Raw genomic sequence first — 55,895 nt, 5'->3', positions numbered from 1 at the left:
GCGTGGTGACGATCCTGCTCGGGCTGGCGTTCCTGGGCGTGATCCCCGGGCTGATGCGCGACGTGCGCATCCACCGGCTGCCCGCCGCGGGGCTGGCGGGCGCGCCGCTGCTCGGAGTGGTGTTCGGGCTGGGCTGGACGCCCTGCATCGGCCCCACCCTGGCCGTCGTGCTGGCGCTCGGGCTCAACGAGGGCAGCGCCGCCCGCGGGGCCCTCCTGGCCGTCGCGTACGCCCTGGGCCTCGGGCTGCCCTTCGTGGGCGCGGCGCTCGCCTACAGCAAGGCGCTGCGCACGTTCCGGGCCATCCGCCGCCACTCGCGCCTGATCACGCGGATCGGCGGCGGCATGATGGTGGCCGTCGGCGTGCTGCTCGTGTCGGGGCTATGGGGAGAGATGATCGCGGGCATGCAGGGTCTGGTCGGCGCGTTCGAGCCGGTGATCTGATGAGCGTCACGGAGCTGTCCCAGGACCAGGCGCCCAAGCACGTCCGGCTCGGGCCGATCGGCTGGCTGCGGTGGGCGTGGCGGACGCTCACCTCGATGAAGACGGCGCTGATCCTGCTGTTCCTGCTCGCGCTCGGCTCGGTGCCCGGCTCGCTGGTTCCGCAGCGCGGCGTCGACCCCGACAAGGTGGCGCGGATCTACGAGCAGAACCCGGTGCTGGCCGAGTGGTACGACCGGTTCCAGCTCTTCGAGGTGTTCACCTCGTCCTGGTTCGCGGCCGTCTACCTGCTGCTGTTCGCCTCGCTGATCGGCTGCCTCATCCCGCGCACCGCGACCTACGTGCGCGAGCTGCGCCGCAAGCCGCCCGCCGCGCCGAAGAACCTGTCCCGCCTGCCCCACTCCGCCACCCTGGAGGGCGGCCTGTCCGTCGATGAGGCCGCGCGGCGGCTGCGCAAGCTGCGCTTCCGCGTCGTGACCGGCGACGGCTGGGTGTCGGCGGAGAAGGGCTACCTGCGCGAGACCGGCAACCTGTTCTTCCACATCGCGCTGCTCGGGATCCTGCTCGCGATCGGCGGCGGCTCCCTGTTCGGCTATCGGGGCAACGTCCTGGTCGTCGAGGGCGACGGGTTCGCCAACACCGTGGCCGCCTACGACCGGTTCATCCCCGGCGGCCAGGTCTCGGCCGAGTCGCTGGAGCCGTTCTCGTTCCAGCTCGACGACTTCAAGGTCGCCTACCAGGTCACGGGCGACAAGAAGGGCCAGGCGCTCGACTACACCGCCCGGCTCAAGGTCACCGACTCGCCCGGCGCGCCGGTCCGCGACTACGACCTCAAGGTCAACGAGCCGCTCGAGATCGACGGCACCCAGACCTACCTCATCGGCAACGGCTACGCCCCGGTCTTCAAGGTCACCGACGGCAAGGGGCAGGTCGCCTTCGAGGGGCCCGTGCCGTGCCTGATCGAGCAGAAGGCCACGATGACCTCCGGCTGCGTGGTCAAGGTGCCCGACGCGCAACCGGTCCAGCTCGGGTTCCTGCTGCAGTTCCTGCCCACCAGCGTGCCGCTGACCGACGGCAGCTACGCCTCCGCCTTCCCCGGCGAGCTCAACCCCGAGGTGCAGATACTCGGGGCCTTCTCCGGCGACCTGGGCGTGCGCTCGGGCAAGCCGCAGTCGGTCTACGTGCTCGCCGAGGACGAGGCGCTCAAGAAGCTCGACCGGCTGTTCATGGGCTCCAACACGCCCAAGCCCCTCGCGGTCGGGCAGTCGGTGGACCTGCCCGACGGCAAGGGCAAGATCGAGTTCACCGCCGTCAAGCAGTGGATCACGCTCCAGACGGCCTACGACCCGGGCCGGATGCCCGCTCTCGTGGCCGGGGCAACGGCGGTCGTCGCTATCGCGCTCTCGCTCATGATCCGGCGCCGCCGGATCTTCGTCCGGATCAAGGAAGGTGAGACCGTGGTGGGCGGCCTCACCCGTACAGAGGGCTCCGCGGCGGGCTTCACCGAGGAGTTCGCCGACATCGTGAAGGTTCTATCAGCAGGAGCAAAGGATGTCCGCTGAGCAACTCGCCGAGCTGAGCGACCTGTTCGTCGTCGCCGCCGTCCTGCTCTACGTCTTCGCCATGGTCGGTTTCGCGGTCGAGCTGGCCTTCGGCCGGACCCCTGGCGCCGCCGACGTGGCCGTGGCCGGCGCGGGCGCCGATGGCGCGGCGCCGGTCGATACAGGCAGGCCCTCGGGCGGCGCGGCCAAGGCCGGGCTGGTGGCTCTCGGGCTGGCCTGGCTGGGCTGGGCCGCCAACCTGGGCGCCATCGCCACGCGCGGCCTGTCCGTGGACCGGTGGCCGTGGGGCAACATGTACGAGTTCGTGGTGGCGATCTGCTTCGCCGCCGTGACCGCGTTCCTCGGCACCCAGATCCGCCACAACGTGCGTTTCCTGGGCGCCTTCGTCATGGTCACGGCCGCACTCGGGCTCGGGTTCGCGGTCAAGGTCTTCTACACGGCCGCCGGGCCCGTCGTGCCCGCCCTGGACTCGTACTGGATCGCCATCCACGTCACCGCCGCCATCCTCGCGACCGGCCTGCTGACGCTGGCGGGCGTGTCAGGGATCCTCTTCCTGCTGCGCGGCGACGGGATGTCCCGCCTGCCCGCGCGGGAGGACCTGGAGCGGGTGGCGCACCGGGCGATCGTGCTGGCCTTCCCGCTGTGGACGTTCGCCGTCATCGCGGGCGCGCTCTGGGCGGACCGGGCATGGGGCCGCTATTGGGGCTGGGACCCGAAGGAGGTCTGGTCCTTCATCACGTGGGTGGCCTACGCCGCCTACCTGCACGCCAGGGTGACCGCCGGCTGGCGGGGCAGGGCAGCGACGATCGTCCAGCTGGTGGCGTTCTGCTGCCTCCTGTTCAACCTCGTCGGCGTCAACATCTTCATCGACGGACTGCACAGCTACGCGGACGTGGACTAGCTCAGATCGTCGCCGCGCATGCGGCGGTCGAGGTCGCGAAGGAAGTCGGGGTCGTCGTCCGGCCCCTTCGGCGCGCCCGGACCCGGGGGCACGGGCCACGCCGCGCGCGGGGCCCGCGGGCGGCCGCGCGCCATCCACACCAGACCGCCGAGCAGTGGGATCAGCACGACGATCAGGATCCACAGTGGTTTTGGTACGTTCCTAACCTCATCTTCGGGCGTGGTGACCACGTCGAACAATGAGAAGAGCCAGAAGGCCAGCAGCGCCAGGCCGATCAGAACACCTGCCATGCCCGAACTTTAAGCCATCCCGCGACGTGATCGTGCTGCCCGATGTCCCATTTCGGGTGACTAGGGGAAGATCGACGTCGTACGGTGGAACCCGATGCGGCGGTGTCCACGGGGCTCCACAGGCGTTGAGAGGTGTGATGGCCTTTTCTCACGACAAGGGCCGGCATCGGCGCGGTCGTTGGTGGCGGCGCGGGTCGTACCTCTTCTCGCGGCGCGGCGAGGCGCCTCCTGACGCCGACCGGTCCTTCTGGTCCAACGCCCGCGAGAGCCACCAGGAGACGCGCGGGCTCGGCCGGGGTCGCGACGGCGCCGAGCGCCGCCCGGGGAGCGGCACGAGCGCTCTCCGCGGCGAGCGGTCCCTCTTCAGGGAGCGCCCCGCCGAGTCCGTACGGCCGGAGCCCGAACGGCTGGCCTGGCCGGGCGGCGACGAGCAACCGCTGTTCGGCCACCACGACAGCCACCGCGACAGCCACAGTGACAGCCAGCGCGACAGTCACCGTGACAGTCACCGTGACAGCCAACGGGCGAGCCACTGGGAGAGCCACCAAAACGGCCGGCCTCAGGAGCACAGGTCTCAGGAGCGCGGGCCCCAGGGACGCCAGGAGCGGCGGGCGCAGGACGCGGGCCGCGAGGTGACGTGGGACGGGTTCGCCTTACGCGGCCGCCCCGAGCAGCTGCCCGCCGCCGTGGCCGAACGCCCCCGCTACACCTGGCAGGACTTCGAGATCGACGACAAGCCGCCCAGAGCCCAGCCGAACCGCCCCGACGCGCCGTCCATGGGCGACGGGCTGCGGCACTGCGGCAAGCTGGAGTCGATCCTGCACCGCCAGTGGGACGCCTGGCAGGGCCCGCCGCCGGTGGAGGTGGTCCGCGCCGTGGAGAGCCTGGCCAGGCTGCCCGACCGCCTGAAGGAGAAGCTCGCCGCGGGCCTCGAAGGCATCTACGTCGGCAGCGGCGGCGTCCCCGACCTCGACGACATGGGGTACTTACGCGGCGCCCCGCTGCCCTCGGGACGCGCCACCTGGGACATCTGCGCGGGCGCGTACGGCGACCGCAAGATCGTGGTGGGCGACCGCCCCTCACCGACACCCGACGTGATGATGCACGAGGTCGGCCACGCCATCGACGACATCGACTCGGCCTACGGGGAGTGGGTCTCGGACTCGCCCGAGTTCGCACAGCTGCACGAGACGGCGATGCCGCTGCTGGCCTCGTCCTTCCACCGGCAGCCCGGCGGGCTCGGCCGCAAGGAGTTCTTCGCCGACGCCTTCGCCGCCATCGCCGCCCGCCAGCGGCCGGCCCTCGTGGACATGCTCGGGGGCGACACGCGGATGGCGCTCAACGTCATGCTGTTCTTCAACCGGCGCTACGGAATCTAGGTGATCCACCATGTACGTCATCCGGCTCGCGGACGGGACTCTGCGGGTGCCGCAGAGCCTGACCAGCGAAGACGGGCGTCTGATCGGCAACGCGTACGTGGAAGTGCAGCCCGGTGACCCCGACTACGAACAGTGGCTGGCAGAGTCGCTGACGGAGGAGGAGGCCGTGGAACGACGCCGGCGCTGGGAAGAGGAGAACGACGAGCTGGAGCGCGAGTTCCTGGCCTTCAAGGCGGAGCAGGGAGAGGCCTGATCGCGTTCGCGAGGACAGGCGGGGGACACCTGGTCGCATCGATCGGACAGGCGCCAGCCACGGTCGGCGGATGGCGCCGCCCTGTGCTCACCGTACGGAAGTGTGGCCGGGAAGCACGCGAACAGTGGGCTCCGCCAGCGGTGATCCTGGCGGTAGGTACAAGCTCTGCCACCTGCGATGGACCGTTGTAAAACGACCCACCGCGCAGGATCACCGACTAGACGGAACGTCAGACGCGCGGGGACTCACCTGCTGGCCTGTCGGCCGTAAGAACGTCCTCGCCTCGGAGAAGGGCGTGCACTTCCGACTCGCGGAAGCGCCGGTGCCCTCCGGGGGTGCGGATACTGCTGATGCGGCCTGCCGCAGCCCAGCGTGTAACCGTCTTTGGGTCTACCCGGAAGAGGGCGGCAACCTCTCCTGGGGTCAGCAGACGCTCGCTGCTACTCTCCACCAATCTCTCCCCCTCGCATCCCGCTTCCTGCCAGCGGGCGGACAGGTAACCAGTGTGTCGAGCGAAGCCTGATTTATCCGTGGTTTTCTACAAAGATCACGGGTTGTTATCAGCTGACTGCCCGATTGTTATATGATAGAGCCTCTTTGGGGCTCTCGTGGGTGTTTCTTTACGAAACTCCCTGACTGGGAACAGTAGCAGTGCTCGCGTCCGATGCGAAGAGCGACCGCTGCGCAGGTCCGAGTAACCTCGGACTGTGCGTCCCGTTCTCGTTTACACCGCGTCGCGGATCGGCCTGTTTCTCGTGACCCTCGGTGTCCTGTACCTGCTCTGGCCCACAAACCTGCTGCTGCTGATCGCGGTTTCTTTCTTGATCAGCGGGATAGCCAGCTTCGTCCTGCTGTCCAAGCAGCGCGATGCCATGAGCGCACGTATCACCGACAGGATCGACCGGCCGAAGCCGCAGGACGACTAGGGCAGGGGGAACATGCCAATCCGGGCATGGTACTCCCGTCCGAGTCTCGTTGTGTCGCTACCGACAAGTAGTCCACCGGGATGCGCGAAAAACGCCTTCACACCGATGCCGCGCTCCCGAGTGGGATTCCAACTCAGGGCCTTTCCCGTGTGCGGATGAATGGCGCCGATGCCGGGCCGTGACACGGCTCCGGGGCCGGCCGAGTCGCGGCCCTGCGGATTGTCCAGCCACCGCAGGTGGCCGCCGACGTAGACCGCCGCCCCCGTCACGGAGACCGCGTAGAGCGAGTCGCCGCCGGTGCTGTTGACCCAGGTGGGCCTGATGGCCGAGCCCTTGGCGTACGTCTCGAACCTGGCCGTCGTGTCGCACATCCCGGCGCGCGGCCCGCCCGTGGTGACGACCGCGAAATAGCGGCCGTCGGGGGAGAAGTCCAGGCCGCGTACGTACGAGGGGAAGTTGCTCATGCACGGGCGCGCGTACGCGTCGGTGCGCCAGGGCGCGACCCGCGCGACCCGGCCGGAGACGTCGATCAGCCCGAGCTGCGGCCTGGAGTGGCCGCCGAGCGTGGTGAACGTGCCGTCCACCGCCAGCCGGTCTCTGGAGAGCGCGAGCGCGTAGACCTTGACCCTGGGCGTCAGCGAGTCTCCCGGCGCGATCGCGAAGTCCGGGTCGGCCGCGCCGGTGGCCGCGTCGAGCCTGGCCAGCGCGGTGCTCGGGCTGATGAAGTCGCCCCCGACGTAGAGCCGGGACCCCTGCCTGGCCAGCGTGGACACCATGCCGCCGCCGATGCGCGGCTCGAAGCCGGGCACCAGCGAGCCGTCACTCAGGTTGAGCCTGGCCAGCGCTCTGGAGCGCATGTTGTTGACGCCGGGGAACTCGCCGCCGACGTAGACGGTGCCGTGATCGCCGGCCGCCAGGCCGTAGACCGGGCCCGCGACGCCGGGTCTGAAGTCCGGCAGCACGCGGCCGGTCACGAGGTCGTACGCGAACAGGTTGTCACGCCGGTAGGCGGTGGTCCGCCCGGCGTCGGTCACCTCGGTGAACGAGCCGCCGACGACGACGGTGCGGCCGATGACGGTGATGGCGTTGACGATGCCGTCGAGGACGTGGGGTGTGCTGTCGACCGGGTCGGCCGACACCACGCGGGAATGCGCGGCGGGGGCCGAAGCGATGATCGCCGCAAGGGCGACACGGGCAAGCATTCGCCAATATCTAGCAGACGTTCGGTAGTCTCGCGGCTACTTTCCGTTGATTGTCCTGATAGCCATAGGCTGTGGGGCATGACGCGCGCTCAGTTGGACAAACAGCCGGACGAGGTCGCCGCGATGTTCGATCGCACCGCCCGGCGCTATGACGTGGTCAACGACGTGATCTCCCTCGGGCAGGTCAGGCTCTGGCGCAAGGCGGTGGCCGCCGCCGTCGACGCGGGCCCTGGGGAGATCGTCCTTGACCTGGGGGCGGGCACCGGCACGTCCACCGACGCCTTCACCACGCTGGGCGCGCGGGCGATCGCCTCGGACTTCTCGCTCGGCATGCTGCGCACCGGCGTGCGGCGCCACGGCGGCAACGCGCTGACCGGGCAAGGAGTGCCGTTCATCGCGGGCGACGCGTTGCGGCTGCCGTTCGCCGACGACGTCTTCGACGCGGTGACGATCTCGGTGGCGCTGCGCAACGTGCACGACACCGCGCAGGCGCTGCGGGAGATGCTGCGGGTGACCAAGCCCGGCGGGCGCCTGGTGATCCTGGAGTTCTCGCACGTGACGTTCGGCCCGTTCGACATGGTCTACCGCGAATACCTGATGCGGCTGCTGCCGAAGGTGGCGAAGGTGTTCGGGTCCAACGACGACTCCTACGAATACCTGGCCGAGTCGATCAGGGACTGGCCCGACCAGCCGACGCTGGCCCGGATCATCCAGGAATCCGGCTGGGAACGCGTGGCCTGGCGCAATCTCACGATGGGGATCGTCGCCATGCACCGGGCATTCAAGCCCGCCTGAGCCCGGCGGCGGGTCCACGGGCTCCGGTGACGGCAGTGCAATTCCGCTATTCGCGAGTGAAGGCTCGCGTGGGCGCGCCCGCGCGATTTCCCGGATTTTCGGATGCGATTTTCGGGCGAGTTCTCGGTGTAATAATCCCCGGTTCGGCGAAGAGATCGCAGTGTGGCGGGGGTGCCGGCGGGCGGGCGTTCCAGGGCGCGCGGGAGCCGTCGCGAGAGCGGCTGCTAGCGTGACGATCATGACTTCGAGGCCCCAGGCGACACGCCCTCCTCTTGGATCACAGAACAGCACCCCGACTGCCACTATGTACAGGAAAAGCAGTAGACTGCGGGCCGACAAGTTTGTGAAGGGGTTCACAAAGGAACGAAGGCGCCACACCCCGAGGCCTTCGAGCGTGTAGGACAGGACAGTCCAGTGACCGTGCCAAGAGCCACAGCGCAAGCGCAGGAGCTCGCCACGAGACAGCGGCGCCCGAGCCGACCACTGGCGAAGCGGGCGCGATCATGAGCGAGAATGACGCCGACGTCATCGTCGTCGGCGCCGGGCCCGCCGGCTCCGCGACCGCCTTTCATCTCGCTCAGGCCGGCCTCGACGTGCTGCTGCTGGAGAAGACCAGGTTTCCCCGCGAGAAGGTCTGCGGCGACGGCCTGACCCCTCGTGCGGTCAAGCAGCTGCTGAACATGGGCGTCGACATCGACGCACCCGGCTGGATCAGGAACAAGGGCCTGCGCGTCGTCGGCGGCGGCCTGCGTTTCGAGCTCGACTGGCCGCAGCTGGAGCGCTTCCCCGACTTCGGCCTCGTCCGCACCCGCCAGGACTTCGACCAGATCGTCGCCGCCACCGCCGTCAAGAACGGTGCCCGCCTCATGGAGGGCGTCAACGTCACCGGGCCCGTCCTGGACGACCGCAGCGGCCACATCGTCGGCGTGACGACCAAGGACGGCCGCGAATACCGCGCCCGCGTCGTGGTGGCCGCCGACGGCAACAGCACCCGCCTGGCGCTGGGCATGGGCCTGCACAAGCGGGAAGACCGGCCGATGGGCGTGGCGGTGCGGACCTACTTCGAGAGTCCCCGCCACGACGACGACTACCTGGAGACGTGGCTGGAGCTGTGGGACGGCGACACGCTGCTGCCCGGCTACGGCTGGGTCTTCGGCGTCGGCGACGGCACGGCCAACGTGGGCCTCGGGCTGCTCAACACCAGCGACCAGTTCAAGAGCATCGACTACCGCGACCTGCTGCGCCGCTGGTGCCGTTCGATGCCGGCCGACTGGGGCTTCACCGAGGAGAACATGACGACGCCCATCCGCGGCGCCGCGCTCCCGATGGCCTTCAACAGGCAGCCGCACTACACGCGCGGCCTGGTGCTCGTGGGTGACTCCGGCGGGTCGATCAACCCGTTCAACGGCGAGGGCATCGCCTACGCCATGGAGACCGGCGAGATCGCCGCAGAGATCATCGCGAAGGCCCTGAAGGACACCACTCCCGCGCAGCGTGAGCGGATCCTGCGGACCTATCCCACCGTGCTGAAAGACGCCTACGGCGGTTATTTCACGCTCGGGCGGTTGTTCGTCGAGGCAATCGGAAAGCCGGGTGTGATGAGCTTCGGCACCAGGCACGGGTTGCCTCACCCGAGGCTGATGCGCTTTGCGCTCAAACTCCTTGGTAATCTCACCGACCGGCGAGGCGATGCGTCGGACATGATCATTAACGCACTCTCAAAGGTCGCCCCACCAGCATGAATCTCCGAATCAACAGATCAAGCTGCGCGCCCGCGCGCGTGGCGACTCCAGAGGAGGCGTAGCGATGGACCTTTACGTGCCCATCCTGGTGCTCGCCGTTCTCGCGGGGGGCTTCGCGATCTTCTCGGTCGCCATCGCTCCCTTCACCGGTCCCAAGCGCTGGAACCGCGCCAAGCTTGACGCCTACGAATGCGGCATCGAGCCGACGCCCCAGCCGGTCGGTGGCGGACGGTTCCCGCTCAAATACATGATCACCGCGATGCTCTTCATCGTGTTCGACATCGAGATCATCTTCCTCTACCCGTGGGCGGTCTCCTTCGCCCCGGAGACGAACGACGCCGGCCAGGTGCTGTCCTCGGGCCTCGGGCTGTTCGCGCTCGTGGAGATGCTGCTGTTCATCGTCACCGTGCTCGTCGCCTACGCGTACGTGTGGCGCCGCAAGGGTCTGGACTGGGACTGAAAATGGGACTTGAAGAGAAACTCCCCAGCGGGTTCATCCTCAGCACGGTCGAAGCGGCCGCCGGATGGGCGCGCAAGAACTCCGTGTGGCCGGCCACTTTCGGTCTCGCGTGTTGCGCCATCGAGCTGATGGCCACCGGTGGCCCCCACTACGACCTGGCGCGCTTCGGTATGGAGCGCGCTTCGGCGTCTCCTCGCCAGGCCGACCTCATGATCGTCGCCGGGCGCGTCTCGCAGAAGATGGCACCCGTCCTGCGCCAGATCTACGACCAGATGGCCGAGCCCAAGTGGGTCATCTCCATGGGCGTGTGCGCCTCCAGCGGCGGCATGTTCAACAACTACGCGATCGTGCAGGGCGTCGACCACGTCGTGCCGGTGGACATCTACCTGCCCGGCTGCCCGCCGCGGCCGGAGATGCTGATCGACGCGATCGTGAAGCTGCACGACAAGATCCAGAACATGAAGTTCGGCGCGCACCGCGCCAAGCAGATCGAGGACCTCGAGCTGCAGGCGCTGCGCACGCTGCCGCTGATCGATCAGGGGGCCGCGAAGTGACCTCGCCCGACAACCTCCCCGGCAGCCCGGACAGCGGGGAGACCCCCGAGGCCCCGGTCCCCGCGGTGCCGGAGTCGCCCGTCGCCAGGCGCGGCATGTTCGGCGCGCAGGACACCGGCGACACCTCCGGCTACGGCGGCCTCGTCGTCCGCCGGGCGCCCCAGCTCTCGACGGCCCGCCCCTACGGCGGCTACTTCGACGAGCTCGTGGACCAGCTCGCGCTCGACGACGCCATCGACCGCGTGGTCGTGGACCGCGGCGAGCTCACGCTGCACGTCAAGCGCGAGCGCCTCGTCGAGGTGTGCCAGAAGCTGCGTGACGACCCCGCGCTGCGCTTCGAGCTCTCGCTCGGCGTGACCGGCGTCCACTACCCGCACCTGGTGGGCGAGGAGCTGCACGCGGTCATCCACCTGTGCTCGATCACCCACAACCGGCGCGTGCGCGTCGAGGCGAGCGCTCCGGACTCCGACCCGCACATTCCATCCACTGTCGGCGTTTACCCTGGTCACGACTGGCACGAGCGCGAGGCGTACGACTTCTTCGGCATCATCTTCGACGGCCACCCCGCGCTCACCCGGATCATGATGCCGGACGACTGGGACGGCCACCCCCAGCGCAAGGACTACCCGCTCGGCGGCATCCCGGTCGAATACCGGGGCGCGACCATCCCTGCGCCCGACCAGAGGAGGTCTTACGCGTGAGCGACCTTGTGGAGCTGAGCGTTGACGACCGCAGGGAGGAACACCCATGAGCACCTCTTATGACGAGGCGACCGAGGGCAAGGTCTACTCGGTCACCGGCGCCGACTGGGACGAGGTCGTCACCGGCGTGCGCGACTCCGAAGAGGAGCGCCTGGTCGTCAACATGGGCCCGCAGCACCCGTCCACGCACGGAGTGCTCCGCCTGGTGCTGACTCTCGACGGTGAGACGGTCACCGAGGCGCGCGGCGTCATCGGCTACCTGCACACCGGCATCGAGAAGAACATGGAATACCGGACGTGGACCCAGGGGACCACGTTCGTGACCCGCATGGACTACCTCTCGCCGATCTTCAACGAGACCGCCTACTGCATGGGTGTGGAGAAGCTGCTCGGCATCGAGGACCGCGTGCCCGACAGGGCGCAGGCCATCCGCGTGATGATGATGGAGCTCAACCGCATCGCCTCGCACCTGGTCGCGATGGGCACGTTCGGCATGGAGCTGGGCGCGACCACGCCGTTCCTCTTCGGGTACCGCGATCGTGAAATGATCATGGACCTGTTCGAGTACATCACCGGCCTGCGCATGAACCACGCCTACATCAGGCCGGGCGGCGTGAGCGTCGACCTGCCCGCCGGCGCGGTCGACAAGGTCGGCGAGTTCCTCAAGGAGATGCCCAAGCGCATCAAGGACATCCGCAAGCTCCTGGACGAGAACCCCGTCTACGTGCGCCGCACGAAGGACGTGGCCTACCTCGACCTGACCGGGTGCATGGCGCTGGGCATCACCGGCCCGATCCTGCGCGCCGCCGGCCTGCCATGGGACCTGCGCAAGTCGCAGCCCTACTGCGGCTACGAGACCTACGAGTTCGACGTCGCCACCGAGCGCGGCTGCGACGTCTACTCGCGCTATCTCGTGCGCATGAAGGAGATGGAGGAGTCGCTCAAGATCATTGAGCAGGCTCTGGACCGCATCGCCGGCCCGCTCAAGGGCGACCCGGTGATGATCGAGGACAAGAAGATCGGCTGGCCGGCGCAGCTCGCGCTCGGCCCCGACGGGTTCGGCAACTCGCCCGACCACATCGCCCACATCATGGGCAGCTCCATGGAGGCCCTCATCCACCACTTCAAGCTGGTGACCGAGGGCTTCAGGGTGCCGGCCGGGCAGGCGTACGCCAGCATCGAGTCGCCCAAGGGCGAGCTCGGCGCGCACGTGGTCAGCGACGGCGGCACCCGCCCCTACCGTGTGCACTTCCGCGAGCCGTCCTTCTGCAACCTGCAGGGCTTCCCCGCGATGGCGGAGGGCGGCCAGATCGCCGACGTCATCGCCGCGGTGGCTTCTATCGACCCCGTCATGGGAGGTGTGGACAGGTGAACGAGCGCAGCGAGGGAACAATTGGACACAGCACGCTAGTCACGTGTCCGACGGAGGAGGACTCGTGACGTACTCACCGGATGTCCGGGAGCGTCTGGAACGAGACGCCAAGGAGATCATCGGGCGCTACCCGAAGACGCGGTCGGCGCTGCTCCCGCTGCTGCACCTGGTGCAGTCGGAGGACGGCTACGTCTCCGACGACGGTCAGGAGTTCTGTGCCGAGATGCTGGGCCTGAGCAAGGCCGAGGTCACGGGCGTCGCGACCTTTTACACGATGTACAAGCGCAAGCCCGCCGGCGACTATCACGTGGGCGTCTGCATCAACGCGCTGTGCGCCGTCATGGGCGGCGACCAGATCTGGGACGAGCTGTCCGAGCACGTCGGCGCCGGCCACGAGGAGACCACCTCCGACGGCAAGATCTCGCTGGAGCGCCTGGAGTGCAACGCGGCCTGCGACTTCGCCCCGGTCATGATGGTCAACTGGGAGTTCTTCGACAACCAGACGCCCGAGTCGGCCAAGCAGCTCGTCGACGACCTGCGTGACGGCAAGGACGTGCGGCCCACCCGCGGCCCGAAGAAGCTGTGCACCTTCAAGGAGGCCTCGCGCGTGCTCTCGGGGCTGCCCGACGACCTGGCGGGCGACGGCCCGTCGGCCGCCGGGCCCTCGCTGGAGGGCCTGAAGGTCGCCAAGGCGAACGGATGGAAGGCCCCCGAGGCATGAGCACCACTCTGACACCGGTCCTGACCGCCAACTGGGATCGAGCCGACTCCTTCACGCTCGACGGCTACGGCCCCTACGACGCGGCGAAGAAGGCGCTGGGCATGGACCCCGACGCGGTCATCCAGGCCGTCAAGGACTCGGGCCTGCGCGGCCGCGGCGGCGCGGGCTTCCCGACCGGCATGAAGTGGGGATTCATCCCGCAGGGCGACGGCAAGCCGCACTATCTCGTCGTCAACGCCGACGAGTCGGAGCCGGGCACCTGCAAGGACATCCCGCTCATGATGGCCAACCCGCACGCGCTGGTCGAGGGCATCATCATCACGTCCTACGCGATCCGGGCCAACCACGCCTTCATCTACGTGCGCGGCGAGGTGCTCCACGTGATCCGTCGGCTGCACGCGGCCGTGCGGGAGGCGTACGAGAAGGGCTATCTCGGCACGGACGTCTTCGGCTCGGGCTACGACCTGGAGCTGGTCGTGCACAGCGGCGCCGGCGCGTACATCTGCGGCGAGGAGACGGCGCTGCTCGACTCGCTGGAAGGCTTCAGAGGTCAACCGCGGCTCAAGCCCCCGTTCCCGGCCGTGGCGGGCCTCTACGCCTCGCCTACTGTCGTGAACAACGTGGAGTCGATCGCCAGTGTTCCCTCGATCATCGGGAACGGCGCCGACTGGTTCGCCGGGATGGGCACGGAGAAGTCCAAGGGCTTCGGCATCTTCTCGCTGAGCGGCCACGTCACCAGGCCCGGCCAGTACGAAGCGCCGCTCGGCATCACGCTGCGCGAGCTGCTCGACATGGCGGGCGGCATCCGCGAGGGACACCAGATCAAGTTCTGGACCCCCGGCGGCTCCTCCACGCCGATCTTCACCGACGAGCACCTCGACGTGCCGCTCGACTTCGAGGCGGTCGGCGCGAAGGGCTCGATGCTCGGCACCCGGGCGCTGCAGATCTTCGACGAGACCACCTGCGTGGTCCGCACGGTGCTGCGCTGGACCGAGTTCTACGCCCACGAGTCGTGCGGCAAGTGCACGCCGTGCCGCGAGGGCACCTACTGGCTCAAGCAGGTGCTCAAGCGCCTGGAGAAGGGCCAGGGCACCGAGGAAGACCTGACCACGATCACCGACATCGCGGACAACATCCTCGGTCGCTCGTTCTGCGCGCTGGGTGACGGTGCGACCAGCCCGATCCACTCCTCGGTGAAGTACTTCCGCGAGGAGTACCTCAAGCACTTCGAGATCGGCGGCTGCCCGTTCGACCCGAAGAAGTCCACTCTCTGGGGTGAGCAGTGACCGTCGTAGAGACTGAAGTGAACCTGGTGACCCTGACCATCGACGGGTTCCAGGTCAGTGTCCCCAAGGGCACGTTGATCATCAGGGCCGCCGAGCTCCTGGGCATCCAGATCCCCAGGTTCTGCGACCATCCGCTGCTCGACCCGGCGGCCAACTGCCGCCAGTGCCTGGTCGACATCCCCGACGCGGGCAACGGCCGCGGCTTCCCCAAGCCGCAGCCGTCGTGCGCGATCGAGGTCGCCGAGGGCATGGTCGTGCAGACCCAGCTCACCTCGCCGGTCGCCGAGAAGGCGCAGCGCGGGGCCATGGAGCTGCTGCTGATGAACCACCCGCTGGACTGCCCGGTCTGCGACAAGGGCGGCGAGTGCCCGCTGCAGAACCAGGCCATGTCCAACGGCCAGGGCGAGTCCAGGTTCCAGGAGCAGAAGCGGACCTTCCCCAAGCCGCTGCCGCTGTCCACCCAGGTGCTGCTCGACCGCGAGCGCTGCGTCCAGTGCGCCCGCTGCATCCGCTTCTCCGACCAGATCGCCGGCGACCCGCTCATCGAGTTCTTCGAGCGCGGGGCCAAGGAGCAGGTGCGCACGGCCGAGGGCAAGCCGTTCAACTCCTACTTCTCCGGCAACACGGTGCAGATCTGCCCGGTCGGCGCGCTCACCGGCGCCGCCTACCGGTTCCGGGCCCGGCCGTTCGACCTGGTCTCCACGCCGAGCGCGTGCGAGCACTGCGCCTCCGGCTGCGCCCAGCGCACCGACCACCGGCGCGGCCGGGTCACCCGCCGCCTGGCGGGCAACGACCCGCAGGTGAACGAGGAGTGGAACTGCGACAAGGGCCGCTGGGCGTTCGCCTACGCCACGCAGCCCGACCGGCTCAAGACGCCGCTGATCCGTAACGAGGAGGGCGTGCTCGTGCCCGCCTCGTGGCCCGAGGCGCTGACGGTGGCCGCCGAGGGGCTCGCCAGGGCCCGCGGCAAGGCCGGCGTGCTGGTCGGCGGCCGGGTCACGGTCGAGGACTCCTACGCCTACGCCAAGTTCGCCCGGCTCGCGCTGGGCAGCAACGACGTCGACTTCCGCGCCAGGCCGCACTCCGCCGAGGAGGCGCAGTTCCTGGCCCACGCGGTGGCCGGCAAGGGCATCGAGATCAGCTACGCCGACCTGGAGAACGCCCCGCACGTGCTGCTCGTCGGGTTCGAGCCCGAGGAGGAGTCGCCGATCGTCTTCCTGCGCCTGCGCAAGGCGTGGCAGAAGAAGGGCCTCAAGGTCAGCTCGGTCGCGCCGTTCGCCTCTCCCGGGCTGGTCAAGATGGGCGCCACGCTCATCCGCACCGCCCCCGGCGCCGAGGCCGACGCGATCGGCGACCTGGTCGGCACGCTGGCCGAGGGCACGATCGTGCTCGCAGGCGAGCGGCTGGCCACCGTGCCCGGCGCCCTGTCCGCCCTCGTACGCCTCGCCGCCGCCTCGGACGCCAGGCTCGCCTGGATCCCGCGCAGGGCGGGCGAGCGCGGCGCGGTCGAGGCCGGCGCGCTGCCCAACCTGCTGCCGATCGGCCGCCCGGTCGACGACGAGACCGCCAGGGCCGAGGTCGCCAGGGCGTGGAACGTGGCCTCGCTGCCCGCCACGCCCGGCCGCGACACGGCGGGCATCCTCGCCGCCGCCCGAAACGGCGAGCTGGACGCTCTGGTCGTAGCCGGGGTCGACCCCTACGACCTGCCCGACCCGGCCGCGGCGCTGGAGGCGCTGGAGCACACGCCGTTCATCGTCAGCCTGGAGATCCGCGCGAGCGCGGTCACCGACCGCGCCGACGTGATCCTGCCGGTCGCCGCCGTCCAGGAGAAGGGCGGCACGTTCGTCAACTGGGAGGGCAGGGGCCGCTCGTTCGAGGCCCCGCTCCGGGTGCCGGGCCTGCAGAGCGACCTGGCCGTGATCGGCAACCTGGCCGACCGGATGGACGTCCACCTGGGCCTGCCGGACGCCAAGGCCGCCCGGCGGGAGCTGTCCAGCCTGGGCGCGTGGCGTGGCAGCCGCGTCACGGCCCCGCACACCGCCACCCGCGCCCAGGTCGCCCCGGCGACCGGCGAGGCGCTGCTGGCGACCTGGCACCTGCTGCTCGACGAGGGCAGGCTGCAGGACGGCGAGCCGTACCTCGCGGGCACCGCCCGCGACTCCGAAGCGCTGGTCTCCGAGAGCACGGCCGCCGAGCTGGGCGTCGCCGACGGCGACAAGCTCCTCGTCGGCGGTAACGTCACGCTGCCGGTGCGCGTCGCGGACCTGCCGGACCGCGTGGTCTGGGTGCCCTCGAACTCCGGCGGCTGCTCGGTCACGCGCGACCTGCGTGCGGTGGCCGGCGACATCGTCACGATCGGGAGCGCCTCATGATTCACGTTCTCGCGGCCGATCCGACCCTTGCCGACTTCGGCAAGGATCCGCTGTGGATCACCATCATCAAGGCCGTGTTGCTGTTCGTCTTCCTGATGCTGGGCGTCCTGTTCGGCGTCTGGTTCGAGCGGAAGCTGATCTCGCGGATGCAGAACCGCTACGGGCCCAACCGGGCCGGTAAGTTCGGTCTGCTGCAGTCCGTGGCCGACGGCCTGAAGATGGGGCTGAAGGAGGACCTGTTCCCGCGGACCGTGGACAAGGTGCTCTACCTGCTGGCGCCCATCATCATGGTGGTCCCGGCGTTCCTGGCCTTCTCCATCGTCCCGATCGGGCCGATGGTGAACCTGTTCGGGGTGCAGACCCCGCTGCAGCTGGTGGACCTGCCGGTGGCCGTGCTGTTCATGCTCGCCATGGGCGCGGTCTCGGTCTACGGCGTGGTGCTGGCCGGCTGGTCGTCGCGCTCGCCGTACGCGCTGCTCGGCGGTCTGCGGTCGGCGGCCCAGGTGGTCTCGTACGAGATCGCGATGGGCCTGTCGTTCGTGGCGGTCTTCCTGTTCGCCGGGACGCTGTCCACCTCCGAGATCGTCAAGGCGCAGGAGCAGACCTGGTACGTGGTGCTGCTGATCCCGTCGTTCCTGATCTACGTGATCTGCATGTTCGGCGAGGCCGCGCGCATCCCGTTCGACCTGCCCGAGGGTGAGGGCGAGCTGGTCGGCGGCTTCCAGACCGAATACTCCTCCTCGCTCAAGTTCGCCCTGATCATGATGGGCGAGTACCTGCACACGTTCACCGCCTCGGGCATCGCCGTGACGCTGTTCCTGGGTGGCTGGCGGGCTCCGTTCCCGATCTCGTTGTGGGACGGCGCCAACCAGGGCTGGTGGCCGGTCCTGTGGTTCTTCATCAAGTTCGTGCTGACCTTCTGCTTCATCGTGTGGGTGCGCGCGTCGCTGCCGCGAGTGCGCTACGACCAGCTCATGTCGCTGGGCTGGAAGGTGCTGATCCCGGTCAACCTGGCCTGGATCCTGCTGGTGGCCGCGGTGCGCAACGTGGTGGTCAACGAGGGCAACAAGACCCTCGGCATCGCACTCGGCGCGGTGATCGTGGTCGGGGCGCTGGCCATCTGGATGCGCTTCGACACGGTGAACCAGCGGCGCAAGGAGGCCAAGAAGGCACAGGTCGAGGCCGAGTTCGAAGAACTGTCAAACGAGCCGACGGCCGGCGGCTTCCCTGTGCCGCCGCTCGATCTGCCGCACTACCACGGGGTGCAGCACAAGGAGATTCCCAGTGGGACTAACTGATTGGCTGAACCCCGTAAAGGGCTTCGGGGTCACCTTCCACACGATGTTCAAGAAGCCTGTCACGACGAACTACCCGGAGGAGAAGAAGCCGACCGCGCCTCGCTTCCACGGGCGTCACCAGCTCAACCGCTGGCCCGACGGGCTGGAGAAGTGCGTCGGGTGCGAGCTGTGCGCCTGGGCGTGTCCGGCCGACGCGATCTTCGTGGAGGGCGCGGACAACACCGAGGGCGAGCGCTTCTCGCCCGGTGAGCGCTACGGGCGGACGTACCAGATCAACTACCTGCGGTGCATCCTCTGCGGCCTGTGCATCGAGGCCTGCCCGACTCGCGCGCTCACCATGACGAACGAGTACGAGCTCGCCGACACCAACCGCGAGAGCCTCATCTACACCAAGGAGATGCTCCTCGCGCCCCTGACCCCGGGCATGGAGCAGCCGCCGCACCCCATGCGGCTCGGTGAGACCGAAGAGGACTACTACCGGCTGGGGCGGACCAATGGGTGAGACCATCACTTTCTGGGTGCTCGCCGTCGTGTCCGTCGGCGCCGCGCTCGGCATGGTCTTCAGCAGGAAGGCCGTCTACTCGGCGCTGATGCTGGGCAGCGTGATGCTCTGCCTGGCCGTCCTGTACGCCGTGCAGGACGCGCCCTTCCTGGCCGCGGTGCAGATCATCGTCTACACCGGCGCCATCATGATGCTGTTCCTGTTCGTGCTCATGCTGGTCGGCGTGGACTCCTCCGACTCCTTCGTGGAGACGCTCAAGGGCCAGCGCTTCTGGGCCACGATCGCCGGGCTCGGCTTCCTGGTGCTGATCGTGCTGGCCGTCGGCAACGCGATGTTCGCGAGCGAGGCCGGGCTGACGCAGGCCACGGCCTCGGGCGGCTACATCCGCTCGATCGCGCTGCTGCTGTTCACCAAGTACGTCTTCGCGTTCGAGATCACCTCGGCGCTGCTGATCACGGCGGCGCTGGGCGCGATGGTGCTGGCGCACCGCGAGCGGCTGACCGAGAAGGCCACGCAGAAGGACCTGGCCCGCGCCAGGTTCCTCGGCGACCAGCCCTCGGCGCTGCCCGGACCCGGCACCTACGCCAGGAACAACGCCATCGACATGCCGGCCCTGCTGCCGGACGGGACGGTGGCGGAGCGCTCGGTCAACCGCTACATCGCGCGTTACGACGTCGAGCACGGTCACCTGCCCGAGGACCCCAAGCTCGCCGAGGCCATCAAGCACACGGCCGAAGAGGACGCAGAAGAGTCCACTAACGAGGTGACCAAATGACGACGCACTACCTCGTACTGTCCGGTCTGCTCTTCGCCATCGGCGCGATGGGCGTGCTGATCAGGCGCAACGCGATCGTGGTGTTCATGTGCGTGGAGCTGATGCTCAACGCGTGCAACCTCGCTTTCGTCACCTTCTCCAGGCAGGTCGGCAACCTGGAAGGCCAGATCATCGCGTTCTTCGTGATGGTGGTGGCCGCGGCCGAGGTCGTGGTCGGCCTGGCCATCATCGTGACGATCTTCCGAACCCGCAGGTCTGCGTCGGTCGACGACGCCAACCTGCTGAAGTACTAAGAGGTGACTGGTGGAATCTCATATCGCTGAGATCGTCCAGCACACCGGTGGAGTGATCGGCAATGCCTGGCTGATGATCGCCTTCCCGCTGCTGGGAGCGCTCGTCCTGCTGGTGTTCGGCCGGTTCACCAACCGCTGGGGCCATCTGCTGGGCGTGGCCATGTCCCTCGCCTCGTTCGTCGTGGCGGTGCTGGCGTTCTTCGAGCTGATCGGGTTCGGAGAGGAGGAGCGCCGACGTGCCGTGCACCTCTATGAGTTCATTCCCGGCATGGTCGACATGGGGCTCCTCATCGACCCGCTGTCGATCAGCTTCGCCCTCCTGATCACGGGTGTCGGATCGCTCATCCACATCTACTCCGTCGGCTACATGGCCCATGACGAGCACCGGCGCAGGTTCTTCGCGTACCTGAACCTGTTCGTGGCCGCGATGCTCCTGCTGGTGCTGGCCGACAACTACGTGGGCCTGTTCATCGGCTGGGAGGGCGTCGGCCTGGCCTCGTACCTGCTGATCGGGTTCTGGCAGTTCAAGCCGTCGGCGGCGGTCGCGGCGAAGAAGGCGTTCGTCGTCAACCGCGTCGGCGACTTCGGCCTGCTGGTCGGCATGTTCGTCATCTGGACGTCGTTCGGCACCCTGGCCTTCAAGGACCTCGGCGCGCAGATCAACGGCGCCGAGAACGGCACCACGCTGGCCATCGGCCTGCTCCTGCTCCTGGGCGCCTGCGGCAAGTCGGCGCAGCTCCCGCTGCAGTCCTGGCTCCTCGACGCCATGGAGGGCCCGACCCCGGTCTCGGCCCTGATCCACGCCGCGACCATGGTCACCGCCGGCGTCTACCTGGTGGTCCGCTCCGGGGCGTTCTTCTTCCCCGAGGGCTCGGGCGCCGCGCTCGCCGTGTCCATCGTCGGCGCGGCCACGCTGCTCGCCGGTGCGATCATCGGTTGCGCGAAGGACGACATCAAGAAGGGCCTGGCCGGCTCGACGATGTCGCAGATCGGCTACATGATGCTCGGCGCGGGCCTCGGCCCGGCGGGCTACGCCTTCGCGATCGGCCACCTGATCACGCACGGCTTCTTCAAGGCCGACATGTTCCTCGGCGCCGGCTCCGTGATGCACGGCATGAACGACGAGGTCGACATGCGCAAGTACGGCGGCCTGCGCAAGTACATGCCGATCACCTTCATCACGTTCTTCATCGGCTACCTGGCGATCATCGGGTTCCCGCTGCTGTCCGGCTACTTCACCAAGGACGGCATCATCGAGACCGCGGTGCACCACCAGCCGGTGCTCGGCTGGCTGGCCGTGCTGGGCGCGGGCATCACCGGCTTCTACATGTCGCGGATGGTCTTCATGACCTTCTTCGGCCAGAAGCGCTGGGCCGAGGACGCGCACCCGCACGAGTCGCCGCTGGTCATGACGATCCCGCTGATGATCCTCTCGCTCGGCGCGCTGGGCCTCGGCGCCTACCTCGTCCTGGGCGGCACGCTGTACACGTTCCTGCGCCCCGCCGTGGGCGGGGAGGCGACGGCGCCGCACTTCGAGTTCGCCAGCACGCCCGGCCTCGTGACCCTGGCGCTGGTCGCCGTGGGCGCGGTCATCGCCTGGATGAAGTACGGCCGGGTCGAGGTGCCGTCGGTGCAGCCGCGCGGCTCCTTCCTCACCACGTTCGCCCGGCGTGACCTGTACGGCGACGCGCTCAACGAGTCGCTCTTCATGCGCCCCGGCCAGTGGCTGACCCGCCTCGCGGTGTTCTTCGACAACCGCGGCGTCGACGGTCTGGTCAACGGGCTGGCGGCGGGCATCGGCGGCAGCTCCGGGCGCCTTCGGCGGATCCAGACGGGCTTCGCCAGAACGTACGCGCTGTCCATCCTGATCGGTGCCGCCCTGCTGACCGGCGCCCTGCTCCTCGTTGGGAACATCTGATGTCACCCTGGCTTCCGATACTCATGGCGGTGCCCGTGGTGGGCGCCATCGTGGTGGCCCTGCTTCCCAAGGGCAGTGACAAGCTGGCCAAGCAGGTCACCCTGCTGGTCTCGCTGCTGGTGCTGGTCCTGACGGGCGTCATGGCCACCGGGTTCGAGGCGAACGGCGAGCGCTTCCAGTTCGTCGCCAACTACGACTGGATCCCGAGCTTCGGCGTGAAGTTCGGGGTCGGCGTGGACGGCGTCGCCCTGGTGCTGATCGCGCTGTCGGTGGTGCTGGTGCCGATCGTGGTGCTGGCCTCCTGGCACGACGCCGACGGCGTCAAGACCGCCGACGGCACGCTCATCACGCCCAAGCGGTCGGTGAAGACGTACTTCTCGCTGCTGCTGGTGCTGGAGACGATGATGATCGGCGTCTTCGCGGCGACCGACATCTTCCTGTTCTACGTCTTCTTCGAAGCCATGCTGATCCCGATGTACTTCATGATCGGCTCCTACGGCGGCGCCCAGCGGTCCTACGCGGCCGTCAAGTTCCTGCTGTACTCGCTCTTCGGCGGCCTGCTCATGCTGGTCGCGGTCATCGGGCTCTACTTCGTCGCGAACAAGAACTCGTTCCTGTTCCCCGACCTCATCGGGGCCATCAACGACCCGGTCACGCAGAAGTGGCTGTTCGCCGGCTTCTTCATCGCCTTCGCCATCAAGGCGCCGCTCTGGCCGGTGCACACCTGGCTGCCCGACGCGGCCGCCCAGGCTCCGGCCGGCGCCGCGGTGCTGCTGGTGGGCGTGCTGGACAAGGTCGGCACGTTCGGGATGCTGCGCTTCTGCCTGGAGCTCTTCCCCGACGCGGCCAAGGCGTTCACGACGCCGATCGTCGTGCTGGCGATCATCAGCATCATCTACGGCGCCATCGTGGCCATCGGGCAGACCGACATGAAGCGCCTCATCGCGTACACGTCGATCTCGCACTTCGGCTTCATCGTGCTCGGCGTGTTCGCCATGTCGAAGGTGGCCCAGTCCGGCGCGGCCCTCTACATGGTCAACCACGGCTTCGCCACCGGCGCGCTGTTCCTGGCGGCCGGGTTCCTGATCGCCCGGCGCGGGTCGCCGTTCATCGGGGACTACGGAGGCGTGCAGAAGGTCGCCCCGGTGCTCGCCGGGTTCTTCCTGGTCGCCGGTCTGGCCGGTCTCTCGCTGCCGGGCCTGTCGTCCTTCGTCAGCGAGTTCATGGTGATGATCGGCACATACTCGAGCGAGGCCCACGGCGCGGGTGCGCTCTCCTGGGCCGCGATCGTCTCCGCGGTGGCGGTGATCCTGGCGGCCGTCTACATCCTGTGGATGGTCCAGCGGGTCATGAACGGGCCGACGGCCGAGCCGGTCAAGGTCTTCAAGGACCTGAACGCCCGCGAGATCTGGGTGCTGGCCCCGCTGGTCGCCCTGATCATCGGGTTCGGCTTCTTCCCCAAGCCGCTGCTCGACGTGATCAACCCGTCGGTGCACCAGACGCTGACCCACGTCGATGTGCCCACCTCCACCATCGCTGAGAAGGGGACAGGTCAGTGAACTCCATCCCAGCGCCGACGATCGAGTACGGCACGCTGGCGCCGCTGCTGGTGGTCTTCGGCGCGGCCATCATCGGCGTGCTGGTCGAGGCCTTCGCGCCACGCTACCTGCGCAAGTCCATCCACGTACCGCTCACCCTGCTGAGCCTGTTCGGCGCGTTCGCGCTGGTCCTGCTGCAGGTGCTGCGCGGTCAGGTGTCCACGACCGCCTCCGCCATGGGCGCGGTGGCCGTGGACGGGCCCGCGCTGTTCCTCTGGGGCATCATCCTCGTCCTGTCGTTCGTCTGCGTGCTGCTCATCAACGACGAGGGTCACTTCGTCGCCTCGGCCGCGGCCGTGCCCGGCAGCGCCGACGAGGAGGAGGCCGAGTCGCAGGGCGGCGGCGGCCACACCGAGGTCTACCCGCTGGTGCTGTTCGCGGTCGGCGGCATGCTGCTGTTCCCGGCCTCGCACGACCTGCTGATGATGTTCGTGGCCCTTGAGGTCATGTCGCTGCCGCTCTACCTGCTGTGCGGCCTGGCCCGCCGGCGCCGCCTGCTGTCGCAGGAGGCGTCCATGAAGTACTTCCTGCTGGGCGCGTTCTCCTCGGCGTTCTTCCTGTACGGCACCGCGATGATCTACGGCTACGCGGGCACCGTCTCGCTGCCGGGGATCAACGACGCCATGGCCAAGAGCACCGGGCTCGACCCGCTGCTGATGATCGGGCTCGGCCTGCTCGGCGTGGGCCTGCTGTTCAAGATCGGCGCGGCGCCGTTCCACGCCTGGAAGCCGGACGTCTACCAGGGCGCTCCGACCCCCATCACCGCCCTCATGGCCTCCGGCACGCTCGTCGCGGCCGTGGGCGCCGTGCTGCGGGTGTTCTGGGTGGGCCTGGGCAACCTCGACTGGAACTGGCGGCCGATCATCTGGGGCGTCGCCGCGCTCACGATGATCGTCGGCTCGATCCTGGCGATCACGCAGACCGAGATCAAGCGGATGCTGGCCTACTCGTCCATCGCGCACGCGGGCTTCCTGCTCGTCGGCGTGATGGCCACCTTCGGCTCCGCCGAGCAGAACGTCGTCTCGCTCAAGGCGATCCTGTTCTACCTCGCGGTCTACGGCATCGCCACGGTCGGCGCGTTCGCGGTGGTCACGCTCGTACGCGACCCGGGCGGCGAGGCGGGGCACCTGTCGCGCTGGGCCGGTCTGGGCAAGCGGGCGCCGATCCTGGCCGGCGTGTTCGCCTTCTTCCTGCTGGCCTTCGCCGGCATCCCGCTGACCAGCGGTTTCATGGGCAAGTACGCCGTGTTCTCGGCCGCCCTGAACAGCGGCACGCAGGCCGGCGACTCGATGGGCGGCTGGATGGCCGGCCTGGTGGTCGTGGGCGTCGTCGCCTCCGCGGTCGCCGCGTTCTTCTACGTTCGCGTGATCGTGCTGATGTTCTTCAGCGAGCCTGCGGCCGACGGCCCGGCGATCGCGGTGCCGAGTATGGGCACCGTGGCCGTCATCGCCGTTTCGCTGCTGGTTACCGTAGGAGTGGGGCTCTATCCGGAGTCCGTGCTCGGTGTTGCCAACGACGCTGCTAGCAGCCTGTTCATTAGATAAGGGGATCCCGTATGTCTGCGCCTCCCGTGGTTGACCTTCCCATTGAGGACGAACGGTTGGCGCAGGATGTGGCCAACGGACTGGCCGCCGTCGAGAAACTCCTGCGCTCGTCGGTGGAGAGCGAGGACGCCTTCGTCACGGAGGCGTCCAAGCACCTCATCGAGGCGGGCGGCAAGCGCTTCCGCACGCTGATGCTGCTGCTGGCCGCGCAGTTCGGCGATCCGTCCGCGCCGGGCGTGGTGCCCGGCGCGGTGGTCATCGAGCTGACCCATCTGGGCTCGCTCTACCACGACGACGTCATGGACGAGGCCCCGGTGCGCCGGGGCTCCCCGTCGGCCAACGCCCGGTGGGACAACACCGTGGCCATCCTCACCGGCGACTATCTGTTCGCCCAGGCCTCCGACATCCTGGCCGACCTCGGTCCCGAGTTGATCAGGATCCAGGCGCAGACGTTCTCGCGTCTCGTCCAGGGTCAGATCCGCGAGACCGTCGGGCCGCGCGAGGGTGAGGACCCCGTGAGCCATTACCTGAGCGTCCTCGCCGACAAGACGGGCTCGCTCATCGCCGCCTCCGGCCGGTTCGGCGCGCTGCTGTCGGGGTCGCCCGCGGACGTGGAGGAGCGGCTCAGCCGGGCGTGCGAGGCGATCGGGGTGGCCTGGCAGCTCGGGGACGACCTGCTGGACGTGGCCTCCTCCGGCGCCCAGTCGGGCAAGACGCCGGGGACCGACCTGCGCGAGGGCATCAGGACGCTGCCGGTCCTGTACGTGCTCGCGTCCGGTGAGTCCTCGCGGCTGACCTCGCTCCTGTCGGGCCCGGTGGCCGAGGAGGACGTAGAGGAGGCGCTGACGCTGCTCCGCGCCCACGCGGGGATGGCGCAGGCGCGGGCCGAGCTGACGTCCTGGGTGGACCGGGCTCGGAACGACATCTCCGGCCTTCCCGACATCCCGGCCAAGGACGCCTTTCTCGCGCTATGTGACTACGTGGTCGAGCGTTCTGGCTGATTTCCTGATCCGGGCGGCCGCCCGAGCCGTCCGGAGACCGTCGTACGTGAAGACCGCCAGGGCCAGCCAGACGATCGAGAACCCGATCCACCGGCTGGGCGGCATGGTCTCCTTGGCGACCAGCACACCGACCCCGAACTGCAGGATCGGCGCGATGTACTGCAGCAGGCCGATGGTGCTGAGCGGCACCCTGATGGCCGCGGCGCCGAAGCAGATCAGCGGGATCGCCGTGATGATCCCCGCGCCGACCAGCAGGAGCGCGTGCCCGACTCCTTCGTGCCCGAACGTGGCCTGCCCGGTCCCCTGGAGGAACAGCAGGTAGCCGAGGGCCGGCAGCAGCAGCACCAGGGTCTCGACGGCCAGGCTCTCGGTTGCGGCCACGTTGGCCTGCTTCTTGATCAGCCCGTACACGCCGAAGGTGACCGCCAGCGTGAGCGCGATCCAGGGCAGGCGGCCGTAGTCGATCGTCAGCACGAGCACCGCCAGCGCCCCGAACCCGACCGCCACCCACTGCAGCGGCCGCAGCCGCTCGCTCAGCAGCAGCACGCCGAACACGACGTTGACGAGCGGGTTGATGAAGTAGCCCAGCGCGCTCTCCACCACGTGCCCGGCGTTGACCGCGTAGATGTAGGTGCCCCAGTTGACGGTGATCACCACGGCGGCGAGCGCCAGGAGCGCGAGCTTCTTCGGCTGCCGGGCCAGCTCCCTGAACCAGGACCAGTGCCGGCGCACGGCCAGCGCGGCGGCGACGGCGACCAGGGACCAGGTCATCCGGTGGGCCAGGATCTCGACGGCCCCTGATGGCTTGAGAAGTGGCCAGTAGAGGGGGAACAGGCCCCACATGGTGTAGGCGGCGATCCCGAACAACACACCGCGCCGTAGGTCAGGCATGAACGCCATCTTCGCCCATTACCACCTTTAAACACAAATTTCAGCTGCTGGAGGGAAATGTGTAGAGATCCTAAAGCGTTGTGGGCTAGGTAGGCTGAGGGAAGACCTATGGAGGTAGGGCGATGGGCTGGCTGTTCGGCGGCAACAAGACATCGATGGTCCGACCCGAGGACGCGCTCCCGGGGCGCGCGGAGACCATGCCCGTGCCGGCGCGGCACGCGGTGCTGGACGCCCCGCTCGCGCCGCCGTACCCGGAGGGGCTGGAGGTGGCCGACTTCGGTCTCGGCTGCTTCTGGGGCGCCGAGCGCAAGTTCTGGCAGACGCCGGGGGTCGTCACGACCGCGGTCGGCTACCAGGGGGGCCACACGCCCAACCCGACGTACGAGGAGGTCTGCAGCGGCCTCACGGGCCACACGGAGGCCGTACGGGTCGTCTTCGACCCGGCGAAGGTGTCGTACGAGGAGCTCCTGAGGGTCTTCTGGGAGGCCCACGACCCGACGCAGGGGATGCGCCAGGGCAACGACGTGGGCACGCAGTACCGGTCGGCGATCTACTACCACTCGCCGGAGCAGCAGAAGGCGGCTGAGACGTCGCGGGACGCGTACCAGGAGGTGCTCAAGGGGGCGGGGTACGGCGAGATCACCACGGAGATCGCACCTGCCGGGCCGTTCTACTACGCCGAGGAATATCACCAGCAATATCTTTTTAAAGTGCCGAACGGCTACTGCGGCATCGGCGGCACGGGTGTGACCTGTCCGGTCGGCCTGACCTCCGGCGACGCGTAGGCGCATGTAGCGGCCGGTCCTTGCGTAGAGCGAGGATCGGCATTTTGCTCCTTCGAGTAGTAACTGGGCCTATGAGCATGCCAGAGCGAGACTTCGCCCGGGAGACGGCCCGGCCGCCAAAGTCAGTGTGTCTCTGAGAGCAGGCAACATCCGCGCTGTCCGAGAGCGAGTTGGAGCCCGCGGGTTTTCCGCCTACGTTGATGCCGCTGTGGAGCGCCAGATCGAGCGGGATCTCTTGGAGGAGGCCCTGCAGGCGAACGAGGCCGCTTCTGGGCCGATCCCACAGTCTTTGCGGGATGAGGCGGCAGAGCTGTTCCGCCGCGTAAAGTCCGCGCCCGAACTCCAACAGGAGGACGGATGGCGCGCGCACGAAGCCGGTTAAGCGCGGGCACTCTCGTGCTCGATAGCCAAGGGCTCGTGAAGTGGTGCGAGGCCGACCAGCGGGTGACAGCGTTCGTACGGGAGGCGCAGGACAACGACTTTCGGGTTGTGGTCAGCGCCATGACACCGGTCGAGGCACAAGAGGTCCGCGTCAAAAGCGATCGTCTCAGGTGGTATCTGTCCCGGCTGAAGATCGAGCCGGTGACCGAGGACATCTCGTCGCGAGCGATCGAGCTTCTTCGAGATGCCCGCCTGCATGGTCACAAGTACGCCATCGACGCTGTGGTCGCGGCCACCGCACTGCGCTCGGTGCGCCCTGTCATCGTTCTGACGTCTGACGAGGGCGAGATGGGCAAACTGTGCGGGAAGGCAGTGCAGGTGGTCCCTGTCTGAGACTGCTTGAGGGGCCGAGCGGGGGTCTCCGGAACTATTGGGGGAGGCGAAGCGCTGCCACCAGCAATATCGCCGCCAGGACGACCCGCGTTCAGGGACACGTAAGTCCGTCCATCACGTTGTGGAAGACGCGGTCCACAATGCGGATAGTGGAAGAGCGCGCATGCGGTCCCCGAAAGGAAGCGTTTCCTGGCCCGCGTAAAGGACGTACCCGGCGATGAGTCGGTCGCCCAGTTTGCGGGCCAAATGCTGCAGGCCTCTGAAGTCATCGGCGCGTACGGTTTCGGTGGCCTTGACTTCGATGCCGATGATCTCGCCAGAGGCTCGTTCGAGTATGCCGTCGACTTCGACCCCATCTCGATCTCGGTAGTGGTAGAGCCGTACAGGCTCCTCGGACCACGTGAGCTGGCGGGCCAGCTCGCCGAGGGCGAAGTTCTCCATCAGCGGACCCACGGGTGCCGTTATATCGGACACCCGGGATGGGGTCAGGCCTGCCAGATGGGCGCCAAGTCCAGAGTCGACCAGCAGCAGTTTGGGTGTCGCGATCGCGCGTGTGGTCGCGTTGGAAGACCAGGCCGGAATCCGTCTGATGACGTACACCAGGTCGAGCAGCTCGATATAGCGCTTCACGGTGTTGCGAGGTAGCCCGAGATCGCGGCCGATGTTGTCGATCACAGTCAAGCCGCCCATCCGTCCTGCGAGAATGTTGAGCAGACGGCGCATATCGGCGGGTCGCTCGATATCGGACATCTGCTTGACGTCTCGGTTGATCAGATCGGAGATGTAGGACTCGAAGAAACGGGCTCTTCTACGATGGGACGGGCGGTGGACGGCCTCCGGATAGCCTCCACGTAGCGCGCGATGCAAGTAGTCAGGACGACGAAGTCCGGCAGTCGCGACCTTGAGATCAGGACCTTGCCGGAATGCCCCGTCCACGAAGCCGTCGTCGCTCCGTTCGATCTCCCCTTGGGAGAGCGGCCAGAGTTCGATTGTCTCGGATCTGCCGGGAAGCGCGTCCGGCAAGTCCCGGAGGCCCAGAAGCCGGGCGGATCCCGTCAGCAAGAAGCGTCCTGGCCGTGGATCGGCGTCCACTTCCCGCTTGATGGAGAGAAGGAGATCCGGTACGCGCTGGATCTCATCGATGAGAAGAAGTCCGTCGTGGTGTACGACCCCATCGGGATCCTGCCGCGCCGCCGCGCGTACGGCTGCCTGATCCAGGTAGATCTCGCCGGCTCCTGCCGTCTGACGCACGATCGCCTGGGCCAGAGTGCTCTTGCCGACCTGCCGGGCGCCATTGATCACCACTACACGGGTGTCGGTGAGGGCTTCCATCGCCATGGCCTCCGCGCGACGCGGGAAGAGCGTGAGTTCATCCGTGTCCACGGAGCGGAGAATACTCCGCACTGACATGCTGGCATGGCAGATTTGCCGCACACCTCTCGGCAGATTTGCCGCACATGGGCTGGCTGATCTGCCGAGCCGTGGCCCAGCGTCTCGGCCGGGAGTACGGGAGGAGACGCCGATCGAGGTTGTGAGATGTTCGCCTCAACCTTCTCCGAAGCACTGTCAAGGGTGCCGCCCGCTTCGGTCCTACGCCACAGGACGCGCCGCAGCCGTCCAGAAGGCGGTCTCCGTCGTGCCGCCGTCTCCCGGTTGAGCGGCATCGGCGGTACCGGGGTCTCCTGCCCGGTCGGCCTGACCTCCGGCGAGGGGTAGAGTTGCGGAGCTGGTGCCATGACCGGAAACGATCACCGGATTCGTCAGCCTGGGGGCGGGCAAGGTTTCGGGCGGCAGCAGGGTTCTGAGGAAACTGAGTTGCCTCCGGGGCCATGGTTCGTGTTGCCTTCTCAGCATGTCTGAAATGCGTACCGATCGTTTGGTTCTCCGCCGATGGCGGGAGTCCGACTTTGGACCGTGGGCGGCGATGAACGCCGATCCTGAGGTCCGGGAACACTTGGGCGACCTGCTGACTCGCGAACAGAGCGATGCCGTCGTGTCGAAGTTCCAGAGCGAGTTCGACCAGCGAGGCTACGGGTGGTGGGCGGTCGAGCTGCTTGCCACCGGCGAGTTCATCGGCTTCGCGGGCCTGGACAAGGTGGATGATGGCATGCCGTTCACGGGGGTGGAGATTGGTTGGCGACTCGCCCGCTCAGCCTGGGGCCACGGTTACGCTACCGAGGCGGCCCTGGCCAGCCTGACCTTCGGCTTTGAGACTCTCGGGCTCCCGGAGATTCTCGCGGTGACGACCGCCACCAATCTCCGGTCCCAAGCGGTGATGCGCCGAATCGGCATGACCCGGGATCCGGGCGACGACTTCGACGACCCTACGGCCCCTGAAGGGCCACTGCGTCGGAATGTGCTGTACCGGATCGCCCGTGATGCGAGGAATTGACGTTGTGCCGTGACCGGAAACGATCACTGGGTGGGTGAGAGGTTGAGGTTGCGGGTTTGAGAGGCCGGCCGCCCCAGCGGATGCCTTTCCGGATGCGGATGCGTTCGCGGCGTTGGGCGGCCAGCACGTCGGGGTGGGGGATGCGCGCTCACTTCGGTGCCGTGTCGGTCCACTCCGCGACCTCGTACGTCTCGTACTCGGACACCTCTCCTGGCTCGTGAAAGCGGTCAGGCTGGCTCTCGGCCGTCAGGCGGCGCGGCCTGCCGTCGTCGCCCCGCGGGAGGTCCCGGGAGCCGCGCGGCGGCGTCGCCACAAGATCCCGCAGGGCCAGCAGCGTCCCGGTGCCGGGGTCGATGATCCACTGCCGCCGGTAGGTGCCGAGCTGCTTGGGCGCGGTGTAGAGGCCGAGGGGGATGGTCGTCTCCAAGGGCAGGGAGACCACCACTCCAGGGCGGCCCAGCGGGTCGGTCGCCTTGCCTCCGACCTTGACGCCGGGCAGGGTGGCGAGCATCCGGAACGCGGCCGCCCGCACCTCTGGAGGGACGGGCGCCATGGCCAGCAGGGTGCCGGCCACGTCACTCAGCGCCCGGACGCGCGCCTCGCCGTGCAGGGCCCGGATCGGCTGCTTGGTCACCTTCGGTGCGTACGCCGCCCAGTTGCCTTCGAGGTCCAGCAGGGCGTCCTCCAGCCGCTCGGGCTGGGCCGGCAGCGCGGCCAGCTGTCGCGGGGTCATCCCGAAGAATCGCTGGTCACGATTCTTGCGGCAGGCCGGCTTTCTTGCCGGGCTGTCGAAGAACAGGGTGCCGAGCCCTTCCGCGGTCGGGATCTGTACCTTTGTCGGTGCTCCAGCCTGCTGCCAGCTCCGCCTGTCGCGGGCGCTCCAGGGGCGCGCCGGCAGGCTCTGAACGGTGGTGCACGCCTGGCCGCCCCGATCGGTCCACTGGTCGTACTGCATCCTCCCCTCGATCTTGTAGTGGTCCGCCGCGCTCTCGCCGACCGCGTAGATCTTCCCGGTGATGCGGGTGGTGTGCCAGTACGCGCCGATCGGCTCCGTCCGCACATTGGTGGCGGCCACCAGCAGTGCGTTGCCCGGTACGCGTGGACTCTCGCTCTCTCCCAGACGAACGGGCTGATCCCCGTCCGAGGTCAGAGAGACGGCAGCCAGGGTCGCCGCGAGCAGGGCGGCCGTCGCCACCACGCTGACCAGCGGGACCCGGAAGCTGCGGCGGGGGCGCGGCCGGTGATCGGAGCGCCAGTCGGCACGCAGGGCGAGCCGGTCCGGGCTCTCCTCGCGGGCCAGGGTCGTCCGCATCTGGCGCAGCGCGTCGAGTTCATCCATCGTTGTTCTCCCCCGGGAGGGCTTTGCGGAGCTTCGTCCGAGCCCGGTGAATTTTGGCCTTGACGGTGCCGAGCGGCAGATCCAAGATCCCCGCGATCTCGGCGTACGACAGCTCGCCCCAGGCCAGCAGCAGGATGGCGCTGCGGTCCTGGGAGCTCAGTGAGGCGAGGGCCTTCGCCAGGCGCGGGCCGTGCGCGGCGGCGAGCACGCGATCGCTGACCAGCTCGGCGACGCCGTCCTCGGCGGGGTCCACGCCCGTCCGGGCGAACGCCCTGAACATGCGGGTCTCCTGCCGGTGGTGCTTGGCGATCAGGTTGCCGGCGATGCCCCATAACCAGGCGCCGAACTCCGCCCGTCCGTCGAACCGCCCCCGCTGCCGGAACGCGGTGGCGAACGCCTCCGCCACGATGTCGTCGGCGAGAGTGGGCCCGAGGCGGCGCTTGATGTAGGCGTGGAGTCGTGGGGAGTGGCGACGGAACAGCTCGCCGAACGCCTCGGGGTCTTCCGAAGAGGCGGCGATGATCTCCGAGTCGCCGAGCTCCTCCGTGGGCCGACTCACCACTCGGGCCGCGGCCATGGGGCGGTGCGTCGCTTCATGATCGGTTCCTCCGGTGTCCAAAGGGCTGACATATCCCTCTATCCCGGAGGCCGTCTCAGGGTTGCGCGCTCACCACATTCAGACACAACAGGCGAAGCGTCGTGTCGACCTGCTGAGTCGTGCCTGGATCGAGCTGTCGGCCGCCATGTCTGCAGCGGGCCTCGATGAGCGAACTGTATTCGCCCTCCTGCCGGCCTTCTGGGACTCGCGCGTCCGGCGTACCGTCTACCAGCAGGACGCGGAGCTGAGCCCTCAGCAGGCCGTCAGGGACATTCGTGAGCTGTGCCGGTTGAGTTGGCTCGTGCCTCAGGGGCAAGCCAGGGGACGCTACTACGTGGCCGGACCGGCCATGCGGCCCATCCTTGACTCGGTACGGCAGCCCACCAAGCCGTACGCGGATCCTTATCGAGATCCTGAGCAGAAGCACCCGTCCTGATCAGGAGAGCGCCGCGCGTGGGCGGACGGAGATCTCCAGGACGGTGGCCCGCGTGCCGTCGGCGTCCATGAGGTACTCCTCCACAGTCGGACCGGCCACGTCCAGATGGTGACGATCCAGCCAGCCGAACAGCTCCTGCCCGGCCTGGATCACCCCGGCGGTGGCCGGGACGACGGCGCGTACGACGGCGCGGGCGGGCAGGGTGAGCTGCCGGCCGCCCCCTTCCGTGGTCACCGCAGCGGCGAATCCGCCCGCCGGCAGCCCGTGCAGCCAGGTCAGCAGGGTCGCCGGCGGTGCCGGGCAGATGGTGGCCAGCTCGGCCGGGTGATCGAGGCGCAGGTGGCGTACGCGCAGGCGGCGGGGGCCCACGCTGGTCTGCTGCGGCAGGATCGACATCGGCGAGGTGAGATGGTCCTGCACGTGGGCGGCCGTCGTGGTCAGGGCGGCGATGTCGCGCCGGATGCTGGTCAGGGTCTCGGTCATGGCCTGGCGCAGCTGTGACTCGGGCGCGTCCAGCAGGTCGGTGATCTGGCGTAGCGGCAGGCCCAGACGCTGCAATGCGCGGATGCGTTCGAGCCGGGACAGCTCGGTCACGCCGTACCAGCGGTAGCCGGTGGCGCGGTCCACGGCGGCGGGTCTGAGCAGCCCGATCTTGTCGTAGTGGCGCAGGGTGCGTTCCGAGACGCCGGCCATGCGCGCGAGCTGCCCGATCCGCCACATCTCGACCCCTCGTGTTGACTTTGTCGCTGCGTCAGAGTTCTACGGTCCCGTCCATGACCGATCTGAACCCGCGGGCCCGGCTCGCCGGTGCTCTGCTGCTGAGCTCGGCACTTGCCATGATCGCTGGTGCGGCCATGGTGGTGCCATCGGGGCTTACCCTGAATCCGGCCGATCCCGCCGCCACGCTGGCCGCGGTGGACCAGCACGCCGGGCTGCATCTGGCCGAGCTGGCCGTCGACGTGCTGGGCTGGCTGGCGCTGACCGCCGCGGGGCTGGTGGTGGCCGCCGGCTCGGCCGAGGCGCCGAGGCCGTATCTGGTGGTGCTGGCCGGCGGGTTGCTGTCGGCGGCGGGGCTGGCCGGCCTGGCCCATGACGCGGGCAACCTGGCCCTGACCCAGCTGGCCCACCTGGCCGCACCTCCTCAGCTGGCCCAGCCGGGCCGGCCGGGCCAGTTGGATCAGGCGAGCGCCGTGGCCGCCGGGGTGCTCCTTACCGCCAAGTGGCTGGTCAACCTGGCCGGGCTGCTGTGGGTCGCGGCCACTGCCGCCGCTGCGGCCGGGGTCCCGATGCCGGGGAGCCTGCGCCGTGCCGGGGTGATCGTCGCGATCTTCGGGCTGGCCGGGGTCGCGCTCCCGTGGACGACCGGCGGTGAAGGGCCGTCGGTGGTGATGGAGCAGGCCGGGTACGCCCTTCACCTGCCGGTCCTGTTGTGGTACGGCGTACTGGGCGGGCGATTTGTCCGCGGCAGATGATCGGATGAGGATGGCTCATCCGACGTCGCGACGGCGGAGCGCGGCCAGCCCGGCGGCGGTGAGTCCGGTCGCGACGACGGTCAGCAGGATCAGCGGTGTCAGGGCGAAGCCGGCGACCGGAAGCCCGGGGGTCTGCGCGTACGGCGACACCGTCAAGATCGACGGATCGGCGTGCAGCAGCTCGACCGCGAATTCGAGCACCAGGCACAGGCCGAGCGCGCCATAGGCGACGACCGCCGCCAGCCGGGGCAGCAGGCCGTACGCCAGCGCGCAGACGGCGGCCAGCACCAGCACGGAGGGCAGCCGCGTCAGGCTCGCGCCCAGCAGCCGGGCGATCTCGCCGCCCGGATCTCCCGTGGAGAGCCCGTGTACCAGGCCCATCCCGAGGCCGGTCCCGGCGAGCGCGATCGCCGACCCGGCCGCGACGATGGCCAGATGACCGCCTGCCCAGCGCAGCCGGCCGACCGGACCGGTCAGGACGACCTCGGCGCGGCCGGCGCTCTCCTCGGCCCGCAGCCGCAGGGTCGCCTGGATCGCGTAGACCGTGATGACCTGGCTCATCAGGTAGATGACGAAGGCGAAGAAGCCGTCGGCGGGACGGCCGACGCCACCCATCCGCTCGATCAGGCTCCGCAGGGCCTCGCTCGCGTTCAGCTGCTCGGCCGCGCTGCGCGCCGCGCCTCCCAGGCCGGCGCCGAAGGCGGTGAACGCGACGGTCCAGGCGAGCAGCATGCCCCGCTGCAACCGCCAGGCCAGGGCGAGTGAGCTGCGCAGGCCCGGCGCCGCGACGGCGGGACCGAGCCGGGGCGGGAGGACTCCGGCCCCGAGGTCCCGGCGTGCCGACATCCGGTAGGCGCCGGCCGTCAGCAGCAGGACCAGGCCGACGACGGGCAGGAGCGGCCAGTAGCGGTCACCGGCGAAGGGGCGCATGTGCTGGGTCCAGCCGAACGGCGACAGCCAGGACACCCACGGGCTGTTCTCGACGTCGGCGATCGCGCGCACCGCGTACAGGACGCCCATCGCCGTGGCGGCGATGCCGGTGGCGGTACGAGAGCTCGCGGTCAGCTGGGCCACCAGGCCGGCGAGCGCGGCGAAGACCCAGCCGGCGGCGGCGACCGACAGCCCCATCACCAGGGAGCCGGGAAGAGGCAGCCCCTGGCCCGCGAGGCCCAGCGTCACGACGAGGGCGGTGACCAGGTTGGCGGCGAACGCCACGGCCAGCGCCGCCGTGAGCGGTGCGTGCCTGCCGACCACGGCCGAGCCCAGCAGCTCGCTGCGGCCCGCTTCCTCCTCTCCTCGGGTGCTGCGGATCACCAGGAACATGCTCGCCAGCGCGATCAGCAGGGCGGCCTGCCCGCGTACGCGCCACACGGCGAGCCCCGCGGTGGAGGAGTCGTAGATCGGGCCGATCATCATGAGCTGCGTCGGATCGCCGTTGGTGGTGTGGAGGAACGCCTGGCGGGCCTCCTCCGTGGGATAGGCGCCGGCCACCGAGCCGGCGACGCCGATCACGAGCACCGCCACGAGCCCGAACCAGACGGGTAACCGCACCCGGTCGCGCCGCAGGATGAGCCGGATCAGCCCGCCGGTGCCGGTAAGAGTGCTCATCGCTGTGCCACCGCGTGCTTTCCCGCCCGGCCCGCGCCGGACATGTTGTCCTCGTAGTGGCGCAGGAACATCTCCTCCAGCGTCGGTGGCCGGCTGACCAGGCTCCGCACGCCCACCGCCACGAGCTCGCGCAGCAGCGCGTCCAGCGCGTCGCCGTCGACCTGGCAGCGCAGCTGGTTGCCCTGCGTCCACAGGTCGTGCACGCCGGCCGACTCGGCGAGCCGGGGGACGGGGCCGGCGAGCTCGGCCGTGATCGAGGTCCGGGTGAGGTGGCGCAGCTCGCTGAGCGTGCCCGTCTCCACGGTGCGGCCGTGCCGGATGATGCTCACCCGGTCGCACAGGGCCTCGACCTCGGCGAGGATGTGGCTGGACAGCAGCACCGTGCGTCCTTTGCGCCGCTCTTCCTGGATGCTCTGCTGGAAGAGCGCCTCCATCAGCGGATCGAGGCCGGAGGTGGGCTCGTCCAGGATGAGCAGCTCGGCGTCCGACGACAGCGCCGCCACCAGGGCCACTTTCTGCCGGTTGCCCTTCGAGTAGGCCCGGCCCTTCTTCCGCGGATCCAGCTCGAAGCGATCGAGCAGCTCGGCTCGGCGCCGGGGGTCGAGCCCGCCGCGCATCCGCCCGAGCAGGTCGATCGCCTCGCCGCCGGTCAGGGTCGGCCAGAGGGTCACGTCACCGGGCACGTACGCCAGCCGCCGGTGCAGGGTCGTCGCGTCCCGCCACGGATCGCCGTCCAGCAGCCGGGCGGTGCCGGAGTCCTGACGCAGCAGGCCGAGCAGGACGCGGATGGCCGTGGACTTTCCGGCTCCGTTCGGCCCGAGGAATCCGTGCACCTCACCGGCCCGGACCGTCAGGTCCAGGCCGTCGAGCGCCCGTGTCCGGCCGAAGGTCTTGACCAGACCGGACACGGAGATCATGTTCGCCATGCTTTGCACATTACATGAAGTTCACGAAATTCGTGAACTATCAGTATTCTGTAGCCTGGGGCTCATCCACGACGACGCGCAAAGGGTGTGCATGACCGACAGAGCTGACGACGAGAGCGGCGTGATCGAGCGCACCCGCGACGTGCCCACGGACGACGCGCTGAGGTTCCTCGAACGCTTCGCCATGCTCATGTCCGACTCGGGGTATCCGCGCATGGCCGCGCGCGTGCTCGCGGCGCTCCTCGTCGCCGACGACGGCCGCCGCACCGCCGCCGAGCTCGCCGACCTGCTGCAGGTCGGCCCGTCGGCGGTCTCGGGCGCGGTGAAATACCTGATGAGGGTCGGGATGGTGACCCGCGAGCGGGACCCGGGAGAGCGCCGGGATCATTACCGGGTCGACCAGACGGCGTGGTACAAAGCCGCGGCGTCGAGCGACGAGGTGTTCCGCCGCTTCGAGGAGGGCGCGCGCGACGGGGCCGAGGTGCTCGGCGTGGACACGCCTGCGGGCGCCCGGATGGACGAGACCCGGCGCTTCTTCGCGTTCCTCCGCAAGGAGGTGCCCCTGCTCCTGCTCAAGTGGAGCGAGTCGAACGATCGTCGAGGCTAGGGACGGCTCCCGCGCTCCGCAGTCATGACTCGGCCAGGGCGACCGCCCTTTCCAGGACCAGCCGGGCGTCCTGTGGCGAACGCCGGCCGAGGCCGCAGGCGGGGGAGACGTCCACCGTGCGGGAGAGGAGACGCTCCACGGCGTGCAGGATCTTCCGCTGGTCGTCCGGCTCCTGAACCTCGTGGACCAGGCCGGCGGCGAACCTGGTGTCCGGGGGTGACGCGGCGAGGGATTCCAGCGCTCGGTAGAAGCCCGGCTCCACCGGCGGCGGCTGGTCGCCCGCCGCCAGCGGGACGTGGACGTACTCCAGCGGGCGGCCTCGCGGCCAGGCCCGAAGCAGCGACTCGACCATGGACACCACGGGCGCGACGGTGCTCAGCCGCTTCAGCGCCTTGTTGTTGAGGTCGCCGACGCACAGGTGGACGCCGAAGCGGGTGCCGGGGGGGCGCGGCGGCGGCCTGCCGCACCATGCCGCGGACCAGCAGGCGGGCGGTCACCGTCCGCAGCGGCCGGGGAGCGCCGGCCACCATGACCAGCTCGGCGGGCACCTCAAGCTGGAACAGCACGTCCTGACCGCCCTGCCCGGCGATCTCCTCGATCTCGCGGGCCGGCGCGTCCCGGAAGACCCGCCGGCGGGTGAGCGCCCCGGCCGCTCCGAAGGCGAAGAACGCGAGGTCCAGGTCGCCGGGGATCCCGACCTGGAACGACACGTCGTCCAGATGGTGTTCCGCGCGGACCTCCTTGAACACCTCGTAGCTGTCCCGGGCGACGGCCGCGTAGCCGAGGCTCAGGGAGCCGGAGGTGAGGCGGTGCCCGCGCTTGACCCTGAAGACGGGGCGGTCGTCGTAGCCGGACCAGCTTCCGTCCGTGCGCAGCTCGGTGGCCGGATTCTCGCGGAGGCCGTCGATGACGTGCGCGATCCAGTTGCGGCGGGCGCCGACCTCGCCGTCCGCCAGTGCCCTCAGGTACGGGCCCGTCACGCCGGCCACGGTCGTCATGGCCTGGCGCGTGTCGGCCGCCGGGTAGCTTCCGACGAGATGGATGCGGCGGTTGCCCATGCTTGTCCTCCTCGCCGGCCCGCCGGCACGGAGCAGGGGTCTCGTGTTCCGCGTTCGAGTATCTTCCGCCGTACGGGTGCCGCATAGGGCATGGGCGCCGGAGGATCGATCAGCCCGAAAGCCGCAAATGGGTCGCTAAGGTGTGCAGGTGCTTGCCTACCGTGCGGTTACCCCCGCCGACCTCGATCGAGTGACCTCGTGGACCGTGACCGAGCCGGTCGGCTGGATCCCCGCCGACCGCTATCTCGCCGAACTGGCCGAGAACATGTACCGGCCGGAGTGGACGTGGATCGCCGAGGACGGTGACCGGGTCGTGGCGCGGGCGCTGTGGTGGGGGCCGAAGGACAGCGCGCATCCGGTCGCGCTCGACTGCCTCGACGTGGACCCCGATCCCGCCCTGGGCGACCGTGCCGCCATCGGCGCCGAGCTGATCAGGGCCGGCCTGGCCGGGTTCCCGCAGCCGGTGCAGTACGCGATCAAGACGGCCGGCGGCTGGCGCGACGACCCGGTCAGGTCGGCGGCCGTGGAATGGCGGCGGGCGGCGGCACACGCGGCGGGTCTCACCCACGAGGTGGAGCGCCTGCAGTTCGAGTGGGCCCCCGCCGACGGGGTGCCCGCGGCGACCGGCGCGCTGCGTTTCGCCGAAGCGTCGGACGAGGAGTTCCTGGCGGTGTTCAGGAGGATCGCCGAGGGCAGCCTGGACGCCCAGACCCGCGCGAACCTGCTGGCCAAGGGCGTGGACGCGACCGCGCGCGAGGAGATGGACTTCTATCTCGGGGCGCCGGGCCGGCGGGAGTGGTGGCGGCTCGCCTATACGCCCGAGGACGAGGTGGCGGGCATGGCGATCCCCTCGGCGACGCCGTACAACGTGAATGTCGGTTATCTCGGGGTGGTCCCGGAGTTCCGGGGGCGCGGCTACGTGGACGAGGTGCTCGCGGAGATCACCCGCATCCACGATGCCAACGGAGAGCAGCGCATCACCGCCACCACGGACCTGGGCAACGCGCCGATGGCGGCCGCGTTCCGGCGCGCCGGATACCGCAACACGGAGATCCGGCTCAACCTCTCCAACGGCTAGGGCCGCCGAGCCGGGCGGCCCAGGGTCGCCGAGCCGGGCGGCTCAGTCCTCCACGAGGGTCACCAGCGCCCAGGGGTCGATCGGACGGAACGTCGGCACGAGCGCGATCAGCTCGGCCTCGGGCACCGTCCGGCTCACGAGCTGCAGCAGGGCGTCGCCGTGCGTGGCGACCACCGCCGTGCCGAACGCGCCGCTGCGCACCCACACGCCCGGCGCCGCCTCCCGGCAATGCGCGCCCTCCGGCTCGTCCAGGCCGAAGAGGTCCATGTCGCAGGCGGCCTGGGCGACCGCCAGGCTCTTCGCCCCGACGGTGACGTCGATCTCGGAGAAGTCGTCGTCGCTCGTGTAGTCGAGCGCCAGCAGCCGTCCCGACTCGCTCAGGTACGTGAGCCGGTGATCCGGCAGGTCGGGCACCATGATCGGGTACCCGGCGTCGACCATGGTCTGCACCCGCGCCGCCGCGACGATCAGGCTCTGCGCCGAGGCCACCCCGATGTACGTGACGGCGACCAGGCCGACCGTCAGGACGCGGAGGCCCACGTGCAGCGGCATGACGAGCCCGCCAGCGGCCAGGTAGCTGGTCGCGCCCAGGGCCATGAAGGCCAGGCCGGCCTGCCAGTCGCCCAGGTCGAGGCTCGGGGGGAAACGCAGGGACACCACGAGGGTGAGCAGGAACGCCGCGGTGACGGCCGGCCCCGCCGTGGCCACCGCCCCCCAGCGGGGCAGCCTGCCCCACCGGCACAGCAGGAATCCCAATGCGTACGGCGTGATGATGAGCCCCATCATGTCGAGGATTCCGATGTCCTCGCCCCGCCAGCAGAGAATGACGAACTGGGTCAGCCCGACCACTGCACCCACGAGCGCTGCCCGCATCGATGCGTTCATCCTCCGATCATGCCTCAACAAATACGTACATATTGGTAATCGACGGATTCCGATGCGGACTGATCCGGCTCAGCCCGGTCCGGGACCAGGGACCGCCGTCGCCGCAGGGCTTCCCCGTCGCAGATCAGGGGCGCGAACTCCGCGTGAACCGCCCCTTTCGCCGAGGCGACCATTCGCGGCCGCCGGTGGACAGCGACATTCGGGCAGCAGATATTGGACGAGAATGGAGGTTTACATGGACGCACGGCTCGACCATGTCGTCTGCTGGGTTTCCGACCAGTCCGGCTCCCTGCATTTCTATGAGCAGGTGGTCGGTCTGCCAGGAGTGCGGGCCGAGGAGTTTCGCGATGGAATGGCGGCGTTCCCGAGCGTGCGGATCTCTCCCGACACCGTTCTCGACCTGATGGCGTACGAGGCGGCGCGGGGAGTGGAGGAGGGCACGGGGGTGCAGGGCACCGCCGGGCATCCGATCAACCATCTCTGCCTGGCGGTGAGCAGGGAGGATTTCGAGGCCCTGCAAGTGCGGCTGAAACAGCACGAGGTGACGATCACGGGCAGTGGCACCAACTCGTTCGGGGCGCAGGGCATCGCGTCCGAGGTGATCTTCTTCTCCGACCCCGACGGCAACGTGCTGGAGGTCCGCTACTACGAGTGATTTCCAACGCGGCGCAGGGGCCGGTCTCGCTCCGGGCCGGATCGCGGGCTCGGAAGTGTCGGCCGGGTCTGGTACACAGGCGGCATGGGTGTGAGCGTCGATGAGTTCCTCGAGTTGCTGGATGAGCTGCCGAAGGTCCGGATGAGCCATGGCGGCGACTGGGTCGCGCTCAAGGTGCACGACAAGGGCTTCGGCTACCTGTGGGAGGCGACGGAGACCGTCGGGCTCAAGGCCACGATCGAGGAGCAGATCGCGCTGGTCGCGGAGCGGCCCGAGGTGTTCGAGGTGCAGTTCACCGCCGGGCGGTTCGGGTGGGTCGTGGTGCATCTCGATGGGATCGACCGGGAGGAGCTGTTCGAGCTGGTGGCGGAGGCCTGGTGCCTGACCGCCCCCAAGCAGCTGGTCGCCGACTTCGAGGCCGCTCACCAAATCGGGCAGCAGGCGCTATAGGCACGTTCCGGGTAATCTCGGGCAGCGTGCGAGTTATGCCGAACATCCGGTTGCGGGAGTGGCGCGAGGACGACGCGCCGGTCGTGCTCAGGGCCTTCCAGGCGGCCGATCTCCGGAGACAGGCGCCCTGGCCCGTGGTGACGCTCAAGGACGCCGTGGGCTGGATCGCCTCGTGGCCGGGCGCGGGGCACGCGTTCGCGGTCACGGTGGCCGAGCCGGCGGGCGAGCGGGTGGTCGGCAACGTCGCGGTGGCCCGCATCGACGCGCACGACACCGGCTGGGTGTCCTACTGGATGGTCCCCGAGGCGAGGGGGCGCGGGATCGCCGCGGCGGCCACGGACGAGCTGGCGCGGTGGGCCTTTCGCGAGCGCGGCCTCTACCGGCTGGAGCTGGGGCACCGCATCGACAACCCGGCGTCGTGCCGGGTCGCGGTCAAGGCCGGGTTCCGGCCCGAGGGCATCGAGCGGGGCAAGCTGCGCTACGACGGCATCCGCTACGACGTCGAGCGGCACGCCCGCCTCGCCACCGATCCCACGGCCTGAAGCCGGACGATCCGACCGCCGGGAGCTGAGCGGCGCGACGGCCTGAAGCCGGACGATCCGACGGCCGGGAGCTGAGCGGCCCGGAGGCCGTGCCTGGCCACCGGCTCAACCGCTCCGGCGGCCGTGCCTGGCCACCCACCGGCGCGCTGATCTAGTCTTTCTGGGTGGACAGCGAGAGTCTGGCCGCGGCCGGACTGCTGGCAGCCCTGAGCCGGGCATCGGAGATCCTCGCGGAGTTACATCATCCCTTCGTGAGACGCGAGACGTTCTCCTATTTCGTCCCGCCCGCCGGCGTGCGCGTCGGCACCACGTTCACGCTGCCCGACGGCCGCGAGGTCCGCTTCGAGGTGTCGCTCATCGCCGCCGACGACGCCTTCCACGTCGCCGGCGGGATCACCGCGGAGGACGACCTCCTGCTGGAGCTCCCGCTCAAGAGCCTGCCGGGCATCCACGACGCGCTCGCCGCGCTGGACGACTACGCGGGGGACGTGACGGCGCCCGCCGCCCGCATGCTGGACGGCCTGCTGGACGAAATTGTCTAATTGTCAGACAATGTCAGCATGAAGAACGGACCTCTCGCCGTCGTGGCCGCCTCCGTGCTGTGGGGCACGGCCGGCACCGCGGGCTTGCTCGTCTCCGCGGACTCCGTCGCGCTGGCCGCCGCGCGGCTGGTCATCGGGGGTGCGGCGCTCGCGCTGCTCGCGGGCGCGGGCGTGCGGCGCGCCGTCACGCCGGGGCTGCTGCTGGCCGCCGTCGCGGTGGCCGCCTACCAGCTCTGCTTCTTCGCCGCCGTCGGCCGCACGGGCGTGGCCATCGGCACCGTGGTCGCGATCGGCAGCGGGCCCGTCTTCACCGGGTTGCTCTCGTGGGCGCTGCACGGGCGGCGGCCGACCGGGAGGTGGGCGCTGGCGACCACGGCGGCGATCTGCGGCTGCGCGGCGCTGATCGTCGGCGGTGGGGCGCAAGCCGGCGGGCGGATGGTGTCCGGGGTGCTGTTCGCCCTGCTCGGCGGGCTGCTCTACGCCTTCTACGCGGTCTCGGCGGCCAGGGCCATCGAGACGGGGGCGCCGTCCAACGCCGTGATGGGCGTGCTGTTCGGGGGCTCGGCCGTGATCATGCTGCCCGTGCTGCTCGTCAACGGGGTCGGGTGGCTGTCCGAGCCGCGCGGTCTGCTCGCCGTCCTCTACCTCGGCCTCGGCACCACCGCCCTGTCCTACTTCCTGTACGGGCTCGGCCTGCGGACCACCCCCGTCGCCACGGCCGCCACGCTGGCGCTGGCCGAGCCGGCCGTCGCCGCCCTGCTCGGCCTGCTGGTGCTGGGGGAGAGGCTGGCCCCGGTCTCGATCGCCGGGCTGGTGATGCTGGTGCTCAGCCTGGTGGTGGTGGCCGTACCGGAAAGAACGCCGGAAACGGCGTTAGCATCACAGCCGTGACGTTGCCGCTCAGACCTGTCTCCACCGTCGGCGCGCTCGCCGACGCCCTGCGCACCAGGGTGCTCTCCGGCGAGATCGAGCCGGGGACCCCGCTGCCCGAGCAGGAGATCGCCGCGTCGTACGGCGTCGCCAGGCCGACCGTACGGGAGGCGCTGGCGAGCCTGGTGCACGAGGGCCTGCTCAGACGCGAGCGCAACCGCAGCGCCTATGTCCCCGAGGTAACGATCTCGGACCTCCAGGACCTCATGTACGTGCGCAGGCCGCTGGAGGACCTCATGGTCCGGGCCGTGGCCGGGCGGCGGGTGCCCGCGGCGGAGGCGGCGCTGCGCAGGTGGGACGCCTTGCCGGCGGACGCGCCGTGGTCGGAGAGCGTCGCCGAGCACATGGAGCTGCACCAGGCGCTGATCGAGGCGGCCGGCAGCCCCCGGCTCGAACGGCTCTACAGCGTGCTCGCGGCCGAGACCAGGCTCGGCATGGTCCGGCTGCGCGCGGTCTACCGCGACAGGGACGTGGTGGTCAGGGAGCATCGCGAGCTGCTCGACGCCATCGCGGAGGGGCCGGTCGAGCACGCGCGGGCGGCGATGGCGGCCCACCTCAGCCACACCTGGGGCAGCGATCCGCACTCCTGAGAGCCGCTCGTATGCGCGCTGTGCGCACCATTGAGCGCGAACCCTTGCGGGACAACCCCAGAACTCGCAAGAATCGCGGCCATGCACGGCAACCCGATGCCGGACTCCTACGTATATGTCACGGAAGAGGGCGTCACCCGTCACTACGCGGACGGCAGCGTCGAGGCTCTCGCGTGGGAGGACGTCGTGGAGGTCCGTGTCGTCACAGAGTCCGGGTCAGACGTCCACTACATTCTGCTGGACCGTGACGGTGAGGGCTGCGTGGTTCCGCGCTCGGCCACCGACGCCACGTTTCTGGCACGTTTGCGCTACCTGCCGGATTTCGACCTCGATCGGCTGACCTTGGCCGCCGATTCCACGCACGACGGGGTTGTGGTCGTCTGGCGCAGTCCGGATCCGCCGTCCGCATTGCCGGATCTGGAGTACGACTAGCGGGTTAACATTCCGGCTGCCTGCTGAAATATCGCCGTAAACCTCACATTCCTCTCACGGTACCGGGCATCTTTGGATCGTTCCGTCAACCCCAAAGCCCTCCCGATCTACGTCCGCTTCTGGACATTTGCCGTTATTCCCCAGCTTGGAATGGATCTTTAGTCTTTAGTGGGGGCCGCCGCCCTTGATAGTGCGTGGGACTTGTCAACCCATGTGGTGCAAGGAACGTCAAGTTATCGGCGTGCACGAAGTTGTCACAGGGTGGTGCTATGAGGGTGGGGACTGAGGAGTCCGTTGTTGCACTCCTCGGGGCCGTGCCGCGCCGCGGGTCCAGTATCTGGACGCAGGCGTACCTACGGCTCCTGTTATGCGGGGACACGGTGTGCGCGCTTCTGGCGTGTGCGTGTGTGCTCGGCGTCCGGCTGACCGCCGGCGTGTACATACCGATCGCCGAATTCGTGCTCGGATTCGGCCTGCTCGTCACCTGGCCCATCGCGTTGATGCTGGCCGGCGCGTACCGCCAGCGCGCCAATGGTGAGGGCACCGAGGAGTTCAAGGCCGTGTTCAACGGCGGGGTCGGCCTGATGGCCACCACGGCGATCATGGCCTACGCCACGCAGACCGCCGTAGCCCGCAGCTTCGTCATGGCGATGCTGCCGCTGGCGGTGGTGGTGACGCTGTACTACCGCTTCAGGATGCGTAAACGCCTGCATCGCCGGCGGGCCGTCGGCGAGTACATGCGCCAGGTCATCGCGGTGGGGCACCGGGAGTCCATTCTCGATCTGGTGGTGCAGTTCCGCCGCCAGCCGCATCACGGCATGCAAGTGGTGGGAGCTTGCCTGCCGGAGCACTCGATGGACGTCGACCTGGACGGCATCCCCGTGATGGGCTCCTTCGGCGACGTGGCCGAGGTCGTGGCGCACTCGCGGGCCGACGCCGTCGCCGTGCTGGCCTGCCCGGAGCTGGACGGGGCCGCGCTGCGCCGGTTGGCCTGGAGCCTGGAGACCGCGCGTACCGACCTCTTCGTCGCGCCGGCCCTCATGGACGTGGCCGGGCCGCGGATCAGCATCAGGCCGGTGGCCGGGATGCCGCTGCTGCACGTGGAGCATCCGGAGTTCGGCGGCGCCAGGCAGTTCGTGAAGAGCGTCTTCGACCGGTGCGTCGCGGGGCTGGCGTTGCTGCTCCTGTCGCTGCCGCTGCTGGTGATCGTGCTGGTGATCAGGCTCACCAGCCAGGGGCCCGCGCTGTTCTACCAGACGAGGGTCGGCAGAGGCGGCAGGGAATTCCGGCTGGTGAAATTTCGCACGATGGTGGTGGACGCGGAGCAGCTCAAGGGCCAGCTCCTGGAAGCGAACGAGTTCGACGGGGTGTTGTTCAAGATAAGGAACGATCCAAGGATCACCAAGGTAGGCGCTTTCCTGCGCAGATATTCCTTGGACGAGCTGCCCCAGCTGCTCAATGTGTTCCGCGGGGAGATGTCCTTGGTCGGCCCCCGGCCGCCGCTGCCCGACGAGGTGGCCAAGTACCGCACCGACGTTCGCCGCCGCCTGGTGGTCAAGCCGGGGATGACCGGGCTCTGGCAGGTCAGCGGCCGTTCCGACCTGACGTGGGAGGAGTCCGTACGCCTCGATCTGCGCTACGTGGAGAATTGGTCGCTCATCCTCGACCTGCAGATCCTGTGGAAGACCTGGTCCGTCGTCACTCGTGGAGAAGGGGCTTACTAGCGGTGAAAGCACTCGTGCTGGCCGGGGGGTCGGGCACCCGGCTCCGCCCGATCACGCACACCTCGGCCAAGCAACTCGTACCCGTCGCCAACAAGCCGGTGCTCTTCTACGGGCTGGAGGCGATCGCCGAGACGGGCATCCGCGAGATCGGTCTCGTCGTGGGTGACACCCAGGCCGAGATCGAGGCGGCCGTCGGCGACGGGTCGGCGTTCGGGCTGCAGGCGACGTACCTGCGCCAGGAGGCGCCGCTCGGGCTGGCGCACGCGGTGCTGATCGCCCGCGACTATCTCGGCGACGACGACTTCGTCATGTATCTGGGCGACAACTTCATCGTGGGCGGCATCAGCGACCTGGTCGAACGGTTCGCGGCCAGCCGCCCCGCCGCCCAGATCATGCTCACCGAGGTCGGCGACCCGCGGCAGTTCGGCGTCGTGGAGCTCGACGCCGACGGGCGCGTCATCGGGCTGGAGGAGAAGCCGGCGCAGCCGAAGAGCGATCTCGCGCTGGTCGGCGTCTATCTCTTCAGCCCGGCGATCCACGCCGCGGTGGCCGAGCTGAAGCCGTCATGGCGGGGCGAGCTGGAGATCACCGACGCCATCCAGTGGCTGATCGAGGCGGGCCTGCGGGTCGACTCCTCGGTGGTCTCCGGCTACTGGAAGGACACCGGCAACGTCACCGACATGCTGGAGGTCAACCGGCTCGTCCTGGAGTCGCTGGAGGCCCGCGTCAGCGGCCACGTCGACGAGGCCAGCGAGCTGATCGGCCGGGTGGTCGTCGAGCCGGGCGCGGTGGTCGAACGCTCGCGCCTGGTCGGCCCGGTGATCATCGGACCGGGCGCGCGGATCGTGGACAGCTACGTCGGCCCGTTCACCTCGATCGGAGCCGGCTGCACCGTCTCGGGCAGCGAGATCGAATACTCGATCGTGCTGCCCAGGGCCTCCCTCGAAGGCGTGCGCAGGATCGAGGCGTCGCTCATCGGCCACGACGTCGAGGTCACCCCGGCGCCCAACACGCCCAGAGCTCACCGTCTCGTCCTCGGCGACCACAGCAAGGTACAGATCAGCTCATGAGGAACATCCTGGTAACCGGCGGTGCGGGCTTCATCGGCTCGCACTTCGTCCGCTCGCTGCACGATCAGCCTGCGGACGTGACCGTGCTGGACAAGCTCACCTACGCCGGCAACCGCGCCAATCTCGACGGCGTGCGGCACACGTTCGTGCACGGCGACATCTGCGACGCGGGCCTGCTCGCGGAGGTGGTGCCCGGGCACGACCTGGTGGTCAACTTCGCGGCCGAGTCGCACGTCGACCGGTCGATCGACGGGGCGGCCGAGTTCGTCCGCACCAACGTGCTCGGCACCCAGACGCTGCTGCAGGCCTGCCTGGACGTGGGCGTCGGCAAGGTGGTGCAGGTCTCGACCGACGAGGTGTACGGCTCGATCGAGCACGGCTCGTGGACCGAGGACACGCCGCTCAACCCCCGCTCGCCGTACGCGGCCTCGAAGGCGGGCGCCGACCTGATCGCGCGCGCCTACGCGATCACCCACGGGCTCGACGTCTCCATCACCCGCTGCGGCAACAACTACGGGCCGAGACAGTACCCAGAGAAGGTCATCCCGCTGTTCGTCACCAACCTGCTGCGCGGCAGGAAGGTGCCGCTCTATGGCGACGGCGGCAACGTGCGGGACTGGATCCACGCGGAGGACCACTGCGCGGGCATCCGGCTCGTCGCCGAGCGGGGCGAGCCGGGGGAGATCTACCACATCGCCGGCACCGCCGAGCTGACGAACCTGGAGCTGACCCGGCGGCTGCTCGACGCCTGCGGCGCGGGGTGGGACATGGTCCAGCACGTCGAGGACCGCAAGGGCCACGACCGCCGCTACTCGCTCGACGACACCAAGCTGCGGGCGCTCGGCTACCGGCCGGAGATCCCGTTCGACCAGGGGCTGAAGGACACCGTGCGCTGGTACCAGGCCAATCGCGACTGGTGGTCGGCGTGCGGTGGCTGATCACGGGCGGCGGGGGCATGCTCGCCGCCGACCTGCACGACAGGATCGCGCTCACCGGCGACCCCGTCATCGCGCTGGCCCGTGCCGAGCTGGACTTATGCGACAAACGCGCGGTACGCGACTTCGTATGCGCCTACCGGCCCCGGGTGGTGGTCAACTGCGCGGCCTGGACCGCCGTGGACGAGGCCGAGACGCGCGAGGACGAGGCCATGGAGATCAACGGGCATGCCGTCGGCAACCTGGCCGAGGCGTGCACCCGCGCCGGGTCGAAGCTGCTGCACCTGTCCACCGACTACGTCTTCGACGGATCGGGGCGCGAGCCCTACCTGGAAGGCGACCCCACCGGGCCGCTGAACGCCTACGGCCGCACCAAGCTGGCCGGCGAGCGGTCGGCGCTCCACCACGGCCACTACGTGGTGCGCACCGCCTGGCTGTACGGCTCGGCGGGCCAGAACTTCGTCACGACGATGATCAGGCTGGCGGCCGAGCGTGAGACCGTGGACGTGGTCGACGACCAGCGCGGCCAGCCGACGTGGACCGCCGACCTGGCCGACTACCTGGTCAGGCTGGCGCAGTCGGACCTGCCGCCCGGCGTCTATCACGGCACCAGCGCCGGCGAGACCACGTGGTGCGGCCTGGCCAAGGAGATCTTCACGCTGCTCGGCCACGACCCGGCCCGCGTGCGCCCGGTCAACTCCGCGTCCTTCCCGCGCCCGGCCAGGCGCCCGGCCAGCAGCGTGCTCGCGCACACCCGATGGGAGCCGATCCGGCATTGGCGGCCCGCCCTGCACGCCGCCTGGCCGGTGCTGATGCGAGGGCGCCGGTGCGGGGTCGTCTAGTGGTCCCGCTGTGCTGGCTGGTGCTCGTGCCCTTCGCGGGATGGGCTGGACTGCGGCTGGCCGGATGGGAGCCGAAGTTCGTCTGGTCGCAGCTGGTCTCCTTCACCCCCTACGCGGCCGCGGCTTCGCTGCTGCCGCTGCTCGTCGCGCTCCTGATCCGCAACGGGCCGCTGGTCGTGGCCGCGCTGCTGGTGACGGGGGCCTTCGCGGTGGCCGTGCTGCCGCGCGCGGTCCCCGGGGGCAACGCGGAGGCCGGCGGGCCGGTGCTGCGGGTGCTGGCGGTCAACCTGCTGCACTCTTCCGTGCTGCCGGAGGACCTGGTGGACGTGGTCAGGCGCGAGCGGCCGGACGTGCTGCACCTGCTGGAGTTCACCTTCCTGATGCGCGAGCGGGTGGAGGAGCTCGGGCTGAGCCGGCTCATGCCGTACGAGGTGGCGGTGCCGGGCTCGGACTCCGAGGGCGCGGCGATCTACTCGCGTTACCCGCTGCGGCCGGCCGGCACGCAGATCGCGGCCCCGCCCTTCGCCGAGAGCCCGCGGCACCTGCCCGCCGTGCTCACCGCGCCGGGCGGCAGGGAGGTGGACCTGGTCGCCGTGCACGCGTGCGCGCCGTCCGAGGGCTGGCGGACGGCATGCTGGGCGTCGAGCATCAGGGCGTTGCCGCCGGCCGGTGGCCGCCTGCGCGTGCTGGCCGGCGACTTCAACTCCACGCTCGACCACGCGGTGCTGCGCGAGCTGATCGCCACCGGCTACCGGGACGCCGCCGACGTCACGGGCAAGGGGCTGTCGATGACGTGGCCGTACTACCAGCAGCCCCGGCTGTTCCCCAAGGTGGCCATCGACCACGTGCTGCTCGACAAGCGCATCGCCGTACGAGACTTCCAGACCCTGCGCATGCCCAGGACCGACCACCGGGCGACCCTCACCGAGCTGGTGTTGCCCTGATGTCACATTTCCCGAGCTTGGCCCGATATGTCATCGACACCCAGGGGGACGGATGGCATCCAGGAGAACCGTGTTGGGCTTACCGCTCGACGCGCTCACGATGCGTGAGGTGCTCGACCGATGCGTGGCGGCGGTCTCGGAGCGCACGCAGCTCACGATCGGCGTGGTCAACGCGGCCAAGGTCGTCAACATGCGCGGCGACGCCGCGTTGCGGCAGTCGGTCGTCGAAAGCGATCTGGTGCTGGCCGACGGCCAGGCCGTCGTCTGGGCCGCGCGGGCCCTCGGCCACCGGGTCCCCGAGCGGGTGGCGGGCATCGACCTGTTCACCGGGCTGATGGCCGAGGGGGCGCCGCGCGGCTACCGCGCCTACTTCCTCGGCGCGACCGGCGAGGTGCTCGCGCGGGTCCTGGACGAGGTACGGCGGCGCTACCCGGGGCTGGAGGTCGCCGGCGCGCGGGACGGCTATTTCGCGGCCGAGGAGTCGGCCGAGATCGCCGCCGAGATCGCCGCCTCCCGGGCCGACCTGCTGTTCCTGGGCATCACCTCGCCGAAGAAGGAGATCTTCATCCGCGACTGGGGCGCGCGTACGGAGGCCGGGATCATCCACGGCGTCGGCGGCTCGTTCGACGTGCTGGCCGGGCACACCCGCAGGGCGCCGCTGGGCTGGCAGCGGCTGGGCCTGGAATGGCTCTACCGCATGCTCCAGGAGCCGCTGCGGCTCGGGCCGCGCTACATACGGACCAACGGCAGATTTCTCTTCCTGGTGCTCAGGGAGCGCGCCGGTGTCAGAGGCAGGATCGAGGAGACGACGTGACGCATCACCGGATCGCTCTGCTGGGCTCCGGACACCAGGACTTCATCACCGGCATGGTGGACCTGTCCGTGCGCGGACTCCCGCCCGGCTACGTGGACGGCGAGTTCGTGTTCACCCGGCGCGGCCACCAGGAGCCCGGCGGGGAGTGGGCCGCGATGCCGGAGGGGCGCAGCCTGCGTTACTCGGCGATCGTCGCGCTCGGCGTGGCCACGCTGGACGACGAGCGGCAGCGCGCGGCGCTGGCCGGCGACACCCTGCACGACCTGGTCGGCCGCCTGGTCAAGCGGCTGCCGGAGGTGACGGGGGTCGGGGACGCCGCGCTGATCTGCTGGGCGGCGGCCGAGTCCGGGCATTCCGGCCTCGACGTGGCGCTGCGGCGGCTGGCCGAGCTCGACACCGCGCCGCAGATCCACACGGTCGAGGCGGCCTGGGCGCTGGCCGCCCTGGTGGCGGCCGGGGCCGACACGGGACGCGCCCGCGAGCGGCTGCTCGGCGGGCTGGCTAGCGACCGGCTCTACCGGCACACGCTGGGGGACGGCCCGCTCGTGCCCTGGTACCGGGCGCACGTGGGGTGCTTCGCCGACCAGGTCTACCCGCTGCAGGCGCTGGCCCGGCTGCACGCCGCCACCGGCGACCCCGAGGCGCTGCGCGCGGCCGAGCAGGTGGCCGCCGGGATCTGCCAGGCGCAGGGCGACCAGGGCGAATGGTGGTGGCACTACGACGCCAGGAACGGCTCCGTGGTCGAGGGGTACCCGGTCTACAGCGTGCACCAGCTCGCGATGGCGCCCATGGCCCTGCTCGACCTGGCCGACGCGGGCGGGGCGGCCCACGTGGCGGAGATCTCCAAGGGGCTCGACTGGATGATCGAGCGGCCCGCGTTCGTGCTGGACCGGCTCGCCCTGACCTGGCGCAAGGAGGCCAGGGCCGACCCGCGCAAGCTGGTCCGCGGCCTGCGCGCGGCGGCCACCCGGGTGCACGCGGGCTCGGGGCTCGGCGTGCTCGACCGGGTCTATCCGCCGGTCGCCGTCGATCGGGAGTGCCGGCCGTACGAGCTGGGGTGGCTGCTGTACGCGTGGCTGACCAGAAGCGGACAGGTGTCGTGACTTCTGCCTGATTTAGTGCGATAGATCACCTGTGGAGCTCGGGGGGAATTGTCGGCTCTTTAGGGGGTTCATCGTGCTGAGGCGGCTTCGTCATGCGCTCTTATCCATCCTGCTGATCACCACCGGCCTGGTGGTCGTCACGACACCGGCCGCGCAGGCTCTGCCCGGCAACTTCCAGCGTCAGGTCGTCTTCAGCGGCCTGACCAACCCGAGCAACGTGGAGTTCGCCTCCGACGGCCGGGTGTTCGTCGCCGAGAAGAGCGGCCTGATCAAGGTCTTCGACTCCATCACCGACACCACGCCGGCCGTCTACGCCGACCTGCGCACCCAGGTGCACAACTTCTGGGACCGCGGCCTGCTCGGCATGGCCCTGCACCCGAGCTTCCCCGCCGACCCCCGCATCTACGTCCTCTACGCCCGCGACGCCGTGCCGGGCGGCACCACGCCGCGCTGGGGGACGGCCGGCCAGACCGGCGACCCGTGCCCGACCCCGCCGGGCGCGACCAACGACGGCTGCCTCATCACCGGGCGCCTGTCGGTGCTCTCCGCCACCGGGGCGGAGACCCCGCTGATCACCGACTGGTGCCAGCAGCATCCCAGCCACTCCGTCGGCGACCTCAAGTTCGGCCCCGACGGCATGCTGTACGCCAGCGGCGGCGACGGCGCGAGCTTCAACTTCGCCGACTACGGCCAGGACAACCTGCCCAGCTCCGACATCACCCCCGACAACCCGTGCGGCGACCCGCCCTCGCCCGTGGGCACCGCGCTCACCCCGCCGGCCGCCGAGGGCGGCGCGCTGCGCTCGCAGGACCTGCGGACAAGCGCGGACCCGGCGGCGCTCAACGGCACGATCATCAGGATCGACCCCGACACCGGCGCCGCGGCCCCCGGCAACCCGAACGCCGGCAGCAGCGACCCCAACGTCGCCAGGATCATCGCCTACGGCCAGCGCAACCCGTTCCGCTTCACCGTCCGGCCGGGGACCAGCGAGATCTGGGCGGGCGAGGTCGGCTGGAACACGTGGGAGGAGATCAACAGGATCGCCAACCCCACCGGCCCGGTGGCCAACTTCGGCTGGCCCTGCTACGAGGGCGCGAACCGGCAGGGCGGCTACGACGACCTCAACCTGACGCTCTGCGAGAACCTGTACGCGGCGGGCGCGAGCGCGCACAACCAGCCGTACTTCGCCTGGAACCACGGCAGCCGGCCCGCGCCGAGCGACCCATGCCCGTCGGGCGGCTCCTCCTCCAGCGGCGTGGCCTTCTACACCGGCGGCCCCTACCCGGACGCCTACGACGGCGCCATGTTCTTCTCCGACTTCAGCCGCTCGTGCGTCTGGGTCATGACCAAGGGCGCCAACGGCCTGCCCGACCCCGCCACGATCGCCACGTTCGACTCCGGCATCCCCGCGGTGGAGCTGCAGACCGGGCCGGGCGGCGACCTGTTCGCGGTCGACTACACCAACGGGCAGATCGTCCGTTACATCTACAACAACAACCCGCCGGCCGCCGTCATCGGCGCGAGCGCCACCACGGGCAACGCGCCCCTCGCGGTGAGCTTCACGGCCGCGGGCTCCAGCGACGCCGACGGCGACCCGCTCACCTTCCAGTGGGACCTGGACGGCGACGGCGACCTCGACGACTCCACCGCGACCGCGCCGTCCTTCACCTACACCCAGCCGGGCTCGTACGTGGTGCGGCTGCGGGCCGGCGACGGACGCGGCGGCCAGGGAGACGCCACCGTCACGATCAACGTGAACAACACCGCGCCCACCGCGACGATCAACACCCCGTCGTCCACGCTCACCTGGGCGGTCGGCGACACGATCGCGTACTCGGGCACCGGCACCGACGCCCAGGACGGCGCCATCCCCGGCTCCCGGATGCTGTGGACGCTGATCCAGCACCACTGCCCGAGCACCTGCCACGAGCACCAGATCACCACGTTCACCGGCACGGGCGGCACCTTCGTCCCGCCTGACCACGAATATCCCTCGCATCTGGAGCTCAGGCTGACCGTGACGGACACGCACGGTCTCACCGACACCAAGAGCGTGTTCCTGCAGCCGAAGACGGTGAACCTGACCTTCCAGACCGTGCCAGCCGGGCTGCAGCTCGGCTTCAACAGCGAGCAGACCATCGCCCCCTTCACCAGGACGGTGATCGCAGGCTCGGCCAACTCGATCTCCGCGCCGTCGCCGCAGAGCGCGAACGGCTTCAGCCACACCTTCACCTCCTGGTCCGACGGCGGCGCGGCGAACCACAACGTCACGGCGCCGGCCACCGCCACCACCTACACCGCCACCTACCAGCAGGCCCCGGCGCCCGACGGCCTCGTGGCCGCGTACGGGATGGACGCGGGCACGGGCACGGCGGTCGCCGACGCCTCGGGCCAGGGCAACAACGGCACGGCGGCGAGCACCACGTGGAGCCTGACCGGCAAGTACGGCCAGGCGCTGTCGTTCAACGGCACGTCGAGCTGGGTGACGGTGCCGGATGCGAGCACGCTGGATCTGACGGGTGGGATGACGTTGGAGGCGTGGGTGCGTCCGGCGAGCGTGTCGGGGTGGCGGACGGTGTTGATGAAGGAGTTCGGTGCGGATCTGGCGTATGCGGTGATGGGGAGTGGCAGCAGTGGTCCTGCGGCGTTCATCCACACTTCTTCGGGGGCGAACGCGCCGGCTCCGTCGAATCTGCCGCTGAACTCGTGGAGTCATGTGGCGGCGACGTATGACGGCTCGACGTTGCGGTTGTACGTCAATGGCGTGCAGGTGGCGACGAATCCGACGGTCGGCAATCTGCGGGTGGGCACCGGTCCGTTGCGGATCGGCGGCAACAGCGGTTCGGGTGAGTATTTCAGCGGCCTGATCGACGAGGTCCGCGTCTACAACAAGGCGCTCACCGCGGCCCAGATCACGACCGACATGAACACCCCGATCGGCCAGCAGGGACCGCCCGACACCCAGGCGCCGACCGCGCCCGGCTCGCTCGCGGCCACGGGCGGCCAGGGCGGCGCGCAGCTCACCTGGACGGCCTCGACCGACAACGTGGCCGTGGCCGGTTACACCGTGCACCGTTCCACCACCGCCGGGTTCACCCCGTCCGGCGCCAACCAGGTGGGCTCGACGGCGAGCACGTCGTTCGCCGACTCGGGCGTCGCGGCCGGCACGTACCACTACCGCGTCGTCGCCTTCGACGCCTCCAGCAACACCAGCGCGTCGTCCAACGAGGCGTCCGCGGTGGTGACCGAGCCGCCCGTGAACACGGGGCTGGTGGCCGCGTACGGCATGAACGCGGGCACCGGCACGGCGGTCGCCGACTCCTCCGGTACGGGCAACACCGGCACCGCCACCGCCGCGACCTGGGCGGCGGGCAAGTACGGCCAGGCGCTGTCGTTCAACGGCACGTCGAGCTGGGTGACGGTGCCGGATGCGAGCACGCTGGATCTGACGGGTGGGATGACGTTGGAGGCGTGGGTGCGTCCGGCGAGCGTGTCGGGGTGGCGGACGGTGTTGATGAAGGAGTTCGGTGCGGATCTGGCGTATGCGGTGATGGGGAGTGGCAGCAGTGGTCCTGCGGCGTTCATCCA

At 69.5% G+C, this 55,895-nt stretch carries 57 protein-coding genes and 1 pseudogene (1 of these 58 running past the window's edge); 46 read left to right on the top strand and 12 right to left on the bottom strand.

Annotated elements, in window-relative coordinates:
* The 3 genes in view from ETD85_RS02885 to ccsA are tightly spaced (each overlapping or abutting the next) and all read left to right on the top strand, a layout consistent with a single transcriptional unit that may run on beyond the window.
* Positions 1-443 carry the 3' portion of a cytochrome c biogenesis CcdA family protein gene (locus tag ETD85_RS02885; protein WP_138688002.1) on the top strand. Its footprint begins 280 nt before the window's first position, so the window shows 443 of its 723 coding nt (coding positions 281-723); the start codon falls outside the window, past its left edge; its stop codon occupies positions 441-443.
* Positions 443-2,002 (top strand): cytochrome c biogenesis protein ResB, encoded by a 1,560-nt coding sequence (gene resB / locus ETD85_RS02880; protein ID WP_138688001.1) that lies wholly within the window; start codon positions 443-445, stop codon positions 2,000-2,002. The genes ETD85_RS02885 and resB overlap by 1 nt, the downstream gene beginning before the upstream one ends.
* On the top strand, positions 1,992-2,903 hold the full coding sequence (ccsA, locus tag ETD85_RS02875; protein ID WP_138688000.1) for a cytochrome c biogenesis protein CcsA: 912 nt from the start codon (positions 1,992-1,994) through the stop codon (positions 2,901-2,903). Before resB ends, ccsA begins: the two co-directional genes overlap by 11 nt.
* Here ccsA and ETD85_RS02870 read toward each other — a convergent pair.
* Positions 2,900-3,193, bottom strand: a complete 294-nt coding sequence (locus ETD85_RS02870) for a PLD nuclease N-terminal domain-containing protein (protein ID WP_138687999.1) — start codon at positions 3,191-3,193, stop codon at positions 2,900-2,902. The two genes, ccsA and ETD85_RS02870, sit on opposite strands and share 4 nt — an antisense overlap.
* A 137-nt stretch (positions 3,194-3,330) precedes the next feature.
* Here ETD85_RS02870 and ETD85_RS65460 point away from each other — a divergent pair, with 137 nt between their 5' ends.
* Positions 3,331-4,572, top strand: coding sequence for a hypothetical protein (locus ETD85_RS65460; RefSeq protein WP_240778834.1), 1,242 nt, complete (start codon positions 3,331-3,333; stop codon positions 4,570-4,572).
* Positions 4,573-4,582: 10 nt separating this feature from the next.
* Complete coding sequence (locus tag ETD85_RS02860; RefSeq protein ID WP_138687998.1) at positions 4,583-4,825, top strand: hypothetical protein; 243 nt, start codon at positions 4,583-4,585, stop codon at positions 4,823-4,825.
* Between the two features lie 229 nt (positions 4,826-5,054).
* On the opposite strand, the gene ETD85_RS02855 is transcribed toward ETD85_RS02860, so the two are convergent.
* Complete coding sequence (locus tag ETD85_RS02855; RefSeq protein WP_026214226.1) at positions 5,055-5,276, bottom strand: BldC family transcriptional regulator; 222 nt, start codon at positions 5,274-5,276, stop codon at positions 5,055-5,057.
* A gap of 256 nt (positions 5,277-5,532) precedes the next feature.
* Here ETD85_RS02855 and ETD85_RS02850 point away from each other — a divergent pair, with 256 nt between their 5' ends.
* A complete protein-coding gene (locus ETD85_RS02850; protein WP_138687997.1) occupies positions 5,533-5,751 on the top strand; it encodes a DUF4229 domain-containing protein in 219 nt (72 codons plus the stop codon).
* Here the strand turns inward: ETD85_RS02850 and ETD85_RS02845 are convergent.
* Positions 5,748-6,953, bottom strand: a complete 1,206-nt coding sequence (locus ETD85_RS02845) for a hypothetical protein (RefSeq protein ID WP_138687996.1) — start codon at positions 6,951-6,953, stop codon at positions 5,748-5,750. The two genes, ETD85_RS02850 and ETD85_RS02845, sit on opposite strands and share 4 nt — an antisense overlap.
* 78 nt (positions 6,954-7,031) lie before the next feature.
* Here ETD85_RS02845 and ETD85_RS02840 point away from each other — a divergent pair, with 78 nt between their 5' ends.
* The 17 genes from ETD85_RS02840 (at position 7,032) to ETD85_RS02760 (ending at position 25,885) form a co-directional block, all read left to right on the top strand.
* Positions 7,032-7,748, top strand: a complete 717-nt coding sequence (locus ETD85_RS02840) for a demethylmenaquinone methyltransferase (RefSeq protein WP_138687995.1) — start codon at positions 7,032-7,034, stop codon at positions 7,746-7,748.
* A gap of 503 nt (positions 7,749-8,251) precedes the next feature.
* Entirely contained in the window at positions 8,252-9,490 is a 1,239-nt protein-coding gene (locus tag ETD85_RS02835; RefSeq protein WP_138687994.1) for a geranylgeranyl reductase family protein, read from the top strand.
* A 64-nt stretch (positions 9,491-9,554) separates the two neighbouring features.
* Positions 9,555-9,950: an NADH-quinone oxidoreductase subunit A gene (locus ETD85_RS02830; protein WP_138687993.1), complete on the top strand. Its 396-nt coding sequence runs from the start codon at positions 9,555-9,557 to the stop codon at positions 9,948-9,950.
* A 2-nt stretch (positions 9,951-9,952) separates the two neighbouring features.
* Positions 9,953-10,504 carry a NuoB/complex I 20 kDa subunit family protein gene (locus tag ETD85_RS02825; RefSeq protein ID WP_090945242.1) on the top strand — a complete coding sequence of 184 codons (552 nt, stop codon included), beginning with the start codon at positions 9,953-9,955 and terminating at the stop codon, positions 10,502-10,504.
* Positions 10,501-11,205: an NADH-quinone oxidoreductase subunit C gene (locus ETD85_RS02820; protein ID WP_138687992.1), complete on the top strand. Its 705-nt coding sequence runs from the start codon at positions 10,501-10,503 to the stop codon at positions 11,203-11,205. The genes ETD85_RS02825 and ETD85_RS02820 overlap by 4 nt, the downstream gene beginning before the upstream one ends.
* A gap of 46 nt (positions 11,206-11,251) precedes the next feature.
* Positions 11,252-12,577 (top strand): NADH-quinone oxidoreductase subunit D, encoded by a 1,326-nt coding sequence (locus tag ETD85_RS02815; protein WP_138687991.1) that lies wholly within the window; start codon positions 11,252-11,254, stop codon positions 12,575-12,577.
* A gap of 64 nt (positions 12,578-12,641) precedes the next feature.
* A complete protein-coding gene (gene nuoE / locus ETD85_RS02810; RefSeq protein ID WP_138687990.1) occupies positions 12,642-13,298 on the top strand; it encodes an NADH-quinone oxidoreductase subunit NuoE in 657 nt (218 codons plus the stop codon).
* Positions 13,295-14,584, top strand: a complete 1,290-nt coding sequence (nuoF, locus tag ETD85_RS02805; protein WP_138687989.1) for an NADH-quinone oxidoreductase subunit NuoF — start codon at positions 13,295-13,297, stop codon at positions 14,582-14,584. The genes nuoE and nuoF overlap by 4 nt, the downstream gene beginning before the upstream one ends.
* A gap of 17 nt (positions 14,585-14,601) precedes the next feature.
* Positions 14,602-16,956, top strand: a complete 2,355-nt coding sequence (locus ETD85_RS02800) for an NADH-quinone oxidoreductase subunit G (RefSeq protein ID WP_240778832.1) — start codon at positions 14,602-14,604, stop codon at positions 16,954-16,956.
* Positions 16,953-18,254, top strand: coding sequence for an NADH-quinone oxidoreductase subunit NuoH (nuoH, locus tag ETD85_RS02795; protein ID WP_138687987.1), 1,302 nt, complete (start codon positions 16,953-16,955; stop codon positions 18,252-18,254). The genes ETD85_RS02800 and nuoH overlap by 4 nt, the downstream gene beginning before the upstream one ends.
* Positions 18,241-18,756 (top strand): NADH-quinone oxidoreductase subunit NuoI, encoded by a 516-nt coding sequence (nuoI, locus tag ETD85_RS02790; protein WP_138687986.1) that lies wholly within the window; start codon positions 18,241-18,243, stop codon positions 18,754-18,756. Before nuoH ends, nuoI begins: the two co-directional genes overlap by 14 nt.
* Positions 18,749-19,531: an NADH-quinone oxidoreductase subunit J gene (locus ETD85_RS02785; RefSeq protein WP_138687985.1), complete on the top strand. Its 783-nt coding sequence runs from the start codon at positions 18,749-18,751 to the stop codon at positions 19,529-19,531. The genes nuoI and ETD85_RS02785 overlap by 8 nt, the downstream gene beginning before the upstream one ends.
* Positions 19,528-19,824, top strand: coding sequence for an NADH-quinone oxidoreductase subunit NuoK (gene nuoK, locus ETD85_RS02780; protein ID WP_020542667.1), 297 nt, complete (start codon positions 19,528-19,530; stop codon positions 19,822-19,824). Before ETD85_RS02785 ends, nuoK begins: the two co-directional genes overlap by 4 nt.
* 73 nt (positions 19,825-19,897) lie before the next feature.
* Entirely contained in the window at positions 19,898-21,742 is a 1,845-nt protein-coding gene (gene nuoL / locus ETD85_RS02775) for an NADH-quinone oxidoreductase subunit L (protein WP_240778874.1), read from the top strand.
* Positions 21,742-23,301 carry an NADH-quinone oxidoreductase subunit M gene (locus tag ETD85_RS02770; RefSeq protein ID WP_206058049.1) on the top strand — a complete coding sequence of 520 codons (1,560 nt, stop codon included), beginning with the start codon at positions 21,742-21,744 and terminating at the stop codon, positions 23,299-23,301. Before nuoL ends, ETD85_RS02770 begins: the two co-directional genes overlap by 1 nt.
* Positions 23,298-24,884: an NADH-quinone oxidoreductase subunit NuoN gene (nuoN, locus tag ETD85_RS02765; protein WP_138687984.1), complete on the top strand. Its 1,587-nt coding sequence runs from the start codon at positions 23,298-23,300 to the stop codon at positions 24,882-24,884. Before ETD85_RS02770 ends, nuoN begins: the two co-directional genes overlap by 4 nt.
* Before the next feature lie 11 nt (positions 24,885-24,895).
* The gene (locus tag ETD85_RS02760; RefSeq protein ID WP_138687983.1) at positions 24,896-25,885 is read left to right on the top strand and encodes a polyprenyl synthetase family protein; all 990 of its coding nucleotides are present in this window, start codon (positions 24,896-24,898) and stop codon (positions 25,883-25,885) included.
* Here ETD85_RS02760 and rarD read toward each other — a convergent pair.
* Positions 25,853-26,776: an EamA family transporter RarD gene (gene rarD / locus ETD85_RS02755; RefSeq protein WP_138687982.1), complete on the bottom strand. Its 924-nt coding sequence runs from the start codon at positions 26,774-26,776 to the stop codon at positions 25,853-25,855. The genes ETD85_RS02760 and rarD overlap by 33 nt on opposite strands.
* A 122-nt stretch (positions 26,777-26,898) precedes the next feature.
* Between rarD and msrA the strand changes: the two genes are divergently transcribed.
* Together msrA and ETD85_RS02740 are read left to right on the top strand one after the other, a co-directional pair.
* Complete coding sequence (gene msrA, locus ETD85_RS02750) at positions 26,899-27,561, top strand: peptide-methionine (S)-S-oxide reductase MsrA (protein ID WP_138687981.1); 663 nt, start codon at positions 26,899-26,901, stop codon at positions 27,559-27,561.
* Between the two features lie 357 nt (positions 27,562-27,918).
* Positions 27,919-28,335 carry a PIN domain-containing protein gene (locus ETD85_RS02740; RefSeq protein WP_138687979.1) on the top strand — a complete coding sequence of 139 codons (417 nt, stop codon included), beginning with the start codon at positions 27,919-27,921 and terminating at the stop codon, positions 28,333-28,335.
* A gap of 300 nt (positions 28,336-28,635) precedes the next feature.
* On the opposite strand, the pseudogene ETD85_RS02735 reads toward ETD85_RS02740, so the two are convergent.
* Positions 28,636-29,667 (bottom strand): annotated as a pseudogene (locus tag ETD85_RS02735) (ATP-binding protein); the annotation flags it as partial.
* Positions 29,668-30,187: 520 nt separating this feature from the next.
* Between ETD85_RS02735 and ETD85_RS02730 the strand changes: the two are divergent.
* Complete coding sequence (locus tag ETD85_RS02730; RefSeq protein WP_138687978.1) at positions 30,188-30,727, top strand: GNAT family N-acetyltransferase; 540 nt, start codon at positions 30,188-30,190, stop codon at positions 30,725-30,727.
* A 148-nt stretch (positions 30,728-30,875) separates the two neighbouring features.
* On the opposite strand, the gene ETD85_RS02720 is transcribed toward ETD85_RS02730, so the two are convergent.
* Positions 30,876-32,066 (bottom strand): CU044_5270 family protein, encoded by a 1,191-nt coding sequence (locus ETD85_RS02720; RefSeq protein ID WP_138687977.1) that lies wholly within the window; start codon positions 32,064-32,066, stop codon positions 30,876-30,878.
* Entirely contained in the window at positions 32,059-32,625 is a 567-nt protein-coding gene (locus ETD85_RS02715; protein ID WP_240778828.1) for an RNA polymerase sigma factor, read from the bottom strand. The genes ETD85_RS02720 and ETD85_RS02715 overlap by 8 nt, the downstream gene beginning before the upstream one ends.
* Before the next feature lie 184 nt (positions 32,626-32,809).
* Between ETD85_RS02715 and ETD85_RS02710 the strand changes: the two genes are divergently transcribed.
* Positions 32,810-33,100: a hypothetical protein gene (locus ETD85_RS02710; protein WP_138687975.1), complete on the top strand. Its 291-nt coding sequence runs from the start codon at positions 32,810-32,812 to the stop codon at positions 33,098-33,100.
* Here the strand turns inward: ETD85_RS02710 and ETD85_RS02705 are convergent, their stop codons facing one another.
* Positions 33,101-33,820 (bottom strand): MerR family transcriptional regulator, encoded by a 720-nt coding sequence (locus ETD85_RS02705; RefSeq protein ID WP_138687974.1) that lies wholly within the window; start codon positions 33,818-33,820, stop codon positions 33,101-33,103. It lies immediately after the preceding gene.
* 53 nt (positions 33,821-33,873) lie between these two features.
* Here ETD85_RS02705 and ETD85_RS02700 point away from each other — a divergent pair, with 53 nt between their 5' ends.
* Entirely contained in the window at positions 33,874-34,572 is a 699-nt protein-coding gene (locus ETD85_RS02700; RefSeq protein WP_138687973.1) for a hypothetical protein, read from the top strand.
* A gap of 15 nt (positions 34,573-34,587) precedes the next feature.
* On the opposite strand, the gene ETD85_RS02695 is transcribed toward ETD85_RS02700, so the two are convergent.
* Entirely contained in the window at positions 34,588-36,180 is a 1,593-nt protein-coding gene (locus ETD85_RS02695) for an ABC transporter permease (protein ID WP_138687972.1), read from the bottom strand.
* Positions 36,177-37,106 carry an ABC transporter ATP-binding protein gene (locus tag ETD85_RS02690; RefSeq protein WP_138687971.1) on the bottom strand — a complete coding sequence of 310 codons (930 nt, stop codon included), beginning with the start codon at positions 37,104-37,106 and terminating at the stop codon, positions 36,177-36,179. The genes ETD85_RS02695 and ETD85_RS02690 overlap by 4 nt, the downstream gene beginning before the upstream one ends.
* Before the next feature lie 91 nt (positions 37,107-37,197).
* Between ETD85_RS02690 and ETD85_RS02685 the strand changes: the two genes are divergently transcribed.
* Positions 37,198-37,713 (top strand): GbsR/MarR family transcriptional regulator, encoded by a 516-nt coding sequence (locus ETD85_RS02685; RefSeq protein ID WP_138687970.1) that lies wholly within the window; start codon positions 37,198-37,200, stop codon positions 37,711-37,713.
* Between the two features lie 22 nt (positions 37,714-37,735).
* Here the strand turns inward: ETD85_RS02685 and ETD85_RS02680 are convergent, their stop codons facing one another.
* Positions 37,736-38,074 carry a hypothetical protein gene (locus tag ETD85_RS02680; protein ID WP_138687969.1) on the bottom strand — a complete coding sequence of 113 codons (339 nt, stop codon included), beginning with the start codon at positions 38,072-38,074 and terminating at the stop codon, positions 37,736-37,738.
* Here ETD85_RS02680 and ETD85_RS02675 point away from each other — a divergent pair.
* Both ETD85_RS02675 and ETD85_RS02670 read left to right on the top strand, forming a co-directional pair.
* Positions 38,064-38,858, top strand: coding sequence for a hypothetical protein (locus tag ETD85_RS02675; protein ID WP_138687968.1), 795 nt, complete (start codon positions 38,064-38,066; stop codon positions 38,856-38,858). The genes ETD85_RS02680 and ETD85_RS02675 overlap by 11 nt on opposite strands.
* Before the next feature lie 61 nt (positions 38,859-38,919).
* Positions 38,920-39,849, top strand: a complete 930-nt coding sequence (locus tag ETD85_RS02670; RefSeq protein WP_138687967.1) for a GNAT family N-acetyltransferase — start codon at positions 38,920-38,922, stop codon at positions 39,847-39,849.
* Between the two features lie 42 nt (positions 39,850-39,891).
* On the opposite strand, the gene ETD85_RS02665 is transcribed toward ETD85_RS02670, so the two are convergent.
* Positions 39,892-40,734: a hypothetical protein gene (locus tag ETD85_RS02665; protein WP_138687966.1), complete on the bottom strand. Its 843-nt coding sequence runs from the start codon at positions 40,732-40,734 to the stop codon at positions 39,892-39,894.
* Between the two features lie 235 nt (positions 40,735-40,969).
* Between ETD85_RS02665 and ETD85_RS02660 the strand changes: the two genes are divergently transcribed.
* From ETD85_RS02660 to ETD85_RS02590, 15 genes are all read left to right on the top strand, one after another.
* Entirely contained in the window at positions 40,970-41,389 is a 420-nt protein-coding gene (locus ETD85_RS02660; protein ID WP_138687965.1) for a VOC family protein, read from the top strand.
* Positions 41,390-41,530: 141 nt separating this feature from the next.
* A complete protein-coding gene (locus ETD85_RS02655; RefSeq protein ID WP_379507143.1) occupies positions 41,531-41,839 on the top strand; it encodes an MmcQ/YjbR family DNA-binding protein in 309 nt (102 codons plus the stop codon).
* Between the two features lie 35 nt (positions 41,840-41,874).
* Positions 41,875-42,381 (top strand): GNAT family N-acetyltransferase, encoded by a 507-nt coding sequence (locus ETD85_RS02650; protein WP_138687963.1) that lies wholly within the window; start codon positions 41,875-41,877, stop codon positions 42,379-42,381.
* 251 nt (positions 42,382-42,632) lie between these two features.
* Positions 42,633-42,923: a hypothetical protein gene (locus ETD85_RS02645; protein ID WP_138687962.1), complete on the top strand. Its 291-nt coding sequence runs from the start codon at positions 42,633-42,635 to the stop codon at positions 42,921-42,923.
* An 18-nt stretch (positions 42,924-42,941) separates the two neighbouring features.
* The gene (locus ETD85_RS02640) at positions 42,942-43,814 is read left to right on the top strand and encodes a DMT family transporter (RefSeq protein ID WP_138687961.1); all 873 of its coding nucleotides are present in this window, start codon (positions 42,942-42,944) and stop codon (positions 43,812-43,814) included.
* Positions 43,811-44,443: a GntR family transcriptional regulator gene (locus ETD85_RS02635; protein ID WP_138687960.1), complete on the top strand. Its 633-nt coding sequence runs from the start codon at positions 43,811-43,813 to the stop codon at positions 44,441-44,443. Before ETD85_RS02640 ends, ETD85_RS02635 begins: the two co-directional genes overlap by 4 nt.
* An 81-nt stretch (positions 44,444-44,524) precedes the next feature.
* Complete coding sequence (locus ETD85_RS02630; protein WP_138687959.1) at positions 44,525-44,875, top strand: hypothetical protein; 351 nt, start codon at positions 44,525-44,527, stop codon at positions 44,873-44,875.
* Between the two features lie 269 nt (positions 44,876-45,144).
* A complete protein-coding gene (locus ETD85_RS02625; protein ID WP_138687958.1) occupies positions 45,145-46,599 on the top strand; it encodes a sugar transferase in 1,455 nt (484 codons plus the stop codon).
* A gap of 2 nt (positions 46,600-46,601) precedes the next feature.
* The gene (locus tag ETD85_RS02620) at positions 46,602-47,669 is read left to right on the top strand and encodes a glucose-1-phosphate thymidylyltransferase (RefSeq protein WP_138687957.1); all 1,068 of its coding nucleotides are present in this window, start codon (positions 46,602-46,604) and stop codon (positions 47,667-47,669) included.
* A complete protein-coding gene (gene rfbB, locus ETD85_RS02615; protein WP_138687956.1) occupies positions 47,666-48,607 on the top strand; it encodes a dTDP-glucose 4,6-dehydratase in 942 nt (313 codons plus the stop codon). Before ETD85_RS02620 ends, rfbB begins: the two co-directional genes overlap by 4 nt.
* Positions 48,595-49,446, top strand: a complete 852-nt coding sequence (gene rfbD / locus ETD85_RS02610) for a dTDP-4-dehydrorhamnose reductase (protein WP_138687955.1) — start codon at positions 48,595-48,597, stop codon at positions 49,444-49,446. The genes rfbB and rfbD overlap by 13 nt, the downstream gene beginning before the upstream one ends.
* Complete coding sequence (locus tag ETD85_RS02605) at positions 49,431-50,390, top strand: endonuclease/exonuclease/phosphatase family protein (RefSeq protein WP_138687954.1); 960 nt, start codon at positions 49,431-49,433, stop codon at positions 50,388-50,390. The genes rfbD and ETD85_RS02605 overlap by 16 nt, the downstream gene beginning before the upstream one ends.
* 70 nt (positions 50,391-50,460) lie before the next feature.
* Entirely contained in the window at positions 50,461-51,204 is a 744-nt protein-coding gene (locus tag ETD85_RS02600) for a WecB/TagA/CpsF family glycosyltransferase (RefSeq protein WP_206058047.1), read from the top strand.
* On the top strand, positions 51,201-52,307 hold the full coding sequence (locus ETD85_RS02595; RefSeq protein ID WP_138687952.1) for a hypothetical protein: 1,107 nt from the start codon (positions 51,201-51,203) through the stop codon (positions 52,305-52,307). Before ETD85_RS02600 ends, ETD85_RS02595 begins: the two co-directional genes overlap by 4 nt.
* 73 nt (positions 52,308-52,380) lie before the next feature.
* Positions 52,381-55,895, top strand: a 3,515-nt coding sequence (locus ETD85_RS02590) for a LamG-like jellyroll fold domain-containing protein (protein WP_206058046.1), incomplete at its 3' end; no start/stop codon positions are given.

Origin of the sequence: Nonomuraea zeae, assembly GCF_005889725.1 — a bacterium.
GTDB lineage: Bacteria > Actinomycetota > Actinomycetes > Streptosporangiales > Streptosporangiaceae > Nonomuraea > Nonomuraea zeae.
Note: the sequence above shows the minus strand (reverse complement) of the source record. Positions and strands in the feature narration are given on the sequence as shown.

Excerpts from the sequence above, each read along its gene's own strand:
- resB (WP_138688001.1), top strand. The coding sequence starts at position 443 with ATGAGCGTCACGGAGCTGTCCCAGGACCAGGCGCCCAAGCACGTCCGG.
- ccsA (WP_138688000.1), top strand. The coding sequence starts at position 1,992 with ATGTCCGCTGAGCAACTCGCCGAGCTGAGCGACCTGTTCGTCGTCGCC.
- ETD85_RS02870 (WP_138687999.1), bottom strand. The coding sequence starts at position 3,193 with ATGGCAGGTGTTCTGATCGGCCTGGCGCTGCTGGCCTTCTGGCTCTTC.
- ETD85_RS65460 (WP_240778834.1), top strand. The coding sequence starts at position 3,331 with ATGGCCTTTTCTCACGACAAGGGCCGGCATCGGCGCGGTCGTTGGTGG.
- ETD85_RS02860 (WP_138687998.1), top strand. The coding sequence starts at position 4,583 with ATGTACGTCATCCGGCTCGCGGACGGGACTCTGCGGGTGCCGCAGAGC.
- ETD85_RS02845 (WP_138687996.1), bottom strand. The coding sequence starts at position 6,953 with ATGCTTGCCCGTGTCGCCCTTGCGGCGATCATCGCTTCGGCCCCCGCC.
- ETD85_RS02840 (WP_138687995.1), top strand. The coding sequence starts at position 7,032 with ATGACGCGCGCTCAGTTGGACAAACAGCCGGACGAGGTCGCCGCGATG.
- ETD85_RS02835 (WP_138687994.1), top strand. The coding sequence starts at position 8,252 with ATGAGCGAGAATGACGCCGACGTCATCGTCGTCGGCGCCGGGCCCGCC.
- ETD85_RS02830 (WP_138687993.1), top strand. The coding sequence starts at position 9,555 with ATGGACCTTTACGTGCCCATCCTGGTGCTCGCCGTTCTCGCGGGGGGC.
- ETD85_RS02825 (WP_090945242.1), top strand. The coding sequence starts at position 9,953 with ATGGGACTTGAAGAGAAACTCCCCAGCGGGTTCATCCTCAGCACGGTC.
- ETD85_RS02815 (WP_138687991.1), top strand. The coding sequence starts at position 11,252 with ATGAGCACCTCTTATGACGAGGCGACCGAGGGCAAGGTCTACTCGGTC.
- nuoF (WP_138687989.1), top strand. The coding sequence starts at position 13,295 with ATGAGCACCACTCTGACACCGGTCCTGACCGCCAACTGGGATCGAGCC.
- nuoH (WP_138687987.1), top strand. The coding sequence starts at position 16,953 with ATGATTCACGTTCTCGCGGCCGATCCGACCCTTGCCGACTTCGGCAAG.
- ETD85_RS02785 (WP_138687985.1), top strand. The coding sequence starts at position 18,749 with ATGGGTGAGACCATCACTTTCTGGGTGCTCGCCGTCGTGTCCGTCGGC.
- nuoK (WP_020542667.1), top strand. The coding sequence starts at position 19,528 with ATGACGACGCACTACCTCGTACTGTCCGGTCTGCTCTTCGCCATCGGC.
- nuoL (WP_240778874.1), top strand. The coding sequence starts at position 19,898 with ATGATCGCCTTCCCGCTGCTGGGAGCGCTCGTCCTGCTGGTGTTCGGC.
- ETD85_RS02770 (WP_206058049.1), top strand. The coding sequence starts at position 21,742 with ATGTCACCCTGGCTTCCGATACTCATGGCGGTGCCCGTGGTGGGCGCC.
- ETD85_RS02760 (WP_138687983.1), top strand. The coding sequence starts at position 24,896 with ATGTCTGCGCCTCCCGTGGTTGACCTTCCCATTGAGGACGAACGGTTG.
- rarD (WP_138687982.1), bottom strand. The coding sequence starts at position 26,776 with ATGCCTGACCTACGGCGCGGTGTGTTGTTCGGGATCGCCGCCTACACC.
- msrA (WP_138687981.1), top strand. The coding sequence starts at position 26,899 with ATGGGCTGGCTGTTCGGCGGCAACAAGACATCGATGGTCCGACCCGAG.
- ETD85_RS02740 (WP_138687979.1), top strand. The coding sequence starts at position 27,919 with ATGGCGCGCGCACGAAGCCGGTTAAGCGCGGGCACTCTCGTGCTCGAT.
- ETD85_RS02730 (WP_138687978.1), top strand. The coding sequence starts at position 30,188 with ATGTCTGAAATGCGTACCGATCGTTTGGTTCTCCGCCGATGGCGGGAG.
- ETD85_RS02720 (WP_138687977.1), bottom strand. The coding sequence starts at position 32,066 with ATGGATGAACTCGACGCGCTGCGCCAGATGCGGACGACCCTGGCCCGC.
- ETD85_RS02710 (WP_138687975.1), top strand. The coding sequence starts at position 32,810 with ATGTCTGCAGCGGGCCTCGATGAGCGAACTGTATTCGCCCTCCTGCCG.
- ETD85_RS02705 (WP_138687974.1), bottom strand. The coding sequence starts at position 33,820 with ATGTGGCGGATCGGGCAGCTCGCGCGCATGGCCGGCGTCTCGGAACGC.
- ETD85_RS02700 (WP_138687973.1), top strand. The coding sequence starts at position 33,874 with ATGACCGATCTGAACCCGCGGGCCCGGCTCGCCGGTGCTCTGCTGCTG.
- ETD85_RS02695 (WP_138687972.1), bottom strand. The coding sequence starts at position 36,180 with ATGAGCACTCTTACCGGCACCGGCGGGCTGATCCGGCTCATCCTGCGG.
- ETD85_RS02690 (WP_138687971.1), bottom strand. The coding sequence starts at position 37,106 with ATGGCGAACATGATCTCCGTGTCCGGTCTGGTCAAGACCTTCGGCCGG.
- ETD85_RS02685 (WP_138687970.1), top strand. The coding sequence starts at position 37,198 with ATGACCGACAGAGCTGACGACGAGAGCGGCGTGATCGAGCGCACCCGC.
- ETD85_RS02675 (WP_138687968.1), top strand. The coding sequence starts at position 38,064 with ATGGACACCACGGGCGCGACGGTGCTCAGCCGCTTCAGCGCCTTGTTG.
- ETD85_RS02665 (WP_138687966.1), bottom strand. The coding sequence starts at position 40,734 with ATGAACGCATCGATGCGGGCAGCGCTCGTGGGTGCAGTGGTCGGGCTG.
- ETD85_RS02660 (WP_138687965.1), top strand. The coding sequence starts at position 40,970 with ATGGACGCACGGCTCGACCATGTCGTCTGCTGGGTTTCCGACCAGTCC.
- ETD85_RS02655 (WP_379507143.1), top strand. The coding sequence starts at position 41,531 with ATGAGCCATGGCGGCGACTGGGTCGCGCTCAAGGTGCACGACAAGGGC.
- ETD85_RS02650 (WP_138687963.1), top strand. The coding sequence starts at position 41,875 with ATGCCGAACATCCGGTTGCGGGAGTGGCGCGAGGACGACGCGCCGGTC.
- ETD85_RS02640 (WP_138687961.1), top strand. The coding sequence starts at position 42,942 with ATGAAGAACGGACCTCTCGCCGTCGTGGCCGCCTCCGTGCTGTGGGGC.
- ETD85_RS02630 (WP_138687959.1), top strand. The coding sequence starts at position 44,525 with ATGCACGGCAACCCGATGCCGGACTCCTACGTATATGTCACGGAAGAG.
- ETD85_RS02625 (WP_138687958.1), top strand. The coding sequence starts at position 45,145 with ATGAGGGTGGGGACTGAGGAGTCCGTTGTTGCACTCCTCGGGGCCGTG.
- rfbB (WP_138687956.1), top strand. The coding sequence starts at position 47,666 with ATGAGGAACATCCTGGTAACCGGCGGTGCGGGCTTCATCGGCTCGCAC.